The organism is Ramlibacter sp. WS9 (assembly GCF_003797765.1).
GTDB lineage: Bacteria > Pseudomonadota > Gammaproteobacteria > Burkholderiales > Burkholderiaceae_C > Ramlibacter.
The window spans coordinates 1-46,034 of record NZ_RKMB01000036.1 but is presented as its reverse complement, the minus strand read 5'-3'; the positions used below and the strand labels follow the sequence as shown (position 1 = coordinate 46,034).

The 46,034-nt window shown below is 61.7% G+C and carries 49 protein-coding genes and 2 pseudogenes; 27 read left to right on the top strand and 24 right to left on the bottom strand.

Annotated features, from left to right (window positions below; genetic code table 11):
* From EEB15_RS29890 to EEB15_RS29870, 5 genes are all read left to right on the top strand, one after another.
* Positions 1 to 1,028, top strand: a 1,028-nt coding sequence (locus tag EEB15_RS29890) for a peptidylprolyl isomerase (protein ID WP_233259673.1), incomplete at its 5' end; no start/stop codon positions are given.
* A gap of 120 nt (positions 1,029 to 1,148) precedes the next feature.
* A complete protein-coding gene (locus tag EEB15_RS34685; protein WP_141513628.1) occupies positions 1,149 to 2,042 on the top strand; it encodes a BRCT domain-containing protein in 894 nt (297 codons plus the stop codon).
* Positions 2,043 to 2,129: 87 nt separating this feature from the next.
* Entirely contained in the window at positions 2,130 to 3,593 is a 1,464-nt protein-coding gene (locus tag EEB15_RS29880) for a hypothetical protein (RefSeq protein ID WP_141513627.1), read from the top strand.
* Positions 3,594 to 3,604: 11 nt separating this feature from the next.
* Positions 3,605 to 5,311, top strand: coding sequence for a hypothetical protein (locus tag EEB15_RS29875; protein ID WP_141513626.1), 1,707 nt, complete (start codon positions 3,605 to 3,607; stop codon positions 5,309 to 5,311).
* Positions 5,312 to 5,373: 62 nt separating this feature from the next.
* On the top strand, positions 5,374 to 6,348 hold the full coding sequence (locus EEB15_RS29870; protein WP_141513625.1) for a DGQHR domain-containing protein: 975 nt from the start codon (positions 5,374 to 5,376) through the stop codon (positions 6,346 to 6,348).
* A gap of 1,047 nt (positions 6,349 to 7,395) precedes the next feature.
* On the opposite strand, the gene EEB15_RS29865 is transcribed toward EEB15_RS29870, so the two are convergent.
* The 5 genes from EEB15_RS29865 to EEB15_RS29845 all read right to left on the bottom strand — a co-directional run bounded on the left by EEB15_RS29865 (position 7,396) and on the right by EEB15_RS29845 (position 12,209).
* Complete coding sequence (locus EEB15_RS29865; protein ID WP_141513624.1) at positions 7,396 to 8,370, bottom strand: hypothetical protein; 975 nt, start codon at positions 8,368 to 8,370, stop codon at positions 7,396 to 7,398.
* Between the two features lie 328 nt (positions 8,371 to 8,698).
* Entirely contained in the window at positions 8,699 to 9,841 is a 1,143-nt protein-coding gene (locus tag EEB15_RS29860) for a hypothetical protein (protein WP_141513623.1), read from the bottom strand.
* Positions 9,838 to 10,620, bottom strand: coding sequence for a hypothetical protein (locus EEB15_RS29855; RefSeq protein ID WP_141513622.1), 783 nt, complete (start codon positions 10,618 to 10,620; stop codon positions 9,838 to 9,840). Before EEB15_RS29855 ends, EEB15_RS29860 begins: the two co-directional genes overlap by 4 nt.
* A gap of 49 nt (positions 10,621 to 10,669) precedes the next feature.
* On the bottom strand, positions 10,670 to 11,533 hold the full coding sequence (locus EEB15_RS29850) for a hypothetical protein (RefSeq protein ID WP_141513621.1): 864 nt from the start codon (positions 11,531 to 11,533) through the stop codon (positions 10,670 to 10,672).
* A 70-nt stretch (positions 11,534 to 11,603) separates the two neighbouring features.
* Positions 11,604 to 12,209, bottom strand: a complete 606-nt coding sequence (locus EEB15_RS29845; RefSeq protein WP_141513620.1) for an isochorismatase family protein — start codon at positions 12,207 to 12,209, stop codon at positions 11,604 to 11,606.
* 417 nt (positions 12,210 to 12,626) lie between these two features.
* Here EEB15_RS29845 and EEB15_RS34680 point away from each other — a divergent pair, with 417 nt between their 5' ends.
* From EEB15_RS34680 to EEB15_RS29820, 5 genes and pseudogenes are all read left to right on the top strand, one after another.
* Positions 12,627 to 12,884 (top strand): hypothetical protein, encoded by a 258-nt coding sequence (locus EEB15_RS34680; protein ID WP_141513619.1) that lies wholly within the window; start codon positions 12,627 to 12,629, stop codon positions 12,882 to 12,884.
* A gap of 169 nt (positions 12,885 to 13,053) precedes the next feature.
* Positions 13,054 to 13,183 (top strand): annotated as a pseudogene (locus EEB15_RS34325) (glutathione S-transferase family protein); the annotation flags it as partial.
* Between the two features lie 85 nt (positions 13,184 to 13,268).
* A complete protein-coding gene (locus tag EEB15_RS29830; RefSeq protein WP_141513618.1) occupies positions 13,269 to 13,757 on the top strand; it encodes an MOSC domain-containing protein in 489 nt (162 codons plus the stop codon).
* Between the two features lie 82 nt (positions 13,758 to 13,839).
* Positions 13,840 to 14,199 carry a nuclear transport factor 2 family protein gene (locus EEB15_RS29825; protein ID WP_141513617.1) on the top strand — a complete coding sequence of 120 codons (360 nt, stop codon included), beginning with the start codon at positions 13,840 to 13,842 and terminating at the stop codon, positions 14,197 to 14,199.
* Positions 14,186 to 15,103 carry a helix-turn-helix domain-containing protein gene (locus EEB15_RS29820; protein WP_233259672.1) on the top strand — a complete coding sequence of 306 codons (918 nt, stop codon included), beginning with the start codon at positions 14,186 to 14,188 and terminating at the stop codon, positions 15,101 to 15,103. The genes EEB15_RS29825 and EEB15_RS29820 overlap by 14 nt, the downstream gene beginning before the upstream one ends.
* A gap of 18 nt (positions 15,104 to 15,121) precedes the next feature.
* Here the strand turns inward: EEB15_RS29820 and EEB15_RS29815 are convergent, their stop codons facing one another.
* From EEB15_RS29815 to EEB15_RS29800, 4 genes are all read right to left on the bottom strand, one after another.
* Positions 15,122 to 15,757: a hypothetical protein gene (locus tag EEB15_RS29815; RefSeq protein ID WP_141513615.1), complete on the bottom strand. Its 636-nt coding sequence runs from the start codon at positions 15,755 to 15,757 to the stop codon at positions 15,122 to 15,124.
* Between the two features lie 49 nt (positions 15,758 to 15,806).
* Entirely contained in the window at positions 15,807 to 16,514 is a 708-nt protein-coding gene (locus EEB15_RS29810; protein WP_141513614.1) for a nucleotidyl transferase AbiEii/AbiGii toxin family protein, read from the bottom strand.
* Positions 16,507 to 16,977, bottom strand: a complete 471-nt coding sequence (locus tag EEB15_RS29805) for a helix-turn-helix transcriptional regulator (RefSeq protein ID WP_141513613.1) — start codon at positions 16,975 to 16,977, stop codon at positions 16,507 to 16,509. The genes EEB15_RS29810 and EEB15_RS29805 overlap by 8 nt, the downstream gene beginning before the upstream one ends.
* A 65-nt stretch (positions 16,978 to 17,042) precedes the next feature.
* On the bottom strand, positions 17,043 to 17,918 hold the full coding sequence (locus tag EEB15_RS29800; protein WP_141513612.1) for a LysR family transcriptional regulator: 876 nt from the start codon (positions 17,916 to 17,918) through the stop codon (positions 17,043 to 17,045).
* Between the two features lie 74 nt (positions 17,919 to 17,992).
* Between EEB15_RS29800 and bla the strand changes: the two genes are divergently transcribed.
* Positions 17,993 to 18,847: a class A beta-lactamase gene (gene bla / locus EEB15_RS29795; protein ID WP_141513611.1), complete on the top strand. Its 855-nt coding sequence runs from the start codon at positions 17,993 to 17,995 to the stop codon at positions 18,845 to 18,847.
* Here bla and EEB15_RS29790 read toward each other — a convergent pair.
* Positions 18,844 to 19,290, bottom strand: a complete 447-nt coding sequence (locus EEB15_RS29790; protein WP_141513610.1) for a VOC family protein — start codon at positions 19,288 to 19,290, stop codon at positions 18,844 to 18,846. The genes bla and EEB15_RS29790 overlap by 4 nt on opposite strands.
* 79 nt (positions 19,291 to 19,369) lie before the next feature.
* Entirely contained in the window at positions 19,370 to 20,191 is an 822-nt protein-coding gene (locus EEB15_RS29785) for a helix-turn-helix domain-containing protein (protein ID WP_370284018.1), read from the bottom strand.
* A 164-nt stretch (positions 20,192 to 20,355) separates the two neighbouring features.
* On the opposite strand from EEB15_RS29785, the gene EEB15_RS29780 reads away from it, so the two are divergent.
* Positions 20,356 to 20,709 carry a DUF1428 domain-containing protein gene (locus EEB15_RS29780; protein ID WP_141513608.1) on the top strand — a complete coding sequence of 118 codons (354 nt, stop codon included), beginning with the start codon at positions 20,356 to 20,358 and terminating at the stop codon, positions 20,707 to 20,709.
* A gap of 35 nt (positions 20,710 to 20,744) precedes the next feature.
* On the opposite strand, the gene EEB15_RS29775 is transcribed toward EEB15_RS29780, so the two are convergent.
* The 3 genes from EEB15_RS29775 to EEB15_RS29765 all read right to left on the bottom strand — a co-directional run bounded on the left by EEB15_RS29775 (position 20,745) and on the right by EEB15_RS29765 (position 21,796).
* A complete protein-coding gene (locus EEB15_RS29775; protein ID WP_158290274.1) occupies positions 20,745 to 21,059 on the bottom strand; it encodes a BON domain-containing protein in 315 nt (104 codons plus the stop codon).
* Between the two features lie 180 nt (positions 21,060 to 21,239).
* A complete protein-coding gene (locus EEB15_RS29770) occupies positions 21,240 to 21,572 on the bottom strand; it encodes a type II toxin-antitoxin system RelE/ParE family toxin (protein ID WP_141513606.1) in 333 nt (110 codons plus the stop codon).
* Positions 21,569 to 21,796: a type II toxin-antitoxin system ParD family antitoxin gene (locus EEB15_RS29765; protein ID WP_141513605.1), complete on the bottom strand. Its 228-nt coding sequence runs from the start codon at positions 21,794 to 21,796 to the stop codon at positions 21,569 to 21,571. The genes EEB15_RS29770 and EEB15_RS29765 overlap by 4 nt, the downstream gene beginning before the upstream one ends.
* A 240-nt stretch (positions 21,797 to 22,036) precedes the next feature.
* Here EEB15_RS29765 and EEB15_RS29760 point away from each other — a divergent pair, with 240 nt between their 5' ends.
* On the top strand, positions 22,037 to 22,726 hold the full coding sequence (locus tag EEB15_RS29760) for a glutathione S-transferase family protein (RefSeq protein WP_141513604.1): 690 nt from the start codon (positions 22,037 to 22,039) through the stop codon (positions 22,724 to 22,726).
* 16 nt (positions 22,727 to 22,742) lie between these two features.
* On the top strand, positions 22,743 to 22,949 hold the full coding sequence (locus EEB15_RS29755; RefSeq protein WP_141513603.1) for a hypothetical protein: 207 nt from the start codon (positions 22,743 to 22,745) through the stop codon (positions 22,947 to 22,949).
* 39 nt (positions 22,950 to 22,988) lie between these two features.
* Here EEB15_RS29755 and EEB15_RS29750 read toward each other — a convergent pair whose 3' ends face one another.
* A complete protein-coding gene (locus tag EEB15_RS29750; protein ID WP_141513602.1) occupies positions 22,989 to 24,467 on the bottom strand; it encodes a DUF4214 domain-containing protein in 1,479 nt (492 codons plus the stop codon).
* A gap of 130 nt (positions 24,468 to 24,597) precedes the next feature.
* On the opposite strand from EEB15_RS29750, the gene EEB15_RS29745 reads away from it, so the two are divergent.
* The 7 genes from EEB15_RS29745 to EEB15_RS29715 all read left to right on the top strand — a co-directional run bounded on the left by EEB15_RS29745 (position 24,598) and on the right by EEB15_RS29715 (position 35,099).
* On the top strand, positions 24,598 to 25,191 hold the full coding sequence (locus EEB15_RS29745; protein ID WP_141513601.1) for a DUF1080 domain-containing protein: 594 nt from the start codon (positions 24,598 to 24,600) through the stop codon (positions 25,189 to 25,191).
* A 90-nt stretch (positions 25,192 to 25,281) separates the two neighbouring features.
* Positions 25,282 to 25,950, top strand: coding sequence for a DUF1345 domain-containing protein (locus tag EEB15_RS29740; protein ID WP_233259671.1), 669 nt, complete (start codon positions 25,282 to 25,284; stop codon positions 25,948 to 25,950).
* Between the two features lie 18 nt (positions 25,951 to 25,968).
* Positions 25,969 to 26,457 (top strand): GFA family protein, encoded by a 489-nt coding sequence (locus EEB15_RS29735; RefSeq protein ID WP_141513600.1) that lies wholly within the window; start codon positions 25,969 to 25,971, stop codon positions 26,455 to 26,457.
* A 99-nt stretch (positions 26,458 to 26,556) separates the two neighbouring features.
* Positions 26,557 to 28,617 (top strand): CHAT domain-containing protein, encoded by a 2,061-nt coding sequence (locus tag EEB15_RS29730; protein ID WP_141513599.1) that lies wholly within the window; start codon positions 26,557 to 26,559, stop codon positions 28,615 to 28,617.
* Entirely contained in the window at positions 28,614 to 32,339 is a 3,726-nt protein-coding gene (locus EEB15_RS29725) for a hypothetical protein (protein ID WP_141513598.1), read from the top strand. Before EEB15_RS29730 ends, EEB15_RS29725 begins: the two co-directional genes overlap by 4 nt.
* A 10-nt stretch (positions 32,340 to 32,349) precedes the next feature.
* Positions 32,350 to 33,657 (top strand): hypothetical protein, encoded by a 1,308-nt coding sequence (locus tag EEB15_RS29720; protein WP_141513597.1) that lies wholly within the window; start codon positions 32,350 to 32,352, stop codon positions 33,655 to 33,657.
* Between the two features lie 5 nt (positions 33,658 to 33,662).
* Positions 33,663 to 35,099 (top strand): C25 family cysteine peptidase, encoded by a 1,437-nt coding sequence (locus tag EEB15_RS29715; protein ID WP_141513596.1) that lies wholly within the window; start codon positions 33,663 to 33,665, stop codon positions 35,097 to 35,099.
* A gap of 491 nt (positions 35,100 to 35,590) precedes the next feature.
* Here EEB15_RS29715 and EEB15_RS29710 read toward each other — a convergent pair whose 3' ends face one another.
* The 7 genes from EEB15_RS29710 to EEB15_RS29680 form a co-directional block, all read right to left on the bottom strand.
* Positions 35,591 to 36,061, bottom strand: coding sequence for a DUF4019 domain-containing protein (locus tag EEB15_RS29710; RefSeq protein WP_141513595.1), 471 nt, complete (start codon positions 36,059 to 36,061; stop codon positions 35,591 to 35,593).
* Positions 36,058 to 36,522, bottom strand: a complete 465-nt coding sequence (locus EEB15_RS29705; RefSeq protein ID WP_141513594.1) for a hypothetical protein — start codon at positions 36,520 to 36,522, stop codon at positions 36,058 to 36,060. Before EEB15_RS29705 ends, EEB15_RS29710 begins: the two co-directional genes overlap by 4 nt.
* A complete protein-coding gene (locus EEB15_RS29700; protein ID WP_141513593.1) occupies positions 36,519 to 37,121 on the bottom strand; it encodes a hypothetical protein in 603 nt (200 codons plus the stop codon). Before EEB15_RS29700 ends, EEB15_RS29705 begins: the two co-directional genes overlap by 4 nt.
* A gap of 63 nt (positions 37,122 to 37,184) precedes the next feature.
* Positions 37,185 to 38,384: a nitrate/nitrite transporter gene (locus EEB15_RS29695; RefSeq protein WP_141513631.1), complete on the bottom strand. Its 1,200-nt coding sequence runs from the start codon at positions 38,382 to 38,384 to the stop codon at positions 37,185 to 37,187.
* Between the two features lie 63 nt (positions 38,385 to 38,447).
* Positions 38,448 to 38,951, bottom strand: a complete 504-nt coding sequence (locus EEB15_RS29690; protein ID WP_141513592.1) for a hypothetical protein — start codon at positions 38,949 to 38,951, stop codon at positions 38,448 to 38,450.
* A 173-nt stretch (positions 38,952 to 39,124) separates the two neighbouring features.
* Complete coding sequence (locus EEB15_RS29685) at positions 39,125 to 39,505, bottom strand: hypothetical protein (protein WP_141513591.1); 381 nt, start codon at positions 39,503 to 39,505, stop codon at positions 39,125 to 39,127.
* A 167-nt stretch (positions 39,506 to 39,672) separates the two neighbouring features.
* Positions 39,673 to 40,059 carry a cupin domain-containing protein gene (locus tag EEB15_RS29680; RefSeq protein ID WP_233259670.1) on the bottom strand — a complete coding sequence of 129 codons (387 nt, stop codon included), beginning with the start codon at positions 40,057 to 40,059 and terminating at the stop codon, positions 39,673 to 39,675.
* Positions 40,060 to 40,214: 155 nt separating this feature from the next.
* On the opposite strand from EEB15_RS29680, the gene EEB15_RS29675 reads away from it, so the two are divergent.
* The 5 genes and pseudogenes from EEB15_RS29675 to EEB15_RS29655 all read left to right on the top strand — a co-directional run.
* The gene (locus EEB15_RS29675; RefSeq protein WP_141513590.1) at positions 40,215 to 40,577 is read left to right on the top strand and encodes a translation initiation factor Sui1; all 363 of its coding nucleotides are present in this window, start codon (positions 40,215 to 40,217) and stop codon (positions 40,575 to 40,577) included.
* Between the two features lie 24 nt (positions 40,578 to 40,601).
* Positions 40,602 to 40,853 carry a DUF3820 family protein gene (locus EEB15_RS29670; protein ID WP_141513589.1) on the top strand — a complete coding sequence of 84 codons (252 nt, stop codon included), beginning with the start codon at positions 40,602 to 40,604 and terminating at the stop codon, positions 40,851 to 40,853.
* A complete protein-coding gene (locus EEB15_RS29665; RefSeq protein ID WP_141513588.1) occupies positions 40,850 to 41,956 on the top strand; it encodes an S-(hydroxymethyl)glutathione dehydrogenase/class III alcohol dehydrogenase in 1,107 nt (368 codons plus the stop codon). The genes EEB15_RS29670 and EEB15_RS29665 overlap by 4 nt, the downstream gene beginning before the upstream one ends.
* A gap of 1 nt (position 41,957) precedes the next feature.
* Complete coding sequence (fghA, locus tag EEB15_RS29660) at positions 41,958 to 42,800, top strand: S-formylglutathione hydrolase (RefSeq protein WP_141513587.1); 843 nt, start codon at positions 41,958 to 41,960, stop codon at positions 42,798 to 42,800.
* A 30-nt stretch (positions 42,801 to 42,830) separates the two neighbouring features.
* Positions 42,831 to 42,953 (top strand): annotated as a pseudogene (locus EEB15_RS29655) (glutaredoxin); the annotation flags it as partial.
* Here the strand turns inward: EEB15_RS29655 and EEB15_RS29650 are convergent.
* Both EEB15_RS29650 and EEB15_RS29645 read right to left on the bottom strand, forming a co-directional pair.
* The gene (locus tag EEB15_RS29650; protein WP_141513586.1) at positions 42,943 to 43,272 is read right to left on the bottom strand and encodes a hypothetical protein; all 330 of its coding nucleotides are present in this window, start codon (positions 43,270 to 43,272) and stop codon (positions 42,943 to 42,945) included. The pseudogene EEB15_RS29655 and the gene EEB15_RS29650 overlap by 11 nt on opposite strands.
* Positions 43,273 to 43,276: 4 nt before the next feature.
* Positions 43,277 to 44,077 carry a hypothetical protein gene (locus tag EEB15_RS29645; protein ID WP_141513585.1) on the bottom strand — a complete coding sequence of 267 codons (801 nt, stop codon included), beginning with the start codon at positions 44,075 to 44,077 and terminating at the stop codon, positions 43,277 to 43,279.
* Positions 44,078 to 44,303: 226 nt separating this feature from the next.
* Between EEB15_RS29645 and EEB15_RS29640 the strand changes: the two genes are divergently transcribed.
* Positions 44,304 to 45,884 carry an MFS transporter gene (locus EEB15_RS29640; RefSeq protein WP_141513584.1) on the top strand — a complete coding sequence of 527 codons (1,581 nt, stop codon included), beginning with the start codon at positions 44,304 to 44,306 and terminating at the stop codon, positions 45,882 to 45,884.
* The last annotated feature ends 150 nt before the right edge of the window (positions 45,885 to 46,034 follow it).

Sequence of the window (46,034 nt, the reverse complement as noted above, 5' to 3'; positions counted from 1 at the left end):
AGGTTGGGGAGGGCGGCTTGAATATCAAAGGCCTGACCCGAGCTCGGAGCATTCGGGCCGTCGCTGCGGCGTTGGCGCTTGGTCTGTGTATTGCTGGTGCGAGCGCCCAGCCTCTAGAAGAAGCACTTCGTCGGGCGGAGGTCTTTCACATCATGTTGAAGGATCGCGAGCTGGCGGAGAAGCTCTCCGCCGAATTAGGCGCCGCCCCATCGGCTTCGAGGCTCGACAAATTCAAACGACTTGCCCGGCAACATAGTGCGGACCCTGGAAGTTCAAAGTCGGGAGGCGACCTTGGCCTGGTTTGGGAAGGCGAGATGGCCCTCGCATTTGAAGACGCAGTATTCGCCGCTACGCCAGGGGTTGTTGGGCCTCCCGTGGAGACCCCGTTCGGCTGGCATCTGATCTACGTTCGAGCGTTTCGGCACGAACAGGGACGTAGTTTTTGCCAGAAAAGTATGGCCGCGGCGATTAAGAGTGCGAAACCGGCGGAGCGGGAGTGGTTGGCCGGGCCGTCGCAATTGACGGACCGTGATCCAGTGCAGGCAGCAGTAACTCAGCGTCTTGGCAAATATTGGTCGGAACCGACCAACGGCAAGAAGGATGAACTGGTCTACTTTTCAACTTTGCCCAGGGAAATTGAGCCTGAGCGAAAGACTCTGGAGGTTCACGTAGAGGTTTTTGCGGCGCCTTGGCGAAAAGTTTCGCCAGCAACCGGTGCGTGCACGCGATCACGAAGGGAAGAATGGCTGCTGGACTGCGAGAACCAGAAGATCGGGAACGTATCGATGACACACTACGAGGGGCGCGCCGGCGATGGGCGGATAGTCCAGCATGCTCAGTTTGGTGAGAAGCCTCCCTATCGAGATGTTGCCATGTGGGTGCCGGCACACGGTACGCTCGGCGATGTGGCGCTCGGGCATGGTTGCACAACTAGCCCGCAGATCGTGCTGCCTCCACTTGGAATTGGCGAGAAGGGTCCTACCGAAGACGTGTTCTTTCCGGATGGGCCGAGGAAAAAGAAAAGATAGCCAGAGTGAAGTTTCGATCCGCATTCAATTGGAGTTAAGCGGGCCTACCCGTGATTGCCTATTGCGTTGTTCGCCAAAGGCCCGCTAGACTGATCTAGCTCAACAGAGGGAAGGCCAGCAATGCATGCCGATCACGTTAACCACTTCAAGTTCACCACCCGTGCCCGGTTGGACAAGTCGATCAACTCCCTGGTAGGTATTGTCGAAGGCGTAGCGATAGACGGGGCCATCAACCATTCTGAGGTGAGCTTCCTTCGGATGTGGTTCGACGAGCACGTAGAACTGCAGAACTGCCACCCTTACACCGAACTCGTTCCGGTGGTTTCTAGCGCAATTAGTGACGGAGTCTTGACCCACGAGGAGCGCGAGGACATCCTGTGGTTATGCGAACGAATGGCGTCAACGGAGTACTACGATCAGGTAACCGCTGATCTGCAGCGTCTGCATGCAGTTGTCGGTGGTATTGCTTCGGACGGGATCGTGACCGAGGCCGAGCTACGTGGCTTGTCAGCCTGGTTAGACGATCATGAGCACCTCAAGAGTTGCTGGCCCTATGACGAGGTTGCAAGCTTGGTGACGGCTGTACTGGCAGACGGAAAGATCAGCCCACAGGAACAGTCAATGCTCCGAGACTTCTTTTCAGAGTTCACGTCACTCTTGGACGACAAGACCATCACCAGTCCAAGCGTAAAGCAGGGTGAATCATTGGTTGGGCTCTGTGCGGTGTGCCCGGAGATCGAGTTCAGCGGCGCAAAGTTCTGTTTTACGGGTGCATCGAGCAAGCACAAGAGGAGCGACTTGTCCGCGCTTGTTCAGAAGCTAGGCGGGGAAGTCGTCGGCTCACTGACATCGACAGTCAACTACTTGGTAATAGGGGCCGACGGGAATCCATGCTGGGCGTACGCCTGCTATGGCCGGAAGGTGGAGAAAGCCGTAGAACTGCGAAAGGCCGGAGCTCGGTTGTTGTTGGTGCACGAGAATGATTTTCATGATGCCGTTGCTGATCGCGTTTGAAGCAATGCTGGTCAAGGCCACCATGTGCAAGCAGTTCAGCGGCGCGCACGCCAGCACCTTCAGCCAGGCCACCGAATAAACTAATACATGGCCAAAGCAATCAATCCCACCGTAGGAGACGCGCCGCTTGCGAGTATTGGTGCTGCATCTAGTTTGCAAGAGCTTGACGAAGTGCTAACCAGAGAAATGGCGCATCAAAAGGTTCAGGCACTGATCAAAGGCGACAGCTTGGAAGCGATTGCTGGTGCCATTGTTCGGTTGGCTGCTGAACTCGACTCGCAGCAAAATCTAACCGCGGCGGCGATGCTGGGCCGCTTAGCAGCAGTAGCACGCGGGAGAGAGAAGACTGTCTTCGATCACGTTCGGCTCCTCAGGCTTTCCGAAGACGCGCATATAGAGCTATTGCCGAATCGGGACTACAAAACCTACGCCGCTCAGGCGGTCTCGCATGTTGATGCCATATGGGTTGCAGACTATTGCGCCAGGGAAGCAGTGGGGATTGACGCTGCAGACATAGCGCGGCGCGAGCTTCTTTCCATCTCTCTCGCTCGCTACGATTCGGTGGAGCTTTGGCTAAGGAAAGTCAGCGAACTTTCAACCGTATTGCTAGAAATAGAGAATGTCGATTCGCGACTTATTCGCTCAAAGCGAATCTTTACCAGCCTCTTCGAGGTACTCCAAGAATTTCACGGCAACTTAGGATCGAATCCCGGCCAGGCTCTGGGCCTCTGCCTTCAACGCTACCTCTCCAGTGGATCGGACAAGATTGATCAATCGGCGCTCCACGATCTGTTGGATCAGGCTCTTGGAAGCATAGTTCGACTGATTGAGATGAAATTTTCCTATGCTTTGACGGCGTCCACCTATGCGGCCATCTCGGAAGGCAGAAAGGGGCTCGGTGTACTGAGATGGAAGGAATATCTTCGGGCTTCAAAGTCTATCGGCGCAGTCCGCAACGACTTGCTAGAGACCGCGCTCGTATTGGCAAGACAGAACAGGACGGATCGAGAAATTGCAGATCACATGTCAACGGCATTTGAGTCGAGGCAACAGTTAAAGATCGCAGCGGAGCGCCACTTTGTCGGTGCGGGCGATGTGCCCCCAAACTTGCGCCAATGGTGGGTTAGTGGAGGGGCAGTTGCCGAGGGTGACCGTCAGGTGGAGCAGAAAGTCGGCAACAACGAAGATGAGCAAATCGGGGCGCTCCTTTTGGAGGTCGAAGCGAATAGCGGGGTCATGGATAAGTTGGACCGAGCGGTCGCTCCTCTCTTGGAGATCTCTGATCCCGTTCTGGCATCTACGGTGCGTAAGGCGGCAAAAGGGCATATCGCGATTGCCCAAGTGGCTCGCCGCTTGGCCCGTATGAGAAGACTAACGACAATGGATCTGCAAGGCTCGCGGATCGACTACAACCCAATTGAGCACGAGATGCTTGGTGGGCATGTAAGTGGGGTGCGCCGTGTGAAAGTGGTGCGAGACGGAATCCAGAAGGACTTCGGTGGGCGTTTAAAAACATTTGTAAAACCGTGGGTCGAACCAGATCCAACTTAAAGGAGGGGCGAATGAACACTTTCGAGGCGCGTATTTTGCTGAAGAATCTCTTGCTGAGAATCAGGACTGAAACAGACGGCAGGGGGCGATTCGATGGCGCCGTTACCGAGGACGAGGTTGCCGCGTTGAAAGTGGCAGTTGCTATTCTGAATTCCTTGCCAGTCGCGCCTGGTGCCGAAGGCGTTCCAGTCATTCAGGTCCAGTCGCACGAAGCGGTGCTGCCGCCAAGCCATGATCTCGTGGCGCAAGTCGACGCTCAGTCTCGTCACCTAAATACCTCGATTTTTGAGTTGCCAGTTCCGCTGCATGGCGCCAGGTTGTGCCTTGACTTTGGAACCGCTATGTCCAAGGCGACCCTGGTAGTTGACGGAGAGGCAGAGGAACACGAAGAAATTCATGTGCTTGAACTGGGTAAGCCGGGTGATCAGGAAGAAGTCAGCTTGGTAATGCTGGTCTCTTCGGTTTTTATTGACGAAGAAGGGCGACTGTGGTTTGGGCAGATGGCGGTGGAACGGTCCGCCGTTTATGACGACGGATCACGGTTGAGGCTTGACAACATCAAACGACGGCTATCCGAAGATGGGTTGGGAGAGGTTGTCGGACCCAAGTACAACCCGACTTCCACTTCTGTGACGTATGGAGACATGGTTCTCGCATATCTCATGTACTTCAATTGGGCGACACAGCAGTGCGTGCGTGGACTCGGTTTTCCGTCCAATCTACCGCGGCGATACGCAATGCCCTGTTTTCCCGGTGAAAAAATGCGGGAAGTATCGCATCAGCTTAGAAGGTTTCTCGGAGAAGCTCAGGTACTGTCTGACTCATTTGGCGATGCAGTCAAGCTAGGGCTGCCCTTACTGGATTTTATGGAGGCAGTTAAGCAAGTTCGATCCGCGCCCCGAAACTATGCATTCGTCGGGCAAGATCTCACGGAGCCTCTGGGCGCGGCAGGCGCGCTCCTTAGTTGGCGTGCGAAGGTGGACATGATCGTGCTTGTCATTGACGTCGGCGCGGGGACTAGTGACCTGAGTCTCTTTCGCATGGCCATTGACCCAGCCAAGGAGGTAAATGACTCGCGCGAATCCAAAGGTACTGCAAGAGGCATTACTGAGGCTGGAAATTATTTGGACAACGTTCTCGTCGAATTCATGCTCAAGAAGGCTGGCGTGACATCTGAGCATCCCAAGGCCGTGGAAACCAGGAACAGGCTTGGATTGGCCATACGAGACTACAAAGAAACCTTGTTCAACGAGCACTCTGTGTTTGTCACGATTCCCGGCGTTGCCGACATAACTGTCGAGCTCGCTGAATTTATGGCATTGGATGCGGTTACCAATTTTGGGTCTTCACTTAAACGCGCAATGCAAGAGGTCTTGGAAAGCGCCGACGAAAGTTGGATAGATTGGATAACAGCGAATCCGAACCGGCACTTGACTGTCGCATTGACCGGCGGTGGAGCAACCCTTCCAATGGTGAAGAGCTTGGCTGAGGGATTCATCACTATTCGAGGGCAGACGGTTCGACTGATACCTGCCCTGTCCTTTCCCACGTGGTTGCGGGAGAGCAATCCGGGGCTCGATCAGGATTTTTCACGGATTGCTGTCTCGCTCGGCGGTGCTAGGAAGCAGCTGATTAACCGGGGCGGAGAAGCTACTGTAATCGGCGGAGATCTTCGTCAGCCTCCTAGGCTGGGTGGGTACTATCAACGGGGCCAATAGCCTTCTCGAAACGGCGCGAGCGTCCGTGTTAATTATGTGGGTCAATCCTGGGGGAGAAACTGATGGCAAAAAGGACGGCTGAAGAAAAGGCATATGCAGTTAGCCTAATTACGCAGGGCAAGTGGCGCTTCTACACATTGACGATGCCCAGCGATGTTCTGGCAACGTGTTGCTATGTCAGCAACCGCTTCGACAATCCACAAGAGGGCTTCCAACGTAGGCTCGACAAGAAGCGAGCGAAGGAGATTGCCGCCTACGTTGATGAAGGCTTGGGAACTATCCCAAGTGCTGTCATTCTTTCAGCGCAACCAGAGGCCAAGTTTTCTGTGACGGGCAGAGGCAAGACTGTTCGATTCAGCCAGAATCCGCAGGCTTTCTTAGTGTTGGATGGACAGCACCGCGTTTACGGCTACTCGCTGGCAAAGACATCGATGCGCGTACCTGTCGTAATTTATAACGGGTTAACTCGTGAACAGGAGGTCAAACTGTTCATCGACATAAACACCAAACAACGGCCTGTCTCGAATGAGCTGTTGCTGGACATAAAGCGTCTCGCTTCGTACGAAACCCCGGGAGAGAAACTTCTCGGCCAACTCTTCGACGAGTTCAATACGAATCCGGACAGCGTACTCCAAGGCTGGTTGAGTCCCGCGGAGAAGCAGCAGGGGAAGATCTCGCGTGTCACATTCAACACGGCCGTTCGTCCAGCCCTGAGCAAATTTAGCCAGCAGGACTCTGCGTCAGTGTTCAGTACGCTCAACGCGTTTCTTGCGGCTGTGCGCCAACACCTTGGCGAACGCCAGATATCGGAAACGTTTGCCGAACCCACGGTATTTAAGGCACTGGTCGATATTTTCCCGCGCGTAGCGCGTGTAGTCATCGATCGCAAGGGGGATGAGTTTGACGACTCTGACTTTTACGCGGCGATGAGTCCAATATTTCACCGCACGCGCAAGCTGTTCACTGAGCCCGGTACCTCATTCAAAGCCCTTAGTGAAAAACTCTTGAAAAAACTAGATGCCGAAGTGCTCTTGTGATGGCTGTTGTCCAGCCTGAATTGTTTGCAATTGCACAGGAGGCTCGACGCCGATTCGCGCCGTCCGAGACTGCCGTGACCGCTGGAATTCGGGAGTGGCTCAGGGCGGGTGGTAGTTACTATGTTTCCAGCAGCACGGCGAACTCGATTGTTTTTGACGCCGTGGACGAGTCGTGGGCATTTTCGAATGGTGCAGATGCTGATCGGTTTTTTTGGGCCGCGCGAGAAAGCGTCATTCCCCGATCCGCTTCGTGCTACGACGCGAGATCAATTGCGTGGGCCTCCGTTTCGGCGTACTACTGTAGCTTTTATGTGGTGATGGGATTTCTCCGCGCGTTCGGCAATGGGTACATCTACCTTGGCGCTGATGATGTTGCGATACTGAACGCAGCGCTCAGTCCCGTTCGGCTTGAGGCTGGCGTGTATGGAATGACCGTGACACTGGGTGCTCCAACTCAGGTCGAACTTAGGAAGCAGAGAGTGCGTGGAGTCCACGAAGGCTTTTGGCGATACGCGGACAACTGCCTAATCACAATTGCACAAGATGTGAGCACGGGAAGTGGAGCTGCGAGGCCTTTCGCTCCTATCGCGCGATCAGCGGCACTGCTTAGCATTGAAGACCTTCGGAAATGGCTTGGAGAGCCGGGAAAACTGAGCCGCGAGGTGGGATGGATGTCTGCTCTTCGCAACGAAATCAACTATCAGTTCAGACGCAAGGCTTGGCCCCCCACTTTTCAGGATGGGAGCGTAACGGTCGACCGATTGCGAAGCGACGTCCAAGCTATCGTCCGAGGCACAAGAAGCGAGATTGGACGCGGGCTTCGAATTGATCCAGATATCAAAGCGTTGGTGGAGCGAGCTAGCGTGCTTTTTCGGGAGTTGGGGCCGTTGACTCCCATGCCGGCACTTAGCTGAGCATCAACCGTCCAGCTGAATCCACGACATGCGCATCGGCTCCTCCGCCCCGCGCGCTTTTGGAAGGGCGTGATCAACAGCTTGAGAGGCAGCAAACGGGCGCGTCCGGCCACAGGTGTGTTGCCTTTCTGCCCTACGGCCGCGGCAACCGTCCCTGAAGCTCCTTAAGCCGCCCCCGCACCACCCCCGAGAACTCCTCGAACTTGACCGCCTCCGCCAACGGCACCCGCGTCGCCTTCGCAATCCCATCCACCGCCTCCACCAGCTTCGGCCCCTGCAGCTTGGCCGCATCCACCCCCAGCTTCTGATACTTCGCCGCAGCCCAGTGATACCGTGCCTTCGGCGCCTCCTTCATGCTCAGCGCCTTCTGCGCATAGCGTTCCGCCGCGTCGAAGTCCGCGGCATGGTCATTCAGGAAAACGGCGAAGTTCAGGTTCCTCCAGGCGCCGTCCGGCGCGAGGCGGATCTCGTTTTCATACGCTGTTCTCGCCTTCGCCGTCCACGCCGCCCGTTGGGCCGGGTCTTTCGCGCCCGCTTCTTCGTACATGGTGCCGAGCCAGCCGTAGCCGTTGGCCTTGCGCGCCGCATGGGGCGTCGAGTCGATGAACTTCTTGTGCCAGGTTTCCGCCTCGCTGATGGCCCCGGTTCTGCGGAAGATCTGGGCGCGCAGGAAGAGGGCGCCGCTCAGGTTTGGCTCGAGTTTCAGTGCAGCGTCAATGGAGGCATTGGCTCGCTCGTGCAGTGACGACCGCACCAGTGCCCGCGCCTTGGCGACGTGGGCCTGGGCCAGGTTCGGGTTGAGCTTGATCGCCTCGTCGGCCAAAGCCAGCACTTGGTCGCGTATGTCCGCCGGCTGGCCTTTTTGGTCGAGCCTCCACGTCGATAGCGCTTCGGCGTGGAGCACTTGGGAATAGCCGGATTTCGGGTCGGACTTCATCAGTCCGTCGGCGATTTGCCTTGCCTTCTGGAGTTCGTCGCCGGAGCCGCTGAAGGCGTGGATCAGTTCCAGGGCTTCGTTGTAGGCGGGTGGGGGTGGGGCGGCAGCGGTTGCCGTGATGGCCATGGCGAATAGGCCGATGCAGAGCCACTGGGTTAAGAGACGCGTCATGGTTAGTCCCTCCATCAGCCACGCACTTTGCCGCTGGGCGCGCCGTTGCGCAACCCTAGAATGGTTGATGGTCCAGCTCCTGTCAGTCTGCCAATAGTCCCCAGTTGTGGTCGTCGAATTTTCCCCACCAATCAACGCCAACGAGCAGACGATGGGAGAGGGAGTTCGAGGGATCCGCGGCAGCGATCGAAGGCGGCGGCTACAGTACCCGTGTTCTGCTGGGCGACAACTACACGCTGGTGGAACAAGGCGGTGTGGGGCCGGTTGCGCCTCATCCCGCGGCTGATAGGCGAGCAGAGGGTGGGTGCTGCAGAGATAGCAGTGGTCATCAAGTCTCTGGGTTGCTGGACGCCCGCCGCGCGAGCGGCGAATACATCGTGCGGAGCGTTTCGGCAAAAGGTTTTTGATAACGCTGAAAGTCAGTGAAAAAGCCTTTGATGATTTCTGCGTCAACTTCGATTTCACACCAACCTGTCTCCAGAAGATTTTGCCTTACTGCAAGCATCAATGGATGACCGGAAAGTTCTTCAAGGTACGTTAGTACGCACTTTTTGAACGCTAAGAAGTCAAGGCTGCTGCATCCGCTCAAGCCAGCCAGACGCTTTGATACCTCCGAAAGAGTTCTGGTCCACAGCCAGGTCTTTCTCTCTTGTGCGCTAGTGAGGCGGCCCCCCAAGATCCAATCGGACGGGAAAAAACTCGTTAACGCGGCAGTGTGATTCCAGGTGTGGTCGTCCGCGTGTTTGCAATACAAACGCACCAATTGCGCAATGCTTGCCGTCAAGTCGGGCCCCGCATGCAATGCTGCCACCCGCTCGTAACGAATTGCTTTTGAAACGTTCCGGCATATTCGCCTTGACGCGCTTGAGGCAGACGAGATGTCGGCTGAATCCTTCACCAACAGTGTTGCACGGCCAATCGATTCAATGGTCCCTCGGGGCGCACTTACGATGACGGAGTTCAACTTTCTGTCGACTGCCAGCGCAACGCTGTTGAGAAACAAATCACCGTCTCTCCTAAGAGCGCGTTGCCGTTGAAACTCTAGGACTGATATGTAGCCCAATCGCTGGACTATCGAACCTCCACCTAATTCAAGCAGAAATCGTGGATCGGTCGACACTTCACTATTAAAGGCGGAAGTGATTGCATTGTCCGTTGCAATGTGGCCGTCGCAAACAAAAAAGAACTCAATGTCGTGAAGCGAGTAGTGCTCAACACTGGCTCCAAAAACGCCCAGCAGCACGTCACTCGCCACTCCGCCCCAAATAACATAAGAATGGCTCTGGTGGCGGTACTCGCTTCTGTTCAAAAAATCCCCAACAGAATCGTCGAAAGCTTTGAAGAAGGGCCACTCACAAAAGCGATCGCGACGAAATACAACCTGCTCAATACAATCCTCGTCGACTGACTCAGAAAGCTTCGATTCAACGGAGGCCAACACTGTCGAGCTTGGTGATTGGTGTCCTGTCATGGAAAATGCACAGCTCTCTTATCCAGAACGAGCATCAAATAAAACGCCACGACAAGGCAGTCCGCTGTGATGTCAGGACGCTTTAACTCTGGAAGAAAATCCTTGTAGACTGCTTCGCTTTTGCGGATCAGGCCACCCTCGTTGGTACTGGACAATGCCGCGTAGACGCGTTGGCAAACTGGATAGCCATCGCTGATTTCAGTGGCCATCATCGTGTGGGAAAACTCTTCCGCCTTAACGGCCTCCAGAATGTTCTCGCCACTAAAATGCGGGCGCAGTTGGCGGCGTTCTGTTCCAAGGCGCCCATGGTGGGCCTCAGACAACTTGGTCGACAAATCAACCAGTTTTTGGAGTTGGCCGACGTCAAGTCGCGTCGTTGCGCGCATTGCCTGCGACACGCGCAGAAACAATTCAGATATCTCACATGGCCATCGACCCTCTAGATGCAGCAGGCACTGAGCGAGGATGATGGGAAGCAGCATCAGAATTTGCGCGTAGTTGAGCTTTCCGCCACCGCGATTCCTGGGACTTGCGAGCTGTGCAAGATATGCAGCATCAAACACACAATCGGGTTGGGCCCTTTCGTGCAGTACCCTATTTACCAGGGAAAGGAGCGGCCAAGCACTATTGGTGGCTCCCACGATGAAGTATTCGAGCTTTGTGCCCGGCGAGGAATCCACATATCTCGTCGTGCAGCCGGGTTTGTCCGCGAACGGTTCCAAACTAATAGCGAGAATGAAGGCGCGGACCACATCCTCTTTCAGATCATCGTCGGTCATCGTGCGCCAAACAGACGGGTGTCAAAAAGCCTGCACATGCGATAGAGAACTAGAGCTTAGTTGCCTTTGACTTGAGCAACTCAATGTCCGACTTGAGTGTGTACAAGAATGAGGATTGTCCGACGTTCTTCAGTTCAAAAACTGGTGCGAGGCCACTTCCAGTTAGGAAGAATTTCGGAACGAACAGCCCACCTCCGTCACCAATGCAGACAAAATTGCAATCGATGAAACTATGACCATAGATCACTAGCTTTGAAACATCGTTGTTAAGGCGCTTTAACTTATCGATCGACCTTTTGATATTGTCTTGATACTGAATTGAGGTAAGCCCGAGTTTCGCGGCAATAGCTGGAACGATCGTCGAATCCGGGTGCACGCAGAATACGTCTGTGATCTTGGTGGGGTCTGAGAAACGCTTCTGCAAGGAGTAGCCGTGTCTCGCTATCCAGGCTTCGCCGCTTCCAAATGCGATAGTGAGCTTGGATGAGTTCAGGATCAGGTCTTTGGTGTATGGCTTTGTGAATTCCTGTTGATAGATATCATCCAGGCCAATGCCAGACGCATTGCGTGTAAGGGCGGTGTGGGCAACTGAAATCCCCATATCTCTGACCAGTTTTTCGTATACGGCAGCCAGATCATGTTCCAACGCATCTCGGGCGTCCTTCTTGAGAAACCATTCATACACTGAGTGCCAAATTGCGAGCAATACCAAGCCCGTTATTACATGCTCGGTTATCGCCCACCACAGACTTCTTGGAAGAGTGCCAACCAGCTGGCCATTTGTGCCCCGAACCTCGCGTGGAGATTCATACCCATGCATCACTAAAAAAAGAGCTCCTGCCACGAGCAACGCGCCAAATGCAACTGCATACCAAGGAGCTTTGCGTGGTTGGGTCGGTTTCAATGACTTCATACGATTAATGTCTATTAAGAACTCCAGGCGAAGCAGCGAGTGGATGAGTGGTCGCAGGGCTCCAAGGAGCTCATGTGGCGAGTACCTGGGAAAGATCTGACCATCTCAACACTTTCCCCCACATTGAAAGTGGCGTTTGGAACAGTGACTCCTTCTCTTCCGGCGTGCCGTTGTAAGTATCGACGCCCTCCGCCAAATAATTCACCCGATAACCTCTATAGTAAAGTTCTTGCGCGGTAGATAGAACACAGCAATCCAATGTGAGGCCGATCAAAATTATCTTGCCATCCACCGCAGGCGGCCCGATTGTTTCTGTCAGCCATTCTCCAAATTCTGAAGGCGCGCAGTATGGATCCCCGGGGCTTCTTGTAGGATCTCCGGCATGGGCCCGCGTCCACGAGGGGGAGTTCATAGACTTGATCCACCGGCGACCACCGACCAGATCGATAGGGACCTCTGACTCGAATCCCCAAGTACCTGGAACACAGTACGCCTCTGTCTCTGATGGCCGATGAAGTCGGTAATCAGAAATGATCTCCGCAAGTTGCTCATTTCTCGCCCTGAGAAGCGGGACGATTTTCTGGTGAAAAAAGCTCGTACATCCACGAGGCTTGTAGAAGCGCCCGCCTAGTGCTGAAAACTCGCGCTGAAAGTCTACCGACAGAATTTTGATCATCGACCCTCTCGACCTTAAAGCTGATAGTGGATGTACGTCAACACCTTTTGAGAATTGATCACACGATCAATGGCGCGCTAGAAAATCTCGGCTCGGCCGATTGAGCCGTCCGCTTTTGACTGGCGGATTTGCCCATACCAGTCTCACAATGGGGATTGTGGCTTTGGCGGTCGGAGCCTGCCTCATCCGATTTGAGGAGAGACAGAAGCGATATTCCGCAGACCACGCGGTTGCTGGCGGGGTAAGCGCTAGGGGTTGCTTACTTGCGCCTGTCCTGAATTTTGCGTTTGAGACAAGACGAAGTTCAAGAACTCGGCCATTGCGGCCAAGAGTGCGGCGCGGCCCACGATGTCAATGGAACTACTTGGTCAGTTCGTGACGAGGCCAATGACCGGGGAGGCCGTGAATGCGGTTTCCATGGCTTTCTGGAAAGCATTTATCGAGCGCGCCATGGGCGCCGGCCGGGCCGCCACCTGGGCTACCCGGCCGGCGGGGCCAAGCCCGAACCTGCAGCCAACCAGCTCCACGGCAGTGCCGGCAAGACCGTTCTTACTCACCGGCGGACGGCCGGTTCGCATCGAATTGCCACGCGATCGCGACGTCAGCTTCGTGCCGATGCTCGTTCCCAAACACGGGCGGCGGTCGACCGGCTTCCATGAGATCATCAACCCGTAGATGCGCGGGGCATGACCAGGCACGAGAGCGAGGGCATTCTGCTGGAGCCCTATGGCACGGATGTTTCTGTAGAGTTCATCAGCAGCGCCGACGGCAACCGCGACTTCCTGGGCCTGTGGATCGAGGCCGCTGAGGGAGGCGCCGATCGGGCACAGATGTGTTCGTGCCGATGTTCGTGGCCACTGGCATCGGGCCCTATTGCGGGCAGGCGATGCACTTCAAGCTGTACGCGCCTGAGCCCAAGGTGTATTCCGTCACCGCTACGCTTCAAGGCCGAAAGGCATTGGGGCATCGTCAACACTTGGTGCGCCAGTGCGCAACCCTAGAATGGCTGACGCTCCAGCTCCACTACGAGCGCGCGCCACTTCCGCAGAATGCACAACGATGAAAACCATTCGCGACCTCAATGCCCCGCCGTCCATCGTCGGACGTGTCGAGGCCATCATCGTGCGTGGGAAGCCGCGCGATCCGGCGCGCAGCATCGACGCGACTGAGGCGCTCGCCGGCATCGGCCTGGCCGATGACCGGCTGGGTCAGCGCGGCGAGGCGGAACTCTCGACGCGGCAGGTCACGCTGATCCAGGCCGAGCATCTGCCGGTGATCGCGCAGCTCGCTCGCGTCGAGGCGGTCGACCCGATTCGTTTGCGCCGCAACCTGGTGGTGTCGGGTATCAACCTCCTCGCGCTGCGCAATGCGCGCGTGCGCGTGGGTGGCGCGCTGCTGGAGATCGTCGGGCCGTGCGCGCCCTGTTCGCGGATGGAAGAAGAGGTGGGCCCTGGCGCCTATGCCGCGATGCGCGGGCATGGCGGCATGACGGCGCGCATTTTGGAGAGCGGGGCGATCGGCGTTGGCGACGAAGTTCGGGTGGCCTGAAGGTTTTAAAAGCACAAAATGTCAAAGGCTTGGCTTTGGGCCCAGAACAATCGGGGCTTCATCACCACTCTCGAGCTCTGCCATGAACGACCACCCTTTGAACCAGACCTGGGAAACCTATACCGCGTCGTGGACAGCAGCCACTGTCGCGGAGAAACAGGCCTTGTTCGCGCAAAGCCTGGACCCGCATTGCGTCTACAACGACCCCAACACCGCTGCATCCGGCTGGACGGAACTGACGGCTTATATGGACGCTTTTCACCAGCAAGTCCCGGGCGGCCACTTTCAGACCAAGACCTTCACCAGCCACCACCAGCAAAGCATGGCCACCTGGAACATGCTCGACGGCAAGGGCCAGGTGATTGGCGAAGGCGCCAGCTACGGCAAGTACAACGGCGCCGGCAAGCTGATTGCCATGACAGGATTCTTTGCTGCTGCATGACAAGACCCACACCGTGCGCCACCTGAAACGCGTTCAACAAGGCATCGACTTCATTGAAGCCCATTTGGACACGGAGATCGAACTGTTGGAGGTGGCCAAGGCGGCGGGCCTGAGCCAATGGCACTTCCAACGCATGTTCAGGGCACTCACCAACGAGACCCTGAAGACCTACATCCGCTCGCGCCGCTTTGCCAAGGCCCTGGACCAATTGCTGGGCACCAGGCTGCCGATCCTGGACATCGCATTGGCGGCCGGGTACGAGACGCAGGAAAGCTTCACCCGCGCCTTCAAGTCCTGCTTTCGGATCACGCCAGGGCAGTACCGCGCTTTCGGCAGCCGCTCCCTGTTTGTGAAAAAAGTGGAGTTGAATGCCGACTATCTGCATCACATCCACCGCAATGTGTCCCTGGTGCCAGAAATATATGAACAAAGCGCCATGCAACTGGTCGCCCTACGCACGCTGTTCTACGGTATCGATTCAGAGAAAAACAATCTGGCGAAGAAACTGCCGCCGCTGTGGGCGAGCTTTTTAAGCCGCCTCGGTGAGGTGCCGCACGCCGTTCCCGGCGTGTGCTACGGCGTGGTCAGCCCGGTGCGTGAGTCTTCGGATCAACTGCAATACTTTGCCGCCATTGAGGTCAACCAACCAGCCGCGCCGCCAGACGGCATGCTGGCGCTGGAGGTGCCCAGCGCACGGTATGCCAAGTTCGGCCACCAGGGACCGGCCCAAGGCATCGACAACACGGTCAACTACATCTATTCGAGTTGGCTGTTGTCATCCGGCGCTTCGCACAGCGGTGGAGTTGATCTGGAAGTGTATGACTCGCGCTACCACCCCACGGCCGGCAACTCGCTGATGCACTACGCGATTCCGATTCACGGCATGGATGCCGGATCAAGGTAGCTTCTTGACGCGACGTCGCTAAGACTGATTGGGCGCTGTGAACTTGATGTCGATCGGCCGTTCAGTCTTCTTGCCCTGCTCCAGCATCCACTTCTGTGCAAAGTCCCGAATCGTCTGCTCCGCTTCACGCTGCAGCGCGTTCGTGTATGCGGGGCCTGTTCCGCGTTGAGCCAGTTCCGGACCGAGGTGACGCAAAGTCTTCTCCCGATTCGGTGCTACCGAAGGTGAGAGGAGGCTGCTTTCCGTCGTGACGATCTCAACGGTCGTCGTGTCAAACGCAACGGGTGTCTGCAGTTGGAGAGGCGGAACGGTCAGGTGATGGCGCTGCGCCCCAGGTTCGAGGCGCCATTCGGCGGCAAGGGGAATTCGGTAAACGTAGTGCGCCTTGACCCGGATTTTCGAGATGGTCTTTGGCAGCTTGCTGCAATCCAGGAAAGGGCAGTCCCATCCTGTCTGCCACGCAAACTCTTCGACCTTTCGCATCTCCGCGACTTGGAGAAATCCTCCAGGCGTGCGAATCAGTTCCACCTTCGCCGGATCGAGAAGTTCTACCTTGGTTTCGGTCGTCGAGCCAATCTTCCCCAACTGGCTCCAGACCCCGATGATGGCGATCGCAACCACGGTGCCGATGGCGATAGCTGCGACGGGTTTCATGATTTTGGCAGGCGCGCTTTGCGTTGGTAAGGCGTGATCGGGTTAACACTCACGCCAACAGCCGGCGCGCCACCCGCCGGATGGCCTGCCACAGCTGGGCCTTGGTCACGGTTGCGATGCGCATGGCTTTCATGCACTCTTCCAGCCGCCCGGGCCGGGACTGCAAGGCGTCTACCGCTTGCGCCAGGGCGCGCCGGATCGATTCGCCATAGGCCGCCTCCGCCTTCACGCACGCGGCTTCCAGCAGCGGCCGGTCGGCTTGCATCATCGCGAGGTCGATCAGGTCACGGCTGTACACGGCGTCATCCGGCCACCGGTCGGCATTGGCGAGCAGCTTTTCGGCGGCCAAGTCGATCGGCGTGAGCGTGTGGATGCCGCAGATGCTATCGGCCTCGCCGGGCGTCGCCAGCGCGATGCGCCCCTCGAGCACGATCTCGAACTTGATCGTCGATGTGCCGGAACGAACGTGGGTGCGGATGCCGTATTGGTCGGCGCGGACTTCGCGCGCGAGCTCCAGCTGCAGCCCGTCGCGCACAATGGGTTGCAGGCCGTGCACATTGCCGAGCGCTTGGCGCAGCTCGCGATAGCCCGCCAGTTCGGAAACGAGGAAGTCGATGTCGATCCATTCCGCGTATTCGCCGTACCGCAGCGCCATGGCGGTGCCGCCGCCGAAGTAGCAATGGCGCTGCGACAAAGCCTGTGGGTCCAGCGACTGGAGCACGAGCGCGACGTCGCGGTGATGCGGACGCTCAAACAAGCAGGCGCCCTCCACCCAGTTCGCGCGAGAGCAGGGCGACGAGCGCTGCTTCACGCTCGGACAGGGCCGCGCGCTCGACATGGCGCCAGTTGCGCTCGTAAAGAGTTAGCGCTTCGCTGGGGGAGATCTCGTCCACGCCATGCAGTTGCCAGGCGAGCTTCTTCAGCTGCGGGTAGTCCGCAAGGCGGATTGCCGTGGGCAGGGCGATGGGCTCATCGGCCGTGTTCGCGTCCGGCAGGTCGAAGGCGAGGCCCAGCACGCTTGCGGCGGCCATCCACGCGCCCATGGCCACCGTGGGCTCGCCGCGCTCAATGCGATGCAAGGTCACGCGCGAAATGCCCGCCGCCTCCGCGGCCGCGACGGCACTCACGCGCTGGCGCTTGCGGGCGCCACGCAGGCGCTCGCCCAAGAGCGCAAGGCGCTCCTGGGCGACGGGTAAAACGGGCGAGGTGGCGGAAGGCATTTGTTTCTCATAATAGACAAATCGGCTGTTTTGTCAAGTTTGAGAAACGTATTGCTGGATGTCAATCAATCAACTTGTTCCGCCGCTTTCCGCAGCAGCCAGTCCCTGAACTGCGTCATGGCGGGAGAAGTCGTCTTCGACTGCAGCTGCGTGAGCCAGTAGCTGCCCACAGGCACCTCGACGCCAAAGGGCTGGGCCAGCCGCCCCACCCGCAGGTCATGCAGGAACATCCTTCGTGGCAGCAGCGCGATGCCTGCGCCCTGCGCGGCGGCTGCAGCGAGCGCCAGCGATGAATCGAGCACCGGCCCGCGCAGGGGCTGCGTCATCGCGCCCGCGCCGGCGGCCTCGAACCAGAGCCGCCACTCATCGCTGCGATACGAACGCAGCAATGTTTCGCCGCGCAGATCCTGCGGCGCGGCAAGGCGCCGTGCGATGGCAGGTGTGCACATGGGCGTGAGGGGCGCTTCGAACAGCGGCTCGGCCTGTGTGCCGTGCCACGCGCCTTGCCCGAAGCGAATGGCGAAGTCGAGCCCTTCGCCCGCCAGGTCGACGCGGTTGTTGTTCGTCATCAGGCGCAGGTCGACGAAAGGATGGTCCCGGTAGAAGGTCTCGAGTCGCGGCATGAGCCAGCCCACTGCAAAGGTGGCAACGGCCGCCACCGTGAGCGGTTCGCGATACGCACCATCGCGAAACTGCTCCAGGATGCTGCCGAGGCGGCCGAACGAGTCGGCCAGCATGGGCAACAAGGCCTGCCCCTCGTCGGTGAGCGCCAGGCCGCGCGGCAGCCGGCGGAACAGCGTCACGCCGAGCCGCGCTTCCAGGTTCTTGACCTGCGCGCTCACGGCGGCTTGCGTCACGCTCAGTTCCATGCCGGCCCGCGTGAAGCTCAGGTGCCGGGCCGATGCTTCAAAGGCGCGCAGTGCGTTCAGGGGCAATGTCATGCCCCAGATTATCTTGGGACTCGCCCCACAAATGATCGTTTGTCCGTGAACGTGTGGCTGGCTATCGTTGAAAAATGAACCGACGCGACTTTCACTCTCTCTTCGGCGCTGCTGTTGCGGCCGCCACGCTTCCGGCCTGCGCGCACGTCCCACCGCAGGACGCCTGGCGGCCGCTCGAGGCGCTCTCCGGCGGGCGAATGGGCGTGGCCGTGCTGCAGGCCGATGGCAGCCTGCAGGGGCACCGGCTCGACGAACGCTTTCCGATGTGCAGCACATTCAAGTGGCTGGCCGCCGCCCACGTGCTGCAGCGGGTAGACCGTGGGCTCGACCGGCTGGACCGCCGCATTCCCTACGGCCGCGACGCGCTGGTGCCGCATTCGCCTGTCACGCAGGAACACGTGGGCGCGGGCATGACGCTGGGCGAGCTGTGCCACGCCACGATCACCACCAGCGACAACGCCGCCGCCAACCTGATCCTGGCCACGTACGGCGGACCGCAGGGGCTCACGTCCTATGCGCGGAGCCTGGGTGACAGCGTCACGCGGCTGGACAGATGGGAGCCGGTGATGAACGAGGCCACGCCCGGCGACCCGCGCGACACCACGTCGCCTCGTGCCATGGCGCAGTTGCTCAAGACGGCTCTGTTGGGCGATGCACTGTCCGTGAGCAGCCGCGATCAACTCGCGCGCTGGCTCGAGGCGTGCGAGACGAATGGGCAGCGGCTGAAGGCCAATCTGCCCGCGGGTTGGCGTATGGGCAGCAAAACCGGCACAGGCGCGCGCGGCTCGACCAACGACGTGGGGATTTTCTGGCCGCCGGGCCGGCCGCCCGTGCTGGTGACCGTGTACATCACGAACACGCAAGCCCCGCCGGCCGACCGCAGCGGCGCCATCGCCGCCGTGGCGCGCAGGGTCACCACGTCGGGTTAGCCCGCGCCGCTCTCCAGCGCCGTATAGCGGCGCTGCATCTCATCGGTGTCGACGTCCTCGATTTGATGGCCGATCAGCCAGCGGTGGCCGAACGGGCAGCGGACCGTGCCGGAGCGCTCGCCATAGAAGGCGTCCGAAGGAGGGCGCTCGAGGCTTGCGCCGGCCCGGACGGCGCGCTCGATCATGGCGTCGGCATTGTCGACGTGAAGATGAAGCGTCACGGGCGTGGCGCCCAGCGTCGAGGCGCTGCGAATACCGTACTCGGGGAACTCGTCGCAAAGCATCAGCGTGAACCCGCCGAAGTCCATCTCGGCGTGGCCGATGCGGCCACTGGTTTCGGTCAAGCGGAACTTTTCCTTGGCGCCGAAGGCCTCGCCATAGAACGCAATGGCGGCGGCCGTGCCCGATACGCACAGGTAGGGAAAGAGTTCGTGGATCTTCATCGCTGGCTCCTTGAGTGAATGTGCGAAGCAGTGTTGCCGCACTTCCACCGCATGGATAGAAGAAAATTGCCGCGCTCCGTCATGGCGCAACCGGCAGGTGGTTTGCCTCGGCCGGTGCCCGCTGGCGGTACACCGCGGGAGTCACGCCGGCCAGCACCAGGAACTCGCGCCCGAAGTGCGATTGATCGCTGTAGCCTGCGCCGAGGGCGACGTCGACCAGTTGAGCGGCGGGCTCGGACCGCATCAACCGCAGAGCCGACTGAAACCGTCGAACCTGGGCATAGGTCTTGGGCGCCAGGCCGACTGCGTGGCGAAAATCAGCGATGAACCGGCGATGGCTGAGGCCGCTGGAGCGCACAGCATCGCGGACGGTGGGCGCGTTACGCATGTGCTGGAGCAGGGCGGCGACCTCTGGGTTCAGCCCTGTCGACAGCGGCAAGCGCTCGCCGAGCCGCCTCTCGAACAGCGCGAGCCTGCCTTCGGCGGATCCGATGCCGCTCAGTTCATCACGCAGGCGTGGGGCCGCCGCGCCCCACAAGTGTTCCAGTGACGTGTGACTCTCGGCGAGTTCACCCGCAGGCACGCCGAAGAGCAGTGAAGCAGCGCCAGGCCGGAGCAGGGCGCCAACAGAGCAGGACGCGGACGTGGTGAGGCGCGCATGGAATGTCGAACGCGCGCCCCCGACCAGGCAAGGCGGCAGGGTCACCCGTTGCTCTGCGCTCCGGCCCAGCAGGTACAAGGGCTGATCCGTGAGCCGGACGACCACATGCATCCACCCGGTTGGCAGAACATGCTCGTGCACCGGCGTGACGCCTGCAGAGATTTCCACTCTACCGTCACTCGCCCACAAGCGGGCGACGAAAGGCTGCAGTGGCGCTGCGGGAGCGCGTTGAAACACCATAAGCCATGGTGACATGCGCCGGGACCTTGTCAACCCGAGCCGCCCAACACGCCGGATTTCATCTCGGCAACCCATTTTTACAAGCCCATGTCGAGAACGGGCCGCCTCGTTCGTCGTATCGTTATGGGCCGCACTTCGCCGGCCCTCATCAAAGGAGATTTCGCATGAACTATGTCGATGGATTCGTGGCCGCCGTGCCGACCGCCAATCGCGAGAAGTACCTGCAGCATGCGCAAAAGGCTGCCGCCGCGTTCAAGGAATACGGTGCGCTTCAGGTTGTCGAAACCTGGGGCAATGACGTGCCGGAAGGAAAGGTCACGTCGTTCACCATGGCTGTGCAGCGCAAGGACGACGAATCGGTGGTGTTCTCATGGGTCACCTGGCCGTCCAAGGCCGTCCGCGACGACGCGTGGAAGAAGATGATGGAGGATCCGCGGTTCAACCCCGAGACCAACCCCATGCCGTTCGACGGCAAGCGGCTGATCTACGGGGGCTTCGAGATGATCCTCAACGCCTGACTTCAGGCAGGCGCTGTTCAGGCGGGCGCTGCGGGTCAGCCAGTGACCATCAGCTGGTTGTCGACAGACTTCACGCCTTCGATCTTGCGGGCCATGTCTTCTGCCTTGCGGCGCAGCGCCATGGACTTCACCTCGCCGCGCAGGCGCATGTTGCCCTGCGTCGTGTCGACGTTGATCTTGATTGCGCTCAGTTCCGGGTCTGCGGCGAGCGCCGTCTTCATCTTGGTGCCAATGGTCACGTCGTCAATGGCCTGGCCGGCCGTGCGCGTCGGGCCGCCCTGGCCGCCAATCATTCCGGCGCAGCCGGCAAGGCTCAGTGCAGTGGCTGCAGCAATGATGAATGTCTTCATGGTGTCGTCTTTCTTACTCGTTAGGAACAGAGACGATCGTGCGATTGCCGGGCCTTGGGTCATGTAGGAATGCACCACTTCAGGCGGTCAGCGTGCATGGATGAGGCGCGCAGGCCACCTGCCTAGAATGCCGTGATGCTCCAACTCCACTACCACCCCTCCCTAAACCCCTGAGGCGCGTCAGGCGATCTTGTCTTGCTCTGCCAGCCACGCAGGAATGTTCTTCTGCGCCTGCAGCACCCGCCAAACATCGAGGTGATCGTCGCATTCAAGATAGAAGATCAGATAGGGGAAGCGCGTCACAGCCGAGAACCGCAGCCCGGGCAAATCGAGGACGGCGGCATAGCGCGTCGAACCCGTCGCGGGGTGCAAGCTGATGTGGCGGAAGGCCGCCTCGAGGGCTCCGACCCACCTTGTGGCCAATGCGGTGCCACCTTCCTGAGCATAGTAGGCGGTGGCGTCCTCCACATCGATAACCGCGGCGGGCCGCAGCACCGCCGGCTTGGCCGTCACGCGCCGGCCCGCTTGCGCAATCGCTTGAAGAAGGCTTCGTCGGCCTTCACCCCGGGACCGGAGTTGGCGCCGTCCAGCAGGAGCTGGCGCAGCTGGGCGCGTTCCTGCTCCTTGCGAATCAGCTCGCGCACGTATTCGCTGCTGGTGCCGTAGCCTCGCTGCTCCACCTGCTCGTCAACGAACGCCTTCAGTGAATCGGGGAGGGAAATGTTCATGGTGCCCATGGCTGTCGATGATAGCCATCATGGCAAAATTTGGCAAAGTCCGAAGATCCTGCCCTTGCCCACCAAGCCCATCGATGACCTCATTTCGATGTCTTTCTGGGCCTGGCTGCGACGTACTACCGCCTTGCGCATCATGCGGCGCGGCGGCTGCGCGCACGCTGGCGCAAGCCATCGAACCATTCGTCGTCCATCGATCCGACGACCCGCTTGGCGCGCCAGTGGGCAACCCTAGAATGAGTGATGCTCCAGCTCCACTACCATCCCTCCCCAAACCCGCTGAAGGTAGCCCTCTACCTGGAGGAGGCCGGCCTCCCCTACGAGGTGATCCCGGTGGACACGCGCAGGGGCGAGCAGCACCTTCCGGCCTTTCGCGCCATCAACCCCAACGGCAAGACGCCGGCGCTGGTCGATGGCGACGCCGCGGTGTTCGACAGCAACGCGATCCTGCTGTACCTGGCCGAGAAGACGGGCCTGTTCCTGCCGCCCGACACGCCGGCCGAGCGGGCGCAGATGTATTCGTGGCTGATGTTCGTGGCCACCGGCATCGGGCCGTATTGCGGGCAGGCGATGCATTTCAAGCTCTACGCGCCAGAACCCAAGGTGTACGCCGTCAACCGCTACACCTTCGAGGCCGAAAGGCACTGGGGCATCGTCAACAGCCAGCTGGCCGGCAAGCGCTGGATGCTGGGCGACACGTACACGCTGGTGGACATGGCGGTGTGGGGCTGGGCGCGCCTCATCCCGCGCCTGATGGGTGAGCAGGGGTGGGCGCAGTTCCCCCACGTCAAACGCCACCTCGACGCCATCAACGCTCGCCCCGCCGCGCAGCGGGCCGAGGCGCTGAAGGAGCGCTTCGTGTTCAAGCAGGAAGTGGATGACGAGGCGAAGAAGGCGTTGTTTCCGCAGAACGCGCGGTTGGCGGCAAGTTGAAAAGCAGGGGAGTCTGATGTTGCGCCTGGCCGTCTTCCAACTCTTGGCAATCTATTTCTTTGTGCCACTCTTGATCGGCGTGGGTCTGGTTTTGACTGCACCGCCCGGGAGGAACTGGCAGCGCACCCTGGGGTGGGTGCTGAATGCGGTGGGCGGCTTGGCAGGCTTGGCGGGTGTGCCGTATTGGATCGGGCAGTATTTGGGGGTGGGTGTGCCCGAGTAGTTGGCCACTGGGCCTCGACAGGCGGTGCGCGGCACCGAATTAGTGAAGCAAGCCCTGAGCAGAGTCAAACGTCAACGTACTTAGGTCCGTCACGCCCACCAGCTTGATGTGCCTGTCGGCGCCGTTCTGAAACGTGGATTGCGCGTAACTGTTGTCTACCACCACGTAGGCATCGCCGCCGTGCTGAAACCAAGTGATAGCTGCGTGCGTGGAGCTCGGCTGCTTGCTTGCCGCAGCATTGAGGTAGGCGTTGAAGCTGGCGCCCGAAGCGAGGGAGATCTTTTTGGAATACCACGTGCCGTAATCGAAATCGGCGCCTACATTCGGATTCGGATAGCTGAAATTTGTCACCAGCGGATGAAGGTCCAGGGTATCGGTGCCTTTTTTGAAGTCTCCAACGATCGGCAGTTGCAGCTCGGGGTGGTCGCTGAAAATGAATCGATCAGCCCCAGCGCCGCCCAGAAGTTTGACAGCGCCGCGGCCACCAAGGATGTCGTTTCCGGCGCCTGCTTCGACGCTTCCGACCGTGCCATTCGCATATATCTCGTCCGCACCGCTGCTGCCGATCACACGACCCACGGCAGCCGCATTGACTCCAACAGAGCCAACAAAGCCAGACAAGTCAACGACGTCGGCATTCACATAAGACAACAAGAGTCCGCCGGGGGCTTCACCGGTGACAACGAGCGAATCGAGGTGACTGATGCTGCTCAAATTCACATGGTTGCCAAGCGGAGTCGCAGATTCCGCTGGCGGCATCACGAGCGTCAGATCGTCTACGGAGATTGCCAGCAATGTCAGTGTGCTGAAATCGTTGTTGGGAGCCAGATGCACCGACAAGTCGTTGCCGGCGACGACTTCGTTGTCGTTGTGCATATGCGCCAGCACGTAAAAATTGCCCACGCCTTGGCCGATGTGAAAGACAGCGCCGTCGGCCACGTTGGAAAGTTCCAGGTTGCCTGTCAGGTTGCTCAGTGTGATGTCGGTATATCCACCGACGTTTACTTGGCCGCCGACGTTTTGCATCTCGATCACGCGTGCATCGAGCACCGACTGCGCTTGCGCGGTCACGCCCGCGAGCACCTGCGTAGCATTGGCAACCGAGCCGCCGCCTTCGGCGTAGAACTGCGCCGCGGCAGTTCGATTATTGAAAAGAGCCGCACTTACCAGCCCTGCGGGGTCGGTGCCGGTGTAATGGGCGATGACGTCGATCATTGCGCTGATGACGGATCCTGGTGTCGCGCCTGGCTTATTGAGCTGCGCCGTCCAAAAGGCCAAGCCTTCCGCGTCAGCAATTCGCCCCAGCACATTGACGTAGAAAGACGCAATGACCTGCTCGTTGGTCGCTTCGTTGGGGAAGTAGGCGCGGGCGGGCGCGGTGGCAAACATTTGGTCGGCCACAACCGCCATCTGCCCCAGATCCATCAAGTACTTCCAGTATTGCAACCCCTCCCAGTCGGGCGCGCGACCGAACAGGGCGGCATACAACTGCGAGATCTTCGTGTTTGTCGAGTCCAAGAATTGCCTCCCGCCCTTCAGAAAACAAAGGGCCTAAGTGACAAATTGTATCAGCAGATGAGCTGGCCGCGCCTTTCCATTCACCACCCACGCGGTTAGCATGCCACTGCAAACACAACAGGAGACAGGCATGCGTGGTGGGTTGATCAAACTGGGTGGCGGCTTCGCCTTGGCCTTTGCACTGGCGGGCTGCGGCCACATGGGTGCGGGCGGCTGGACGAGCCTGGTCGATGGCGATCGGGGGATGGATAACTTCACCAGCATCGGCGGGGCCGACTGGAAGATGATGGAAGGAACCATCCAGGCCAGCAGCGGCGGCAAGACGCCGGGCTATCTGGTGACGAAGAATTCGTACAAGGACTTCATGGTCCGCGCGGAGTTCTGGTCGAGCGACGACGCCAACAGCGGCATCTTCATGCGCTGCCAGGAGCCGGCCAACATCACCGACGAAAACTGCTACGAGGCGAACATCTTTGACCAGCGCCCGGATCCGACGTACGGCACCGGCGCCATCGTCAAGGTCGCGCCGGTTTCGCCCATGCCCAAGGCGGGCGGCAAGTGGAACACCTATGAGATCACCATGAAGGGCGACCATCTCGTGCTGGTGCTCAACGGTGTGAAAACGGTCGACACCCGCCACGCAAAGCTCGCCAGTGGCCCGGTCGCGCTGCAATGGGGTCGGGGCACGATCAAGTGGCGCAAGGTGGAGATCAAGCCGCTCTGAGCTGTTGGAGGCATGGATTGCGGGTCGAGCCCGCAATGACAGACTTGGGGAGGCCCGCACGTGCACGCACCCGGTGGTACCCTCCACCGCGTGAGTTCATTCGCCAGCCGCTTCCGCCAAGCCGGGCTGCACCGGCCCCGGCTCCTTGCCGCGGGCATGGGCGCGGTGGCTGCGTTCTTCTTCCTTCCTGAAGCCTGGACGTTCACCGCGCGTGTGCTGGTGGCCTGGAACCTCGGCGTCTGGCCTTACCTTGCGGCGCTCGTCTGGCTGATGCTGCGCGTCACGTCCGAAGGCGTGCGCGGCATCGCCCAACAGGAAGACGCCAGCAGCGCGGGCCTGCTGGTGTTGATGTGCACCGCCGCCGTGCTGAGCCTTGCGGCCATCATGGTGGAGCTGGCACACGGCCGCGAGAACGGCGAAAGCCGGTTGTTCGTGTATGGCGTCACGCTGCTCACCGTGGTGGGGTCGTGGCTGCTGATCGGCGCGCTCTACACCTTTCACTACGCACACATGTATTACTCTGCGCCCGCCCATCGCCTGCCGCTTCAGTTCCCAGAGGAGCTCAAGTCGCCGTCGTACCTGGACTTCATGTACTTCGCGTTCACGATCTCCATGGCGGTGCAAACATCGGATGTGGCGGTGCGAACCACCGCGATGCGCGCAACGGTGCTGGCGCAAGCGGTGCTGTGCTTCTTCTTCAACCTGGCGATCCTGGGCTTGACGATCAACATCGCGGCAAGCCTGGTGGGCGCTCGGTAGTGACACGAAAGGAAAGTCATGCGATTGGAAGGCTCTTGCCACTGCCAGAAGGTCAGGTTCACCGTCGATGCGCCAGAACCGGTGCCGTTCATGCGTTGCTACTGCTCGATCTGCCGCAAGACGGCCGGTGGCGGCGGCTATGCCATCAATCTGGGCGCTGCCACGCACAGCATGAAGGTGACGGGCAAGCGATACCTTGGCATCTACCAGGCTCGCATCGCTGAGGAGGGCGAAACGAAAACCCATCTGAGCGAGGCGCGCCGCTACTTTTGTTCCCGCTGCGGAAGCGCGCTGTGGGCGTGGGATCCGCGATGGCCTGACTTGGTGCACCCGCACGCCAGCGCGATCGACACGCCGCTGCCGCCGCCGCCCGAGAACGTGCACATCATGCTCGGCTCCAAGGCGCCATGGGTGCAGGTTGAAGGCAATGCCGAGGATCCGCGCTTCGAGGAATATCCCAGCATGTCGCTCGCGCAATGGCACGAGTCCAAGGGGCCGCACCGCTGAATTGGGATGACTTTGCTCGGGGCGGTGCATATACTCGCCCTCACAAAGAGAGGGGTCCATGCGATTTCGACTGAGGCTCAAGACCGGGCACGTTGAGGGATGAAGCTCTATTCAGAGCTTGAGATCGTCATCCAGCGAGATGCTCAAGATAATTTTCAGGTTGGCGCGCGGCATCGGGTAGACGAAGGCGACAGCATCACGCCGAATGTGCCGATCACGCTGAGCGCGGCCGCTCCCGAGCACTTTTCTCCCGACCCGCGCGAGTGCGGCAAGGCACTGTCCCAGGCGATCTTCGGGCCGCCTGCGATCCGTGACGCGCTGGTCGCGGCCCAGGCGCGTTCCGAAAACGCCGGCCTGCAATTGCGGGTCCGGCTGCGCATCGATCCGGGTGCGTCGGCCCTGCACAGTTTGCGGTGGGAGACGCTGACCGATCCGCGTGACGACAGCTTCCTGCTCCTTTCGGGCCAGAGCATTTTTTCCCGCTACCTGTTCAGCCGCGAGCTGCGCTTGCCGAAGCTGCGCGCGAAGCAAGGGCTGCAGGCGCTGATCGTGGTGGCCAATCCCAGTGGCTTGAACGCCGACTTTGCGCAGATCGACGTGCCCACCGAGGTGTCGGTCGCGCAACAGGCACTTTCGCCGCTGGTGCCGACGGTGCTCGCGTCCGGCGGCCAGGCGACGGCTGAAGGCCTTCTCGCCGGGTTGGCTGAGGGTGTCGACATCCTCTACCTGGTGTGCCACGGAGCGATGACATCCAAGGGGCCCAAGCTCTGGCTCGAGGGCGCGGACGGCGGGCGTGACCTGGTCGACGGGCAAGAGCTGGCGGCGAGGATCGGCGCGTTGGAGAAGGGGCCGACACTGGTGGTGCTGTGCTCTTGCCAGAGCTCGGGAACGGGCATGCCGACGAAAGACGCGTTGACGGCGCTGGGCCCGCTGCTGGCGAAAGAGGGCGTGCCCGCGGTGTTGGCCATGCAGGGCAATCTCACGATGCAGACGGCGTCGCGGTTCATGCCGAAGTTTTTTGCGGAGCTCGCCAATCACGGCGAAGTCGATCGCGCGGCGGCGGCCGCGCGTGCCGCGGTGCTCGACCGGCCGGACTGGTGGATGCCCGTCGTGTTCACGCGGCTCGACAGCGCGCGAATCTGGTACCGGCCCGGCTTCGGCAAATCAGACGACGGCATCGACCCATGGGCTTCCATCGTGGGCAACCTCAACGCCCGCGAATGCACGCCTGTTCTGGGCCCATCGATGGCCGAAGCGCTGTTCGGCAGCCGTCGCGAGCTGGCCGCTTTGTGGGGAGAGATGTACCGGTACCCCATGAGCGGCAACCAGATCGAAGACCTGCCGCAGGTCGCTCAATACCTGGCCGTGATGCGGCAGGGCGCGTTCCCCAGGCGCGAGTTCTACCTGCATGTCTACAGGGGCTTGCTGGAGCGGCATGCCGATCTGGTGCCGGAAGAGTTCAAGAGCCTCAAGGAACACGAGGTGCTGAGCCGCTTGGGGGAAATGGTTTCCCAGGTCGGCGCACGGCTGCGTGCCGCCGATGCCTCGGAGCCGCACGCGGTGCTGGCGAGCTTCAAGCTGCCGGTGTACGTCACCACGGACCCGAGCGACCTGCTGGTGGACGCGTTGCGCGAACAAGGCGCGAGACCCAGGGTACGGCTGCTTCGCTGGAACAAGTTCGCCGAAAAGAAGGACGACGAGTACGTTGAGGAGGCCAAGTCGATCTCCATGGCCGGCCCCACGGAGAAGTTTCCGATCGTCGTGAAGCTGTTCGGCGATCTGGCGGAGCCCCGGTCTCTGGTGATGACGGAAGACCAATACTTCGACTACCTCACGAAGGCCACCGCCAGCGCGGAATCCATTCCCTCGGCCGTGCGCCATCGCCTGACCGACAGCGGTTTGCTCTTCGTCGGCTTCCAGGCCGAAGCGTGGGAGTTTCGCGTGCTGTTCCGCAGCCTGCTGAATTTGCCAGGGCAGGACTTGCGCAAGGACTACGAGCACTTCTCGGTGCAGATCGATCCCAACAGCATCCTGGACCCGGGCAGTGCGCGCCGGTACATCGAAGAGTACCTGCAGGAAAAGGCCAAGTTGAAGCTCTACTGGGGTGACGTGCCCACCTTCGTCAAAGAACTCCAGCGCCGCACCTCGGAGGGGGCATGACCATGGAATGCCCGTATGTAGGCCCCAGCCCCTTCGCCGAAAGGAACGAGATTTTTGGGCGCGATGAGGAGCTCGAGGAGCTGCGGTATCGCGTGGTGGCAGATCGTGTTGTCGTGCTCTACGCACCGTCGGGCGCGGGCAAGACTTCGTTGATCCGGGCGAAGAACGGGCTCCTGAGCAGATTGAAGGACAGATTTCATGTGCTCCCGGTGATGCGCCTCTGGGGCGCACCCACCGCGGGCAAGGAAGGCGCCTCGAACTGGCTCGCGCAAGTTGTCCTGGAGCAGCTCGAAGGCGCGGGGCTCGGCAAGATCGAGCCGGGCGATACGCTGCTGGACTACTTCAACAGGATCCCGATTGAAACAGGCACGCGCCCCAAGCGGCTGCTGATGGTGATCGACCAGTTCGAAGAAGTGTTCACGCCCGGTATCGACGTTGCCGACCAGCGAGCCTTCTTCAAGCAGCTGGGCGAGTTGCTGGGGCGCGAGCAAAGCCCCGTGTGGTTCATCCTCAGCATGCGGGAGGAATACTTCTCGTGGCTCGACCCGTTTCGCGAGCTGGTCCCCACCCGAATGACGAACACCTTCAGGCTCAACCTGCTCACCGTTGCGCAGGGCGTGGAAGCGGTGAAGGGGCCCGTGGCGATGAGCGGGGTGACCTTTCCGGAGACGGACGGGCAGAACGCTGCGCAAGCCCTGGTCGCCGACCTGAGCAAGATCCGTGTGCGCACCGCGGACGGGCACTTGGACAGCCGGCCCGGTGTTTCCGTCGAACCGGTTCAGTTGCAGGTGATCTGCGCGGGCCTGTGGGCGCGGTTGGCGGAAAGGGCCGGCGACAAAGAGATCAAGACCATCCGTGTCGAAGACCTCGTCGATTTCAAGCCGGAAGTCGCGCTGGAGGAGTACTGCAACGAGTCGCTCGCGAAGGTGGCGGCTGACGAAACCCGGGCGCGCAAACTGCGCCACTGGATCGACCGCAAGCTGCTCACGCCCAGCGGGCTGAGGGCCCAGGCCACCATCGACCCGGCAGATACGGATTGCCCCACGGAAGCGGAGCTGAAGGCCCTGCAGGAAACGCATCTCGTCCGCGCGCAAAGCCGACAGGACGGGCAGTGGTTCGAACTCTCCCACGACAGCTTGTGCGGGCCCGTTCGCGCCAGCATCGAGAAGTGGCGCCTGAAAGACGCCACGGTGTGGCAGGAACTCGCGCGCTTCTGGCATGTGGGGGGCGAGCAAACGAGATTCTTCAAGGCCATTTCGAACAAGAGCCGCGCCAGCATTCCGGTGTTCTTGCAGGAGCCCGGCGAGTTTTCTGAAGTGGAGAACCGGTTTCTCAGTGCGTTCCGCGACTACCAGGCGCAGAGAAAGCGCGACCTGATGCTGCATTGGGGCCTCGCAGGCGTCTTTGCCTGCTTGCTTGCCGGCATGGCGTACTTGAACAGCGGGTACCTCCAGGCAAAAGCGAACCTCTTCTCGACGAGAAACGTTCTCGCCACCCAGGCGGCGCTGCAAACGATTCTGGGCAGCAAGCCAAGCCTCGAACTCGCGGCACTGGCGGTTGTCGCCGGGACGGATCTTCAAAAGCAGCACAACGGGCTCGTGGGTTTCGATTTCCGCGCCGTGCTGGTCGAACTGCTTCACCGCACTCGGCAGATCGAGACGGTCGAGACATTGGGTGGGGGCAACACCAAGCAGGCCTGGTCCGACGACCGCTTCCGTGTGATCGCGGAAACGGGCTTCGACCGATTCATCGTTTCGGTACACGACCTCAAGACCGGCAAGGAAATCTGGGCGCCCGATCAAGCTCTCATGCAGAAAGCTCACCCACGGGGCGTTCGCTCCCTCGCATTGCTGGCGCAAGGGCGGCTGGCGATCGGCGGCGGCGAGGGCGGCATCTCTGTCTGGGACATCGAGAAGAAGCAGCAGCTCGTCAAGCTGGTGGCGCCCGCAGGCGCCGGATCCCACTTGCCGCTCATGCACGGCCCCGTCCGGGTGCTTGCGGAGTCAAAGGGCGCCTTGATCGCCGGATACGAAGCCGGCGTCGTGGCCGCATGGAATGTGCAAGAGCAGGTGCCTGAAGGCGAACGGCTCATGTCGACATCGAAGCAGGCAACGCGCATATCGGGAATCGTGCCGTTCGCGGGCGGGTCTTGGCTCGCGTCCGCGGATTTGGCCGACACGGAATCCGTAACCTTGATTGCCGTGCAAGACGGCAAGCTGTCGCCGGATCGCAAGAAGCTCGTGGCACAGCCGCGCGAGAGCGACTTCAAGGGCGCGCTCTACAGCTTGGCGGTGAGCCCCGACGAGAAAACCGTGGCGGCGGGCAACCGTGCGGGCCGGATCCATTTTTGGGACGTGGCCACACGGACGCACACGCGCGTGCTGGACGCCCATTCGGACAACGTGGCCCAGCTGAAATACCTGGCGGATGGGCGGTTGCTCTCGGTGGGATGGGACGGGCGCCTGAAGTTGTGGTCCTTCCCGGCGGAGGGGAAGGGCGCTCCCGTGGCCGTGACCCTGATCGAGATTCCCCGGCAACTGACGGCTGTGGCCCTGGCCGAAAAGCCGGACAGCGTCTATGTCACCACCGAGAAGGGCGGCGTGTTCCGCGTGAGCCTGGCGGCCGCGCGCCATCCCTATGGCGAGACGATCGCGCACGCCCCCAACGCGCGCGCGACGGGCGGCCTGCTGGCTGTCGGCATGGACAAGCTGTCACTGGTGACCTCGGATACCGCTGCGGTCAAGATGCATGTGCTGGACGCAAGCGGGCATATCGCGCGCTCGCAGCAGCTGCCCGCGGCCGGCACCGATGCGTTGGCATGGGCGCCCAAGGCGAAGATGCTCATCGCGGCGCAGAAGAACGGCATCCGGGTCCATCGCGGCGAAGACCTGAAGACAGTCGAAACGAAGGTGCTCGATCTCCCGCCTGGGGGCGAGATCCGCTCGCTCGCGATCAGCGATGACGGAGCCGTGGCGCTCGCGCTCACGAAAACCGCCGCGCCGGATGTTCATTTCGACATGAGATTCTTGTCGCTTGCGCAGGAGCCGGCGAAAGCGCGCTTGTGCAAAGCCGACGTCCCGCTCGAACTCGAGCCCAAGAAGATCCGCATGGCCGCGTTCCGCCCGAACTCGCACGACTTCGCCGCGGTGCACGGCGACACGGTTTCAATGTGGACGGTGAAGCTGGACGCTGGCGGGTGCCCGCAGGTGGTGCCGGCCGCGCAAGCCATCCAGAAGACGATGTACCGAGGAGAAGTGTTGGCGATTGCCTTCGAGCCGACAGGGCGCCGGCTGTTCGTCGGCAACTACGCGGGGCTGGTGTTTTCTGTTCCTGTCGGCGGGGCGGCCGAGCTGCCCGCGCCTGTGCACAAAGACGATTCGACAAGCGTCACCACGGCCCTGGCGGTGAGCGCCAACGGTGTCATTGTGGCGGGTGACGACGACGGCAAGCTGTTCGTCATGCATCCCGCACACGCCCAGCCTCTGCATCTGCCGCAGGACTTTCACACCTCGCGCATCATGTCGCTGTCCATCAGCGCCGATGGGCTTTGGCTGGTGTCGAACGGGGCGGCAGGCACCGCGCTGTGGAACCTCGATATTGCGTCGTGGTCGGCGAAAGCCTGCGCGTTCGTCACGCGTGATTCGTTCAGTCCGGACGATCTGAAGAAGTACTTTCAACAGGTCGAAGAAAAGCCGGTCGCTTGCCGCAAACCCGTCAAATAAAGGAGTCCCCATGCCCATCAGAAAAATTCCCGGCACCAACGCGCAATACCGGCTGCTCGCCGTCAACGAAGACGGGGTCGAAGCGGCCAACGATCCGGACATTCCGGCGGGGCGCATGAGCGACGCGGTGATCGCTGAACTCGCGGCAGGAAAGGTGAGCGACGTCTTCTTCTGGAGCCACGGCTGGAAAGGCGATGTGAAGGAAGCGTTCGATCAATACGACCGCTGGATCGGCGCCTTCGACAAGCTCCAACCCGACCGCCAGAAGATGGCGCAGAAGGCACCGGGTTTCAACGAGATGCACATCGGGTTCCATTGGCCCAGCCTCGCTTGGGGCAACGAGGGGCTGGTCTCTGGCAACAGCTTCGCGCCCAGCGGCGCGGCATCCGAGCAGGCATACGTGGATTTCTATGCTGATGCTCTGGGTGACACGCCGGAAGTGCGCGCGGCGCTGGAAAAGCTGTTCGGCGACCTGCGCAAGAATGCGGCGGCGGAAGAACTCACGCCGACCGCTCGCGCTGCCTACCTGGAACTGGATGCCGCGCTCGGGTTGAGCAGCGAGGGCGTCGGTGGAGACCCGGCCTCTGACCGCAAAGCGTTCGACCCGGATCAGGCCGTGCTTGACGCCGAGGAGGGCGTGTCGTTCGGCTCCGGTTCGTTCGGCAGCCTGCTGGCCCCGCTGCAGCAATTGAGCTTCTGGACGATGAAGAAGCGCGCGAAAACGGTGGGAGAGAAGAGCCTGCACGCCTTGCTCGCCCGGATCCAGACTGCCGCACCGAACGTGCGAATCCACCTCATGGGCCACAGCTTTGGTTGCATCGTCATGTGTTCCGCGCTGGGCGGCCCCGGCGGCACCACTGCGTTGCCGCGGCCGGTCGACTCCTGCGTGTTGGTGCAGGGCGCGATGTCGCTCTGGGCACTGGCGCCGTCGATCCCCGCGAAGCAAGGCGTCGCTGGCTACTTCAGCCGTCTGGTTCCGGACGGCAAGGTGAGTGGCGCTCTCGTCACGACCCGCTCGAAGTTCGACAAGGCTGTTGGCACCCTCTATCCGTGGGCAGCCGGCGTTGCAGGCCAGGTTGCCTATGAGGCACTCCCCGTGTTCGGCGCGATCGGTGCGTTCGGCATCTGCGGCATCGACGCCGCAGTCCAGTCGCCGATGCTGCCGGCCGATGGCAACTATGCGTTCAAGCCCAAGGGCATCTACAACCTCGACGGCTCCACGTACATCGCCAAGGGTGGTGGCTTCGCGGGCGCGCACAGCGACATCGACGGGCCCGAGGTGGCCCATGTGATCTGGCAAGCGGCGCTGCCCGCCTGATACCCATGGACGAAGAAGAATCCAACACCCCGATTCCGTTCGGCATTTCCGCTGCAACGGGGCGCCCGATCGAAGGCGTTTCTGAGAAGGACCTGAACGCGCTCCTGGGCAAGGATGACCAGGCTTCGGCGTCGCTTGTGAAAGCACTGGCGTACAAGGTCACGGAAGCGAATTTCGGTGTGCTCTCGGGGTTCGACGCGGACAAGCTGGACGAAGTGGGGTGGGGGCTGATATTTTCGGCGGAAGTGGACCCTGCGCCGCTGCTAGAGGCCTTGTCGCCGCTGGTCGAGCGTCGCCGGGCCGAGGCCGGCGATCGGTTCAAGATATTCCAGGGCGCGGATGGCTATCGGGTGGGCGACACCGCGAACAAATGGCTCATGCGCCGCGGCGCGTCGCTGAACATCATCGACCCGGATCTGGGAGTTCCCTACTATCTCGTGGTGGTGGGCGACCCATCGCAGATTCCGTTCTCGTTCCAGTACTCGCTCGACATCGTTGCCGGTGTGGGCCGCATCGATTTTCCGACCACCGCGGAGTACAGGCAGTACGCGGAAAGCGTCGTCGCACACGAGAGCGACCTTGCGCTGGCCACGATGCGCGAGATCGCGATGTTCGCCACGTGCCACGACTTCGACCGGGCGACACAGCTCTTCACGAACCAGGTCGCAAAGCCGCTGGCGTTCGGTGAAGGACCCAAGAAGTCCATCGGCGATAAATTCGGCTTCAAGGTGAACGCCTTGTTCGAGGACGCCGCAACGAAGGAAAACTTGATGGGCGTTTTGCGCGGTGCCGAGCGCGGTACGCCATCGATCCTGTTCACCGGGAGTCACGGAATGGCCTTCGCGGCGGACGACGCAAGGCTTGCGAACAACCAGGGTGCGTTGGTTTGCAACGATTGGCCGGGTTACGGGAGCATCGGCGAAAGCCATTGGTTCGCCGCGTCGGACGTCCCTGCCGACGCCAGCATCCACGGCATGATTCATTTCTTCTTCGCGTGCTATGGCGCGGGCACGCCGGAGTTCGACAACTTCAACCGCATGGGGCAGCCGCAGCGCGTCGCGCCTCATGCCATGACGGCCCGGTTGCCGCAAGCCCTGATGGCGCACCCCGGTGGAGGCACGCTCGCATCGCTCGGCCACATCGACAAGGCATGGGCGAGCAGCTTCCAGTCGCAGCGCGGCAAGGCGCAGACGCAGGGCTTTCGTGACGTGGTCGGGCAGTTGATGATCGGCACCCGGGTCGGCCAGGCGACGGACCAGTTCAACACGCAGTGGGGAACGTTGAGTACGGAGCTGTTGGAATTGCTCGACGAGCGTTCAGCGGGCGGCGAGGTGAGCGACGCCGCGTTGTTGAGCCTCTGGATCGCGCGAGACGATGCACGCAACTACGTGATCCTTGGAGACCCGGCCGTGAAATTGCGGGCGCAAGCTGCGGCAGCATAGGCTCAGGACTGTCATTGCGGGCTTGAACCGCAATCCATGTCTTTTCACTTTTTGCGTTCGTTGAACCTCGCGGCAAAGCTGTGCGTGGGCGGGCTGCGGCGCGATGGCTACGGCGTTCGGCATCGCTTGCTATCGCAAGCTCCAGCCGAATTCCTTGCGCCGGGAGACCCCGCGACCCGCGCGAAAAAACTCGCCTCCGCTGCGCTGCGACTCAAACAGTTTTCGCGAGCATGAAACGGTCGCACGGCTGAAGCCGTGCTGGGTCGCGGGGTCACCCGCCGCAAGCGCCTGAGCTTTATTCGCGCCGCAGCCCGCCCACGCACAGCTTCGCAAAACATTGAGGCGCGCCACCGGTGGAGGGCCACCCCTCCGCCGTCGGCAAAAACAGTGACACGCCACCGGTGGCACGCCACCGTCTCACTGCAACGCCGTAGCCATCGCGCCGCGGCCCGGCCGTGCACGGCGTTGCCGCGAGGTCCCAGATCGCCGGGTCATCCAGCCGGGCTGATGAACCACCCCGCGACGGCCCATCTTCGGGTTTCATCGACTTCCATGTGCACGTCTTCATAAAGCGCGCCGGCGGAGGACACCGAGCGGAACCGGATCGTCCATTGCGCCTGGCCGCCGCTGTTTGGCAATGCCGACGCTGCTGAACGATCCAACCCCTGCGTTCCGACCAAAGTTCGATTGATGATGCGCGGGCCTGCACGCGCACGCGTCGATTGCACTTGCTTCACGAACTGCGGGAAAGGGAATTGCGCTTGAACGCGCCGGCTGACGAGCGCGAAGGCGGCGTCGTATGCACCGGCGTCGAGCCGCCGCAGGAATTCAGTGGCGACCTGGATCCCCTGTTCCTGCTGGGGTACCTGGTTGGGGAGCATGCCGGCCCAACTGCGGCCCGCAAGGGCAAGCCCCACGACGGGGAGAAAGTGCCGACGCAACAGATGCGGTGTTCCCATCATTGGCCCCCGATCAACGCTGCACGCCAGGCGGTGCAGTCGCCCTCCGTCGTCGACAGCGTGACGCCGACAACGTTCAATGAACTGGAGGTGTCGCGCTCGGCGCGTGTCTGAACGACCACCTGGGCGCCACCGTCCCCGCCGGGCGGCCTGGGAGGGAACTTCACCTCCGCACCGGCAAACTGCATCCGCTCGATCTTCCAGTTCGCCTTGAGCTTGCCGCCGCGAAAATAGGTGCTCTCGCACGTCACGCCGTCACCGGCGGCCGCGCCTGCCGACAGCACGGCGCTTCCCACGACGGAGCAGCCACCGTCGCCCGCCAGTACTCGGGATTCGACGACCGCCCACATGCTGTCGGTGGCAGCCCTCAGAAATTCCGGACCCTTGACGGGGCACTCGACCGCGCCGGCGAAGCCATGCGCGGCAGTCAGCGCGGCCACGGCGCCCCAGCGGACGGCTTTCATGGTGCCCCCAGCTCGATCACGGGCGCGGGCTTCAGGCCGAACCCGGCGGGCACGAACTTTTCAAGCGGGATGACGCCGTTGATCTTCACCTCTTTCGCGAACTCGTCGATCTCCATCCGGCTTTGGTAGGCCGCCGGGTCGATGGTCACACCGCCGTAATGCGGGACTTGAAACGTGATCTTGGGCCAGCCGTTTCCCAAACCCGTCATGGGCACTTTCAAGGTGACCTGCCTGCCCGTCACAACCTGGATCTCCGGCGCGAACGTGACGTTCATCCCGTTGTAGAAGTTGCTGTACATGATCGGCTTGCCCTGCTCGTCGCTGGCGATCACCTCGGCCTGCAATGTCCAGTACGGCTTGAGCGAGGCGCCCAGAATCGCGTGCTGCCGCACGCTGAGCGGGTAAGCCACCAGAAAAACGATGATGTACGCGGCGAAGGCCCCTCCGGCCCGGATCGTGAGGTTGGACAGCGGCCCCTGCGCGCTCACCTTGGTGTCTGGAAACAGGCGATAGATCAGAACCGCCGGGATGAGCGGGCCGCAGACCCATAGCAGGTACAGCAAAACGGATTGCAAGAAGACTTGCTGATCGAATGACATGGCACCTCCCGCACGGTGGCGTGGGAGCCGGAGTGTACGCAGAAGGTCTTGCTGCGTCCTCCTTCAAGTGGATGAGGAAATGGCTGCCTTGCCGGTCGGCGCAGGTAACAATTTGAACGCCGCCGCCCCCATCGCCAGCGAAACAGCGATCGCGCCCAGCACGGCGCCATACGTCTCCACCCCCAACGCATGTGCCGCGCTGGCCACGCCACCGGTCACCCACTGCATCACGGCCACGCCCAGGAACATCGCCATCGTGAAAACAGCCATCGCGCGGCCCGTCATGTGCGGCGGATAGGCCGAGCGCACATCCGCGTACTGCAGCGTGCCGAAGCCGGCGAGCAGGCTCACGACCAGGGCCAGCACCACGTCGGCGGCCGCGCCGAGGTTCATCGCCATCACCAGGAACAGTGCGGCGCTGGCGAGGGCGCAGGTCATGATCCAGCGGCGGCGGTGTTCCTCACCCGGGTCCACGCGCCCGAAGAGCGGCGGGCCGATCATGCCGACGATGGAAATGGCGATGGCCACGTTGCCGGCCTGCACCAGGCTGAAACCGTGGCGCTCGATCAGCAGCGGCCCGAGCCACAGGCCGCGCAGCGTCATGAAGGACGAGTAGGTGGTGAGCGCCAGAGCGAAGATGCCGAGGGTGTGCGGCAGGCGAAAGAGCTCGCCATAACCGCGCAGCGCGGCCAGCACGTTGAGCTGCTGGCGGGGTGCGGTGGTGTCGTGGCCATCGCGCACGAAGACGAAGATCGCCAGCCACGCCATGGCCGCGATGGCCGCCAGCGCCACGAAGCCGGCTCGCCACGACGCGGCCTCGATGATCCAGGCGAGCGGCGTGCCGGTGAGCAGCAGGCCGACGGAGCCGATGCCCAGCGCCGCGCCGTTGACGGCGGCAAACCGGCCCGGCTCGAAGCTGCGCGCGATGAACACGGTGCACACCAGAAACGCGGGACCGCAGCCGATGCCGGTGAGCACCTGGCCGAAGATCAGCACGGGGTAGCTGGGCGCCGCGGCCATCACCAGCGCCCCCGCGACGGCGAGGGGGAACACGGTAACGATGGTGCGGCGCGGCCCGTAGACGTCGATGGCCATGCCCATGAAAAGCTGCAGCCCGGCAAACGAGAAGTGGAATGCCGCGGCGAACAGGCCCAGCTGCTGCGGCGACAGGCCGAAGTCTTTGGCCAGCGCGGGCGCCATGATGGACGCCGCGGTGCGGAAGGCTTGGCTGAGCGCGAAGCCGCCGATCAGGATCAGCAGCATCGGCCAGGCGGCGCGGTGGTTCAGGGACTGTTGTTCAAGCGGCACCCCGGCGACTTTACAGGGCTATTGCGCCGCGGGCTTGTAGGCGCCGCGCGCCACGCCTTCGAGGTTGGTCCCTTCGATGCGGACCAGCCGCGTCGGCCCCGCGCGGCTCGGCGCGTGCACCTCGCCTTCGTTGTAGACATGGGCTTGCCCGGGTGCCAGCGCGTATTCGCGCACCTTCTTCACCTTGCCGGGTTGGCCGGGCGCCGAGGGCTCGATCACGTCCCAATCGCTCATGACCGTCTCACCATCCGCCTGGCCGTAGATCGCCCACGACGGCCCGTGGTCGTGCGGCGGGCCGTTGCGGGCGTCGGTGTAGCGGTGCGCCAGGATGCAAAAGCCAAGTTGCGGATCCTGGTAGACGACTTTCCGCTCGGGGGACGCGTCATCGAAGAGCGATTCGACAAAAGGCCGGTCGGCCAGTGCATCGCGCAGGAGCGCGGCGACCTTGTCGCGGCCGGCGGGGGTGTTGTCGTCTTTCAAGATGTCGCGCACTTGTGCGGCGAAGGAGGGAAGGGTGTGCATCGTGGGGCTCCTGGTTCAGTCAATGCTAAGGGGAACACCAACGATACGAATTCAAGTCGACTTGAGGTCAAGCTGTTTCGTGGATGGGCTCACAAATGAGCGGTGATTAGGGGAAATTGAAAAGGGGGTTGTCATTGCGGGTCGGAGCTCGCAATGACAACCAGTTTCGGGCGTCAGCCCATCTGAATCTGCTTCTTCAGATTCGAGATTTCGTTGTGCGCGCGCTGAACGGCCTGCTGGGTTTTCGGGTCGACGTTGCCGGCCGAGCGGCAGGCCTGCTCGGCGCGGTCGGCGCTTTGCTCGAGCTGGTTCACGGCTTGTTGCAACTGGTCCTGGCCGCCTTGGCCGCCTTGCTGCTGCTGGCCGCCTTGCTGTTGCTGCCCACCTGTGGCTTGCATCTGCTGCTTGATCTGCCGGGCCTGCTGGTGCAGTGTTTCGACGCTCTGGCGCAGTTCTGGCGACGCCTGGCTCTGCTGCACGCAGGTCTGGGCCTCGTCCACGCACTGTTCGATCTGGTTGATTCGTTCCTTGAACTGTTCGGTTTGCATGGGCATGTCTACTCCTAGAAGTGAAAAACGAACCCCCACTATTGTTGGGGGGCGTCTGTCATTGCAGACCTGACGGCTTGAGGCGTATGCAGGGCAAATCGACAATGCCTGTCAGCCGATGCCGACTGGACTGTTCTTTCGACGCCGAGCCGGATGGCATCCACGTGTCGCTCTCAACGGGGTTTGGCGTATTGCGCCACGCCTGTGAAGTCGAAGAGAACACAGCGGTCCTTGCCGACCACCCATGCGTCGTGTCCGGGCGGCATGTAGAAGACATCGCCCGGCCCGTATTCCATTTCGGTTCCGTCATCGAGCATCTTCACCACCATGCGGCCTTCGAGCACGATGCCGGTGTGCGTGGCCTGGCACGAATCGGTTCCCGCAATGGGCTTCACGTGCTGGCTCCAGCGCCAGCCGGGCTCGAACTCGCCACGGCCCATGGTCTTGTCGCCGAACGCGAAGACACCCATCTTCCCCTTGCCGTCCTTGAACGGCCGCACTTCGTCCGGGCGGTCTGCGGACTTCTTTTCCAACGCCATCTTTTCCATGGTTGCAGGCATGACATCACCTTCAAAGTAAACGCGGGGAACCCATCGTATGCCTGGCAACGGTATGCGTGGCATGCGTGCGCCTTGCATTAACCATTTGTTGTGGATGTCGTACATCAGCTGAACGGCCCGGTGCCTCACCGTCCAGTTGCGATAATGCGGGTCGCATGAAATCTCGCTCTACCACTGGCGGCCTTGTCTATTCCACGGACGCAGGCCGCATGTGCCCGGTTTGCCGCAAGCCGGCCGCGCAATGCATCTGCAAGCAAGCCAGACCCGCGCCGCCGTCGGACGGCATCGTCCGCATCTCACGCGAAACCAAGGGCCGCGGCGGCAAAGCCGTCACCGTCGTTCGCGGCCTGGCGCTGGAAGCGGCGGAGCTGGACAAACTCGCCAAACAGCTCAAGGCCGCTTGCGGCTCCGGCGGCACGGTGAAGGACGGCGTGGTGGAAGTGCAGGGCGATCACTGCGAGAAGGTGATCGCGCTGTTGCAGGCGCAGGGCCGCACCGTCAAGCGGGCCGGCGGCTGACTTCCGCTCCACCATAATCGGCCGGTGGACCCCCAGCTGCTGCAACTGCTCGTCACTCGCGAAATGCCCTACGGCAAGTACAAGGGCCGCCTCATCGCGGACCTGCCGGGCAACTACCTCGCGTGGTTCGCGCGCGAGGGCTTTCCGCCCGGCGAGCTCGGCCGTTTGCTGGCGCTCATGCTCGAGATCGACCACAACGGCCTGGCGCCGTTGCTGACACCATTGCGGTCCGGCGCCCCGCGCCCTCCGCTTTCACAAAACAAGGACTCCCGATGAAAACACGCGCAGCAGTGGCTTGGCAAGCAGGCCAACCCCTCACCATCGAAACCCTTGACCTGGACGGCCCGCGCGCCGGCGAAGTGCTGGTCGAGATCAAGGCCACCGGCATCTGCCACACCGACTACTTCACGCTGTCGGGCGCGGACCCGGAAGGGCTGTTCCCCGCGGTGCTGGGCCATGAAGGCGCGGGCGTCGTCGTCGATGTCGGGCCGGGCGTCACATCGCTGAAGAAGGGCGATCACGTCATCCCGCTCTACACGCCGGAATGCCGTCAGTGCAAGTTCTGCCTGTCGCGCAAGACCAATCTGTGCCAGCTGATCCGCGGCACGCAAGGCAAGGGGCTGATGCCGGACGGCACGGCGCGCTTTTCGCTCGATGGCAAGCCGGTGTTGCATTACATGGGCACGTCGACGTTCAGCAACTACATCGTCGCACCCGAGATCGCCATGGCCAAGATCCGCAGCGACGCGCCGTTCGACAAGGTCTGCTACATCGGCTGCGGCGTCACCACCGGCGTGGGTGCCGTGATCTTCACCGCCAAGGTGGAGGCGGGCGCCAACGTGGTGGTGTTCGGCCTGGGCGGCATCGGGCTCAACGTGATCCAGGGCGCCAAGATGGTGGGCGCCGACAAGATCATCGGCGTCGACCTGAATCCGGGCCGCGAAGCGATGGCCCGCCAGTTCGGCATGACGCACTTCATCAACCCCAAGGACCACGAGAACGTGGTCGATGCCATCGTGCAATTGACCGACGGCGGCGCCGACTACAGCTTCGAATGCATCGGCAACACCACCACCATGCGCCAGGCGCTGGAGTGCTGCCACAAGGGCTGGGGCCAGAGCATCATCATCGGCGTGGCACCGGCCGGCGCCGAGATCAGCACGCGCCCGTTCCAACTGGTGACGGGCCGGCAGTGGAAGGGCTCGGCCTTCGGTGGCGCGCGCGGCCGCACCGACGTGCCGAAGATCGTCGACTGGTATATGGAAGGCAAGCTGAACATCGACGACCTGATCACCCACACGCTGAAGCTGGAAGACATCAACAAGGGCTTCGATCTGATGAAGTCCGGCGAGTCGATCCGCTCGGTCGTGGTGTTCTGAGATGGAGGGCTTGACGACGCTGGAGGAGCACGCCTGCTTCGGCGGTGTGCAGGGCTTCTACGAGCATGCGTCGGATGTCATCGGCCTGCCGATGCGCTTCGGCGTGTACCAGCCGCCGCAGATCGCGCAAGGCCCGGTGCCGGTGCTGTATTACCTGGCCGGTCTCACATGCAACGAGCAGACGTTCGCGATCAAGGCGGGTGCGCAGCGGTACGCCGCGGAGCACGGGCTGATGATCGTTACGCCCGACACGAGCCCGCGCAACACAGGGGTCGAGGGCGCGGACAAGGATTGGGATTTCGGGATCGGCGCGGGGTTCTATTTGGACGCTACGGAGGTGCCGTACGCGAAGCATTGGCGGATGGAGAGCTACATCACCGAGGAAGTGCCAGAGGTGGTGGCGAGGGCGTTTCGGGCGTCACGCGGCGCTGCCGGCATCTTCGGCCATTCAATGGGTGGGCATGGCGCGTTGACGCTGGCTTTGCGTCACCCCGGCATGTACCGCAGCGTGTCGGCGTTGGCGCCGATCTGCGCGCCGATGGAAGTGCCGTGGGGGCACAAGGCATTTGGCGGCTACCTGGGTCATGACACGGCGCGGTGGGCTGAGCACGACGCGACGCGATTGATCGCTTCGGGGAAGCGGGCGCCTAAGCTGCTGGTCGATCAAGGGTTGGCCGACCAGTTCTTGGAGTCGCAGTTGCGGCCGGAGCTGTTGGAGGCTGCCTGCGCCGCGGCGGGCCAGCCGCTGGAGCTGCGGCGACACAAGGCGTATGACCACGGGTACTTCTTCGTCGCCACCGTCGTGGCGGATCACGTCGCCCACCATGCACATGCGCTGACGTAGGCCTGTTATGCCGGGCTCGACCGGCCGGTTATGCGCGCGGGCTGGCCGACGTTCCCCATGGTGTTCGTCAAGGGCACGCTGGTGGGCGGCTACAACGATTTGCAGAAGCTGGTCGACAGCGGCGAATTCAAGACGATGCCGGCTACTGGTTGAAGTCCGGATCGGCGGCCACCTCGACCGCGCCTGCGGCGATCAGGAGCCGAAGGAGCGCATCAACTCGTTCTGCCTGCAGTCCCGAATGGGTGAGCATCCAGTTGCGATCGACCGGGCCATGGCTCATCCTCGATAGCGTGCGGTACACGTCCGCCGTCCGGTCGTGGCTGGGCAGGTCGGGCCAGCGCCTGAGCCGATAGGTCAAGCCCTCGCCGTTTCGCGCGACATCCCACTCCGTCGGCGCTCCGCTTGATTCGGGGGAAGACGAGGCCGCCAACCTCGCCCAACTGAACATCGTGCCGCGGAAACTTGGCATCATGGAACTACTTCCTTTTTGCCGATGCGGTCGCGGGCAGCACATTGCGCGTCGCGATTTGCTTGACGATCTCGGAGGTCATCGCATCCATCTCGCTCAGAATGCGCTCGCTGGTTGCGGCGATCGTCGCGAACTGCTCTTTCGTGGGGTTGTCGATGTTGCTCAGGGCATTGTCGAAAAAGACCATCTGCATGCGTGCCATGTCGACTCGGTCGGAAATCTGCGGAAATTCCGTCCTCGCATCGTCGAAGGCAATGATCGCGGCTTTGAACTCGGACGCGGCCTTCATTGCACGTGTCTTTAGTTCGTGTGACTTCGCCGCTGTCTGGTAGACGAAGTACGCGGCGGCCGCCCGCTGCGACAGCATCCGTTGCCGTGCCGCCAGGTTGACCATGGCCGCAGGCGCTTCAGCCCCGGATTTGATGAAGGCCTGCGTCACGGCTTCGGCGTTGGCGAGCAGTTCCTCGCTGACAAGCGTGGCCTGCTGCAGCGAACTCGCAGTGGGCTGCGTCGCGGTTATCGTCGCCAGCTTGTCGATGAGCATTGCCTGAGCATGCAGTGCGGCGCCATTGGCGTCCCTGGCCATGGCCCGCAACGCACCGTTGCTGCTGCGGAGTTCTTCCAGCGAAGTGGAGAGAATGGATGCGGCCTTGTCGGGCCCGACACTCAACGACAACTGCGCATAGGCCTTCAGCACACGCTGGCTGAGCATGCGCTGTTTGCCCGCCACCGCGACGGTGTTCAGCGTCATCACATTTTGTGCCGCTGCCGGCAGGACGATACCGACCATCAGCGTGACCGCGAGCAACCGTAGAGTGCGAAGAAGATTCATGTTTTCGTTCGTTTGACAAAGCGGCTATTACGCCTTCGTTTGCCTTTTTTTCTTCAAGGGGAAAACCCGGAACGCAGGCAAAAGATTTGCCCCTCTCGCAGAGACAGTTTCGACTCGTTCCATCATGGTGCGCAAACCTCATGCAATGCACTGTTCTGGATCGCAATCGGCAGGTTTGCGCAATACGTCAATAATCAACGTGATGACCCCTGCCCATTCGATCTGGAGCCCTCTGCGGCTGCCCGCATTCCGCGGCCTCTGGGCCAGCAGCGGCATCTACTTCATCGGCAACGCGATGCAGGCTATGGCGGCTTCGTGGCTGATGGTGGAACTCACCGGTTCCTCATTTCTGGCGGCGCTGGTGCAGACGGCCGTCTTCCTGCCGATGTTCCTGCTCTCGCTGCCCTCGGGCGTGCTTGCCGATACCACCGACCGCCGACGCCTCATTTTGTCGGCGCTGTCGGTGCAAGCCGCGACCGTGATCCTGCTGGCCTTGCTGGTATTGGCCGGGGTGGCCGGGCCGGTCACGCTGCTCTTCTTCACCTTCGCGGCGGGATGTTGCACGGCGCTCTTTTCGCCGGCGTGGAACTCCACCGTGGCCGACACCATCCCGCGCGAGGACCTGCCGCAGGCCATCACCGCGATGTCGATGGCGTGGAACGGGGCACGGGCGCTCGGGCCCGCATTGGCGGGCCTGGTGTTCGCGCAGTTGGGGGCGGGTTGGGTGTTCGCGCTGGCCGTGGCCAGCGGCCTGGTGATGATGCAGGCCATCCGCCGGTGGCCACCCAAGCCGCATCCGCAGTCGCGGCTGCCAGCGGAACGCTTGTGGGCAGGAACCCTGAGTGGGCTGCGCTTTGCGCGCCACTCACAGATCATCCTGGCGCAGCTGCTACGCACCATGGCGTACAGCGGCAGCGGCGCGGCGCTGTGGGCGCTGCTGCCCGTCATCGGCCAGCAGCAGCTGGGCCTGGGCGCAGCAGGCTTCGGCTTGTTGATGGCGTGCCTGGGCACCGGCGCGGTGGCGGCGGGCCTCGTGTTGGGCCGGGTGCGCGCCAGGTTCGGGCTGGAAGCGCTGGTCGGGGCTTGCTGTCTGATCTTCGCCGCTGTGATGGCGGTGGCTGCGTTAGTGCGCATTCCCCTGGTGGTGTACGCGGCCCTCGTGATCGGCGGCGCCGCGTGGATGGCGGTGATGTCCACCTTCAACACGGCCACGCAAACCAGTGCGCCGCCCTGGGTGCGCTCGCGCGCCGCGGCCTTGCACACGCTGAGCGCGCTGGGCTCTTTCGCCATCGGTTCGGCGTTCTGGGGCGCGGTGTCGGGCGTGGCAGGCATCCCGGTCGCGCTGTGCATTGCGGCGGTCTGCATGGCCCTGGGCCCGTTGCTGGCGCGCCGCTTTCCGCTGCGCATGGGCGAAGTGGGCGAGGTGACGCCGGGCACGCCGTGGCAAGAGCTCTTCGTCGAAGCCGAGCCGAACCCCGAAGACGGGCCTGTGGCGGTGGAGATCGGCTACCGGGTGCACGAGCGCGAGGCTGCGGAGTTCCTCAACGTGGTGACACTGCTGCGCGCACCGAGGCGGCGTGACGGCGCCACGTTCTGGCGCATCTACCGCGACCTGGGGGATTCATCGCGTTACGTGGAACGCTTCATCGTCACTTCCTGGGCCGAATACCTGCACCAGCGCGCCCGTGCCACCATGGCCGACCAGGCGCTGGAAGCACGCGTACGCGAATTCCTGGTACCCGGCGAGCCCATCACCATGCAGCACTACATTGCCGAGCGGTGAACGGTTAAGCTGGGCGATCTTTCTTCCTGAACAGGAGCGTGCCATGTCGAACGATTTTCTTTCACAAATTCTGGGCAGCGCCCTCGGTGGCAACTCGGGCAGCGCGGGCGCTGCCCAGAATTTGTGAAAGAAAATCGTTCGACATGGCAC

What these genes read in the sequence shown, in the direction of transcription:
- EEB15_RS34685 (WP_141513628.1), top strand. Translation starts at nt 1,149, where the DNA reads ATGCATGCCGATCACGTTAACCACTTCAAGTTCACCACCCGTGCCCGG.
- EEB15_RS29880 (WP_141513627.1), top strand. Translation starts at nt 2,130, where the DNA reads ATGGCCAAAGCAATCAATCCCACCGTAGGAGACGCGCCGCTTGCGAGT.
- EEB15_RS29875 (WP_141513626.1), top strand. Translation starts at nt 3,605, where the DNA reads ATGAACACTTTCGAGGCGCGTATTTTGCTGAAGAATCTCTTGCTGAGA.
- EEB15_RS29870 (WP_141513625.1), top strand. Translation starts at nt 5,374, where the DNA reads ATGGCAAAAAGGACGGCTGAAGAAAAGGCATATGCAGTTAGCCTAATT.
- EEB15_RS29865 (WP_141513624.1), bottom strand. Translation starts at nt 8,370, where the DNA reads ATGACGCGTCTCTTAACCCAGTGGCTCTGCATCGGCCTATTCGCCATG.
- EEB15_RS29860 (WP_141513623.1), bottom strand. Translation starts at nt 9,841, where the DNA reads ATGACAGGACACCAATCACCAAGCTCGACAGTGTTGGCCTCCGTTGAA.
- EEB15_RS29855 (WP_141513622.1), bottom strand. Translation starts at nt 10,620, where the DNA reads ATGACCGACGATGATCTGAAAGAGGATGTGGTCCGCGCCTTCATTCTC.
- EEB15_RS29850 (WP_141513621.1), bottom strand. Translation starts at nt 11,533, where the DNA reads ATGAAGTCATTGAAACCGACCCAACCACGCAAAGCTCCTTGGTATGCA.
- EEB15_RS29845 (WP_141513620.1), bottom strand. Translation starts at nt 12,209, where the DNA reads ATGATCAAAATTCTGTCGGTAGACTTTCAGCGCGAGTTTTCAGCACTA.
- EEB15_RS34680 (WP_141513619.1), top strand. Translation starts at nt 12,627, where the DNA reads ATGGCTTTCTGGAAAGCATTTATCGAGCGCGCCATGGGCGCCGGCCGG.
- EEB15_RS29830 (WP_141513618.1), top strand. Translation starts at nt 13,269, where the DNA reads ATGAAAACCATTCGCGACCTCAATGCCCCGCCGTCCATCGTCGGACGT.
- EEB15_RS29825 (WP_141513617.1), top strand. Translation starts at nt 13,840, where the DNA reads ATGAACGACCACCCTTTGAACCAGACCTGGGAAACCTATACCGCGTCG.
- EEB15_RS29815 (WP_141513615.1), bottom strand. Translation starts at nt 15,757, where the DNA reads ATGAAACCCGTCGCAGCTATCGCCATCGGCACCGTGGTTGCGATCGCC.
- EEB15_RS29805 (WP_141513613.1), bottom strand. Translation starts at nt 16,977, where the DNA reads ATGCCTTCCGCCACCTCGCCCGTTTTACCCGTCGCCCAGGAGCGCCTT.
- EEB15_RS29800 (WP_141513612.1), bottom strand. Translation starts at nt 17,918, where the DNA reads ATGACATTGCCCCTGAACGCACTGCGCGCCTTTGAAGCATCGGCCCGG.
- bla (WP_141513611.1), top strand. Translation starts at nt 17,993, where the DNA reads ATGAACCGACGCGACTTTCACTCTCTCTTCGGCGCTGCTGTTGCGGCC.
- EEB15_RS29790 (WP_141513610.1), bottom strand. Translation starts at nt 19,290, where the DNA reads ATGAAGATCCACGAACTCTTTCCCTACCTGTGCGTATCGGGCACGGCC.
- EEB15_RS29785 (WP_370284018.1), bottom strand. Translation starts at nt 20,191, where the DNA reads ATGGTGTTTCAACGCGCTCCCGCAGCGCCACTGCAGCCTTTCGTCGCC.
- EEB15_RS29780 (WP_141513608.1), top strand. Translation starts at nt 20,356, where the DNA reads ATGAACTATGTCGATGGATTCGTGGCCGCCGTGCCGACCGCCAATCGC.
- EEB15_RS29775 (WP_158290274.1), bottom strand. Translation starts at nt 21,059, where the DNA reads ATGAAGACATTCATCATTGCTGCAGCCACTGCACTGAGCCTTGCCGGC.
- EEB15_RS29765 (WP_141513605.1), bottom strand. Translation starts at nt 21,796, where the DNA reads ATGGGCACCATGAACATTTCCCTCCCCGATTCACTGAAGGCGTTCGTT.
- EEB15_RS29760 (WP_141513604.1), top strand. Translation starts at nt 22,037, where the DNA reads ATGCTCCAGCTCCACTACCATCCCTCCCCAAACCCGCTGAAGGTAGCC.
- EEB15_RS29755 (WP_141513603.1), top strand. Translation starts at nt 22,743, where the DNA reads ATGTTGCGCCTGGCCGTCTTCCAACTCTTGGCAATCTATTTCTTTGTG.
- EEB15_RS29745 (WP_141513601.1), top strand. Translation starts at nt 24,598, where the DNA reads ATGCGTGGTGGGTTGATCAAACTGGGTGGCGGCTTCGCCTTGGCCTTT.
- EEB15_RS29735 (WP_141513600.1), top strand. Translation starts at nt 25,969, where the DNA reads ATGCGATTGGAAGGCTCTTGCCACTGCCAGAAGGTCAGGTTCACCGTC.
- EEB15_RS29730 (WP_141513599.1), top strand. Translation starts at nt 26,557, where the DNA reads ATGAAGCTCTATTCAGAGCTTGAGATCGTCATCCAGCGAGATGCTCAA.
- EEB15_RS29725 (WP_141513598.1), top strand. Translation starts at nt 28,614, where the DNA reads ATGACCATGGAATGCCCGTATGTAGGCCCCAGCCCCTTCGCCGAAAGG.
- EEB15_RS29720 (WP_141513597.1), top strand. Translation starts at nt 32,350, where the DNA reads ATGCCCATCAGAAAAATTCCCGGCACCAACGCGCAATACCGGCTGCTC.
- EEB15_RS29715 (WP_141513596.1), top strand. Translation starts at nt 33,663, where the DNA reads ATGGACGAAGAAGAATCCAACACCCCGATTCCGTTCGGCATTTCCGCT.
- EEB15_RS29710 (WP_141513595.1), bottom strand. Translation starts at nt 36,061, where the DNA reads ATGATGGGAACACCGCATCTGTTGCGTCGGCACTTTCTCCCCGTCGTG.
- EEB15_RS29705 (WP_141513594.1), bottom strand. Translation starts at nt 36,522, where the DNA reads ATGAAAGCCGTCCGCTGGGGCGCCGTGGCCGCGCTGACTGCCGCGCAT.
- EEB15_RS29700 (WP_141513593.1), bottom strand. Translation starts at nt 37,121, where the DNA reads ATGTCATTCGATCAGCAAGTCTTCTTGCAATCCGTTTTGCTGTACCTG.
- EEB15_RS29695 (WP_141513631.1), bottom strand. Translation starts at nt 38,384, where the DNA reads ATGCTGCTGATCCTGATCGGCGGCTTCGCGCTCAGCCAAGCCTTCCGC.
- EEB15_RS29690 (WP_141513592.1), bottom strand. Translation starts at nt 38,951, where the DNA reads ATGCACACCCTTCCCTCCTTCGCCGCACAAGTGCGCGACATCTTGAAA.
- EEB15_RS29685 (WP_141513591.1), bottom strand. Translation starts at nt 39,505, where the DNA reads ATGCCCATGCAAACCGAACAGTTCAAGGAACGAATCAACCAGATCGAA.
- EEB15_RS29680 (WP_233259670.1), bottom strand. Translation starts at nt 40,059, where the DNA reads ATGCCTGCAACCATGGAAAAGATGGCGTTGGAAAAGAAGTCCGCAGAC.
- EEB15_RS29675 (WP_141513590.1), top strand. Translation starts at nt 40,215, where the DNA reads ATGAAATCTCGCTCTACCACTGGCGGCCTTGTCTATTCCACGGACGCA.
- EEB15_RS29665 (WP_141513588.1), top strand. Translation starts at nt 40,850, where the DNA reads ATGAAAACACGCGCAGCAGTGGCTTGGCAAGCAGGCCAACCCCTCACC.
- fghA (WP_141513587.1), top strand. Translation starts at nt 41,958, where the DNA reads ATGGAGGGCTTGACGACGCTGGAGGAGCACGCCTGCTTCGGCGGTGTG.
- EEB15_RS29650 (WP_141513586.1), bottom strand. Translation starts at nt 43,272, where the DNA reads ATGATGCCAAGTTTCCGCGGCACGATGTTCAGTTGGGCGAGGTTGGCG.
- EEB15_RS29640 (WP_141513584.1), top strand. Translation starts at nt 44,304, where the DNA reads ATGACCCCTGCCCATTCGATCTGGAGCCCTCTGCGGCTGCCCGCATTC.